Genomic DNA, 54238 nt, shown 5'->3' on the forward strand with positions numbered 1-54238 from the left:
CACCCTGCGGCAGAGATCAATCACCTGGCGCACGGCTGTGACATTCGCCCCGACCTCACCCGCACGGACGCCGACACCGCTGCCCCGATGTTCACCATCTGGGTACGCCCCAAAGCCGAACCTGTGGACGTTCTGTTCGCGCTGATGTGTGGCGACATCTCCCTGCCGGTCTGCTACGCCGTGGGCCGCCAGGGCTGGGCGCCGACCGTGCAGATGACCGCCTACCTGCGGGGCCTGCCCGCGGACGGGTGGCTGCGGGTGCTGTGCACCACCACCCAGATCGGGCAGGACTGGTTCGACGAGGACCACACCGTCGTCGACAGCGCCGGACGTGTCGTCGTGCAGACCCGCCAGCTGGCGTTGGTCCCAACCGAGTAGGCCGAGCGCGGGGGAACCCCGATAGGGTTTGTGCCCATGCCCAGAATCGCGATCATTGGCGGCGGCAGCATGGGCGAGGCGATCCTCGCGGGGTTGCTGCGCGCCGGCCGGCAAGTCAAGGACCTGGTGGTCTCCGAACGTATGCCGGAGCGGGGACGCTACCTGGCCGAGAAGTACTCGGTGCGGCTGGCGACGATCCCCGAGGCGGTCGAGACCGCCGATTTCGTGGTGGTGGCGGTGAAACCGGCCGACGCGGAAAGCGTGGTCGGCGAGATCGCCGACGCCGCCGCCCAGGCCGAGAGCGACACCGTCGAGCAAGTCTTCATCACCGTCGTCGCCGGGGTGACCATCGGGTTCTACGAATCGCGGCTACCCGCCGGGTCGCCGGTGATCCGGGTCATGCCCAACGCCCCGGCACTCGTCGGTGCCGGTGTCAGCGCGCTCGCCGCTGGCCGTTTCGCGACCCCTGAGCAGCTCGCTGACGCCTCAGGGCTGTTCCGGTGTGTGGGCGACGTGCTGACGGTCCCGGAGAGCCAGCTGGACACCGTCACCGCGCTGTCCGGTTCGGGGCCGGCGTACTTCTTCCTGTTCGTCGAGGCGCTCGTCGATGCGGCCGTCGCCAACGGGCTGTCCCGAGCGGTGGCGACCGATCTGGCGGTGCAGACCATGGCAGGCTCGGCGGCAATGCTGCTCGAACGCCTCGACAGCGAGCGCGCGGCGGGTGTCGACAGCGGGCTGGACACCTCCCCGGGACGACTGCGAGCCATGGTCACCTCGCCGGGTGGGACCACCGCCGCTGGCCTGCGGGAACTCGAGCGTGGTGGGGTGCGGGCCGCCATCGCTGCTGCCGTCGACGCCGCAAAAACACGCTCTGAGCAGCTAGGAATTACATCAGAGTAGTTTAGAAAATTCCGACGGATTGACCCACACCCGTCGCAGTAACCCCACCCGCCACGCTATTCTCCTCGTGTATGCACGGCTGGGTGCCAGCGGTGGGGAAGCCGCTGGAACTGCCCGTGCCTGACGGATTGGGTTGCGATGACGTCTATGAACGGGCCATCGGCGCGGGATTCGGCTGGGAAATCGGCGCGCGATGCCGGTGGCGCCGACGCTGCACCGGCCGCCAGAGCTCAATTTCTCACGGTTGCCGAAGTGGCCGCGCTGATGCGAGTCAGCAAGATGACGGTTTATCGCTTGGTGCACAACGGAGAGCTGCCCGCCGTGCGGGTGGGGCGTTCGTTCCGGGTGCACGCCAAGGCCGTCCATGATCTGCTGGAGACCTCCTACTTCGACGCGGGGTAACTCGGTCGGCGCCGGCGACTCACGGCGGGTTCACGTGCCGGCCTTCGACCGGCCGTTTTCCGTTCCGCCTGTCGGCTTAGGTAAGGTGTCCCAGACACAAGGGAAGCCTGCTCTGGTGTGGGCACTGCGAGGACTTAGGTAGCGGAATTCATGGGTTCAGTCATCAAGAAGCGGCGTAAGCGCATGTCGAAGAAGAAGCACCGCAAGCTGCTGCGTCGTACCCGGGTTCAGCGCAGAAAACTCGGTAAGTAGTCGCCGGCCTCGGCTGAGCCGGGCCCCGGCCCGGCCCGGCCGATAGGCTGTGCAGATGGATCCCGGCGGTAGCGATTTCGGCTCTGATTCGGCAGCCCCGCACTACCCCAAGGTCGTGTTGGTCACCGGTGCCTGTCGCTTCCTTGGCGGCTACCTCACCGCACGTCTGGTCCAGAACCCGCTGATCAACAAGGTCATCGCGGTCGACGCCATCGCGCCGAGCAAGGACCTGCTGCGCCGGATGGGGCGCGCCGAGTTCGTCCGTGCCGATATCCGGAACCCGTTCATCGCCAAGGTGATCCGCAACGGTGACGTCGATACCGTCGTGCACGCCGCTGCTGCCTCCTATGCTCCCCGGTCGGGTGGGCGCGCGACGTTGAAGGAAATCAACGTCATGGGTGCGATGCAGTTGTTCGCCGCCTGTCAGAAGGCGCCGTCGGTACGGCGGGTCATCCTCAAGTCGACCTCCGAGGTCTACGGCTCCCATCCGCACGATCCGGTCGCCTACACCGAGGACGGCAGCAGCCGGCGGCCGCCGCCGGAAGGCTTCGCCCGCGACAGCATCGACATCGAGGGCTATGCCCGCGGGCTGGGCCGGCGCAGGCCCGACATCGCCGTCACCATCTTGCGGCTGGCCAACATGATCGGCCCCGGCATGGACACCGCGCTGTCGCGCTACCTGGCCGGACCGCTGGTGCCCACGGTGCTGGGACACGACGCCCGCCTGCAACTGCTGCACGAGCAGGACGCGCTGGGGGCTCTGGAGCGGGCGACGATGGCGGGTAAGCCGGGCACGTTCAACATCGGTGCCGACGGAATCATCATGATGTCGCAGGCGATCCGACGATCCGGGCGACTTGCGCTTCCAGTACCCGGCATCGGGGTTGCGCTACTGGAATCGTTGCGAAAAGCCACCCGCAATTCCGAACTCAACCGTGCACAGATGGATTGGCTGAGCTACGGCCGCGTCATGGACACCACCAGGATGCGCACCGAGTTGGGCTTTGCGCCGAAATGGACGACGATAGAGGCGTTCGACGACTACGTGCGCGGCCGGGCTTTGACGCCGATCATCGACCCGAAATGGGTACGCTCTGTGGAGAGTCGCGCAGTCGCCGTTGCACAGCGATGGGGCGGTTGACGAGCAGATGTTGGGGAGAAGGTAGCCGAAGTGGCGGGTGAATCGAAGGCGAAAGTGATTCCGCTGCACTCGAATTCGAGCCGTGCGGCGGCGGCTCGGCGCGCCGCGCAGCGTTCGGAGGCGGCCCGTCGGCACCCCTCACTGCTGGTCGATCCGGGCACTGGGGCCTCTGCTGCCGACATCGCCGCCGTCGTGCGCGAAATCGACGAGCGTCGCGGCGCGGCGGGCGGTGCCCACACCGACGACGGCCCCAACGAACTCGCACAACGCATTTCGGCGGTCGCTGATTTCCTCCGTAAGCGGCTCAGCGGCGATTACACCGTCGACGAATTCGGCTTCGATCCACAATTCAACGACACCCTCGTACTTCCTTTGCTGCGCTTCTTTTTCCAGAACTGGTTCCGGGTCGAGGTCAGCGGAATCGAGAACCTGCCCGAAAGCGGTGCCGGGCTGGTGGTCGCCAACCACGCCGGAACCCTGCCGCTGGACGGACTCATGTTGTCTGTGGCGGTTCACGATCATCATCCGGCGAACCGGGACCTACGGTTGCTGGCCGCCGACATGGTCTTCGACATGCCGATGCTGGGACCCATCGCACGCAAGGCCGGCCACACCATGGCCTGCACCGTCGACGCCCACCGATTGTTGGCCGGCGGGGAACTGACGGCGGTCTTCCCCGAGGGATACAAGGGCCTGGGCAAGCACTTCCGGGACCGCTACAAGCTGCAGCGGTTCGGTCGTGGCGGCTTCGTTTCGGCCGCACTGCGCACCGGGGCGCCGATCATTCCGTGCTCGATCGTCGGCTCCGAGGAGATCTATCCGATGATCGCCGACGTCAAGCTGCTGGCTCGGGTGTTCGGGCTGCCGTACTTTCCGATCACGCCGCTGTTCCCGCTGGCCGGTCCGGCCGGTCTGGTGCCGCTTCCGTCCAAGTGGCACATCGCATTCGGCACGCCGATCGAGACCGCCGACTACGACGATTCCGCGGCCGACGATCCGATGGTCACCTTCGAGCTCACCGACCAGGTGCGCGAGACCATCCAGGCCACGCTCTATCAGTTGCTGACGAGACGCCGCAACACCTTCCTGGGCTGAGGACAGCCTCAGCGGGTGGTTTGCTTACCCAGTGCCGCGGCGGCGATCGCGGCGACCTGAGCGTTGGTCTCCTCGGCGCCGCCGGCCTCGCCGATCATCGTCACGATTGTCGTCATCACCGGGTTGCCGTCTTCATCGGTGACTTCGCTGCGCAATTCGCTGATCACGGTGCCGTGTGATTCGACCACCGAATCCAGCCACGAATCGAAGAACAATTTGTCACCCGCGACGATCGGCCGGTGGAACCGGATTTTCTGGTCGCGGTGGATCACGCGGGCGATGTTGATGCCGACGTCGAAGTTGCGGAAGATGTCGAGCTGCACCTGGCGGCCGGCGATGGCGATGAACGTCAGCGGCGCCACCACGTTGGCGTAGCCGGCGGCCTTGGCCGCGTCCTCGTCGTAGTGCAGCGGATCGTCGGACTGGATCGCTTTGGCGTACTCCCGGATCTTCTCCCGGCCCACCAGGTAGTAGTCCGGATAACGGTAGTGGGTCCCGATGATGTCGCTGGCGATGGACACCGGGGGAGCCTATCAGCGCCCCTGCTAGTGCTCGTGGCGTCGTGACACGGCCGCCGCCAGCGCCCCGCCGACGGCCCCGAGCGCCAGGGCCGACGGAACCCCGATCCGGGCGGCCTTGCGCGCGGTGCGGAAATCGCGGATCTCCCAGCCCCGTTCGCGTGCCAACTCCCGCAGATCGGCGTCCGGGTTGATCGCCACCGCGGTGCCGACCAGTGACAGCATCGGCACGTCGTTGTAGCTGTCGGAGTACGCCGTGCAGCGCCGGAGGTTGAGTCCCTCCCGCACGGCGAGCTGGCGCACGGCGTGTGCCTTGCCGACCCCGTGCAGGATGTCGCCGACCAGTCGTCCGGTGAACACCCCGTTCTCGGACTCCGCGACCGTGCCCAGCGCGCCGGTCAGCCCCAGCCGGTTGGCGATCGTCGAGGCCAGTTCGTAGGGCGTGGCGGTGACCAGCCACACCTGCTGGCCGGCATCCAAATGCATCTGCGCCAGCGCACGGGTACCGGGCCAGATCTTGTCGGCGAGGATGTCGTCGTAGATCTCCTCGCCGAGGCCGACCAGTTCGGCGGTGGAGCGGCCCTCGATGAACGCCAGCGCCTTGCGCCGACCCTCGGCCACGTCGTCGCTGTTCTCCCGGCCGGTCAGCTGGAACTTGGCCTGGGCGTAGACGAACTTCCACATGTCGGCGTAGGTGAAGTACTTGCGGGCGGCCAGACCGCGGCCGAAGTGCACCAGTGACGAGCCCTGCACCAGGGTGTTGTCCACGTCGAAGAACGCCGCAGCGGTCAGATCCGCGGGCGGAGGTACCGGATCGAGCGCCGGTTCGGCGGGCACGTCGCGGTGCGCGGCGATGCTGGCATCGCGGGCGACGGCGCTGGCCTGCTCAGCGACCAACTCGTCGACGGCGCGCTCGGCGCTGGCGTCACCCGCGAGCTCCTGGTCGTGGTCCCCGGAACCCATGGGTTCACCCTAACTGCGACACTTCCTCAGGTGAGTCGCGCACACGTCGAGCTGATGACCCGGGCCGGGTGCAGTCTCTGTCAGCAGGTCTACGACCAGTTGGCCGAGCTGGCCGGCGAACTCGGATTCGACCTGTCGATTACCGACGTCGACGCCGTGGCGGCGGCCGGCGACACCGCCGTGCGCGCGGAGTTCGGCGACCGCTTGCCGGTGGTTCTGCTCGACGGCCGGGAGCACAGTTATTGGGACGTCGACGTGCCGCGGCTGCGCGCGGATGTGGCCGCCCGCCACCAGCGGGACTGAATCCGCGGTGAACTGCGCCGGAATTTGGTGAGCCGCCTGCGCAGCGATTACCGTGGAAGTAAGTTTCACTAACGGAGCATTCCGGTACAGCGAGGGAGCGGGCCAGGTGATCGTGCCGTGAGCGTCCTGCTGTTTGGGGTGTCGCACCGAAGCGCTCCGGTATCGGTTCTCGAGCAGCTGTCCACCGACGAGGCCGACCAGCTCAAGATCATCGACCAGATGCTGCAATCGCCGCTGGTCAGCGAGGCCATGGTGCTCTCGACCTGCAACCGAGTCGAGGTCTACGCGGTGGTCGAAGCCTTCCACGGTGGGTTGTCGGCGATCGGGCAGGTACTGGCCGAACACTCCGGCATGCCGATGGGTGATCTGACCAAATACGCCTACGTCCGCTATAGCGAGGCCGCCGTCGAGCACCTGTTCGCCGTCACCAGCGGGCTGGACAGCGCGGTCATCGGCGAGCAGCAGGTGCTCGGTCAGGTTCGCCGCGCCTACGCCAGCGCGGAGGCCAACAAGACCGTCGGCCGGATCCTGCACGATCTGGCTCAGCGTGCCCTGTCGGTCGGCAAGCGCGTGCACAGCGAGACCGCGATCGATGCGGCCGGTTCCAGTGTGGTCTCTGTCGCACTGGACATCGCGGGATCGCGCTTGGACCAGTTGGCCGGGCGCACCGCCGCAGTGGTCGGTGCGGGCTCGATGGGCGGACTGTCGGTCGCGCACCTGGTTCGCGCCGGGGTCGAGCACATCTACGTCGTCAACCGGTCACTGCCACGCGCGCAGCGGCTGGCCGAGAACATCCGCCAGCAGGGTGTCGGTGCTGACGCAATGGCCCTCGAGGGGATGCCGACCGCGTTGGCCGCCGCCGACGTGGTGGTCAGCTGCACCGGGGCGGTGCGGCCGGTGGTCTCGCTGGCCGACGTGCACCATGCCCTGGTTTCGGCGCACCGCGACGAGAACAGCCGCCCGTTGGTCCTGTGTGATCTGGGCATGCCGCGCGACATCGACCCCGCCGTTGCCGGCCTGCCCGGTGTGACGGTGATCGACATGGACCGCGTCCAGCGCGAGCCGTCGGCGCGGGCGGCGGCCACCGACGCTGAGGCGGCCCGTCAGATCGTCGCCGCTGAAGTTGCCAGCTATCTGGCCGGGCAGCGGATGGCCGAGGTCACACCGACCGTCACCGCCCTGCGCCAACGCGCCGCCGATGTCGTCGAGGCTGAGCTGCTGCGGCTGGACAACCGGTTGCCGGGCCTTGACGACGCCCAGCGCGACGAGGTCGCCCGCACGGTTCGCCGGGTGGTCGACAAGCTGCTGCACGCACCGACTGTGCGGGTCAAGCAGCTGGCCAGCGCCCCGGGCGGCGACAGCTACGCCGAGGCGTTGCGCGAACTTTTTGAACTCGATCCGCAGGCCGTCGACGCCGTTGCCGCAGGTGAATTGCTCTTGCCGGCACCGGAATTCGATCAGGGCCGAGCCGACGGCGCCGGGTAGCACGGTTGGCCGGCAGTAACGACGCGGTGATCCGGATCGGCACCCGAGGCAGCCTGCTGGCGACCACGCAGGCCGGCACCATCAGAGACGCCATCATCGAACGCGGCCATCGGGCTGAGCTGGTCGTCATCAGCACCGAGGGCGACCGGTCGCACAAGCCGGTCGTCGAAATCGGGGTGGGCGTGTTCACTGCCGCCCTTCGCGAAGCCATCGCCGACGGCCGCGTGGACATGGCCGTGCACTCGTACAAGGATTTGCCGACTGCCGACGACGAGCGTTTCGTCATCGCCGCCATCCCGCGCCGCGAGGACGCGCGCGACGCCCTGGTGGCCCGCGACGGCATGGTGCTGGGGGAGTTGCCGGCGGGCTCGGTGATCGGCACATCCTCCGTGCGGCGGGCGGCACAGCTTAAGGCACTGGGTCTCGGTTTGGAAATCCGCCCCCTACGAGGCAACCTAGATACCAGGTTGAACAGGGTAAGTAGTGGTGATCTCGACGCCATCGTGGTTGCCCGGGCGGGCTTGGCTCGCATCGGACGACTCGGCGATGTCACCGAGACGCTGGAGCCGGTGCAGATGTTGCCAGCGCCGGCTCAAGGTGCGCTCGCGGTCGAGTGCCGCACCGGCGACACCGAGCTCGTGGCGCTGTTGGGACAGTTCGACGATCCCGACACCCGCGCCGCGGTCACCGCTGAGCGAGTCCTGCTGGCCGAACTGGAGGCGGGTTGTTCCGCACCGGTGGGCGCGATCGCCGAGGTGGTCGAGTCCATCGATGAGGACGGCAACGTCTTCGACGAGCTGTCACTGCGCGCATGCGTGGCGGCGGCAGACGGATCCGATGTGATCCGTGCGTCCGGTATCGGCACTCCCGACCGGTCCGCAGAGCTGGGGCGCTCGGTGGCCGCGGAGTTGTTCGAGCTCGGTGCGCGCGAGGTCATGTCGGTAAGAGCTCCGCGATGACGACGCGGTAGAGCGGGAGTGAAGCGATGACTGGGCATGTGAGCGGTCGGGGACGTAAGGCGAAGCCGGGACACATCACGTTCGTCGGCTCGGGTCCCGGTGACCCCAACCTGCTGACGACGCGGGCTCGCACCGTTCTGGCCAATGCGGCGCTGGTGTTCACCGATCCGGACGTACCGCAGCAGGTACTGGCAGTCGTCGGTACCGACCTGCCGCCCGCTGTCGGCCCGGCGCCGGCGCCCAAGAGCGCGCCCGCCGAGGGGCACGACGAGACCGCCCCGCCGGTCGTCTCCGTGGGCCCCGACATCCGTCCCGCGCTTGGCGACCCCGCCGAAGTCGCCAAGATCCTGATCGCCGAGGCCAAGGCCGGTTTCGACGTCGTGCGCCTGGTTGCCGGTGACCCGCTGTCGGTGGACTCGGTCATCACCGAGGTCAACGCGGTCTCGCGGGCCCATGCCGAGTTCGAGATCGTTCCCGGCCTGCCCGCGACCAGCGCGGTACCCACCTACGCCGGCCTGCCGCTCGGCTCGGCGCACACTGTCGCCGATGTGCGCGGCGAGGTCGACTGGGCGGCACTGGCCGCAGCGCCCGGCCCGCTGATCCTGACCGCGAGTGTGTCGCACCTGCCCGACGCCGCCCGCACCCTGATCGAGTACGGGCTGGCCGAGAACACCCCGTGCGTGGTCACCTCCAACGGCACCACCTGCGCGCAGCGGTCGGTGGAGACCACCCTGCACGGCCTGACCGACCGGGCCACTCTGGCCTGCAACAACGACCCGGCCGGTCCGTTGACCGGCACCCTGGTCGTCACCATCGGCAAGACCGTGGCGCACCGCGCCAAGCTGAACTGGTGGGAGAGCCGCGCCCTGTACGGCTGGACCGTGCTGGTGCCACGCACCAAGGACCAGGCCGGCGAGATGAGCGATCGGCTGGTCGGTCACGGCGCACTACCCATCGAGGTCCCGACCATCGCCGTCGAGCCGCCGCGCAGCCCGGCCCAAATGGAAAGGGCTGTCAAGGGTTTGGTGGACGGGCGCTACCAGTGGGTGGTGTTCACCTCCACCAACGCGGTGCGTGCGGTATGGGAGAAGTTCGGGGAGTTCGGTCTCGACGCCCGTGCGTTCTCGGGTGTGAAGATCGCCTGTGTGGGCGAGTCGACCGCCGACCGGGTTCGCGCCTTCGGGGTCAGCCCCGAGCTGGTGCCCTCCGGTGAGCAGTCCTCGCTTGGTCTGCTCGACGAATTCCCGGAATACGACAGCATTTTCGACCCGGTGAACCGAGTACTGCTGCCGCGCGCCGACATCGCCACCGAGACGCTGGCCGAGGGGCTGCGCGACCGCGGCTGGGAGATCGAGGACGTCACCGCCTACCGGACCGTGCGTGCCGCGCCGCCGCCGGCGGACACCCGCGAGATGATCAAGACCGGCGGGTTCGACGCAGTCTGCTTCACCTCCAGCTCGACGGTGCGCAACCTCGTCGGTATCGCGGGCAAGCCGCATGCCCGCACGATCGTGGCGTGCATCGGCCCGAAGACGGCCGAGACGGCCGCCGAGTTCGGATTGCGCGTCGACGTTCAGCCCGAGACGGCCGCTGTCGGTCCGCTGGTGGACGCGCTGGCCGAGCACGCCGCCCGGTTGCGGGCCGAGGGTGCGTTGCCGCCGCCGCGCAAGAAGAGCCGGCGCCGCTAGAAGCGGAGAGAAGCCATGACCTTGTCCGGCTTTCCCAGACAGCGTCCGCGCCGGTTGCGCTCCACCTCGGCGTTGCGTCGGTTGGTGGCCGAAACATCTTTGGAGCCAAGGCATCTGGTGTTGCCGATGTTCGTCGCCGACGGTATCGACGAACCCCGGCCGATAGCGTCCATGCCCGGGGTCTACCAGCACACCCGCGACTCGTTGCGCCGCGCGGCGGCCGACGCAGTCGAAGCCGGCGTCGGTGGTCTGATGTTGTTCGGTGTGCCGCGCGACACCGACAAGGACCCGCTCGGCTCGTGTGGGGTCGATCCTGACGGGATTCTCAACGTGGGCCTCCGTGAGCTGGCCAAGGACCTCGGCGACGAGACGGTACTGATGGCCGACACCTGCCTCGACGAATTCACCGACCACGGCCACTGCGGTGTGCTCGACGCCCGCGGCCGGGTAGATAACGATGCGACCAATGGGCAGTACGTGAAACTGGCTGTGGCACAGGCTGAATCGGGAGCACGCGTGGTCGCCCCGAGCGGGATGATGGACGGTCAAGTGGCTGCCATCCGCGATGGCTTGGACGCTGCCGGCTTCACCGATGTGCTGATCCTGGCGTACGCGGCAAAGTTCGCGTCGGCGTTCTATGGCCCCTTTCGGGAGGCGGTGGCCTCGAGCCTGCAGGGTGACCGGCGGACCTATCAACAGGACAGCGGCAACGCCCGGGAGGCGTTGCGCGAGGTCCGACTCGACCTGGACGAGGGGGCCGACATCATCATGGTCAAACCGGCGATGGCCTACCTCGACGTGGTGCGCGAAGCCGCCGACATCTCGCCGGTGCCGGTGGCCGCCTATCAGGTGTCGGGCGAGTACGCGATGATCAGTGCCGCCGCGAGCAACGGATGGATCGACGGCCCGGCCGCCGCGATGGAATCGCTGACCAGCATCCGCCGCGCCGGTGCCGACATCGTGCTGACCTATTGGGCCGCCGACGTCGCGGGCTGGCTGGCGTGACCCAGCAGCCGCCGACTGGAGCCCCCACCCGCCCGGAGGACGTCGACACCGGATTCTGGCTCTGGCTGATCGCCCTGCCGCTGATGGTGATCGGGTACCTGGTCGACGCGTTCTTCACCGCGGGCAAGCACGCCTCGCCGTTCGTCATCGGGTTCTCGGTGCTGGTGGCGTTCATGATGAGCGCGTTGGTGCTGACGTTCCTGTTCCTGATGCGATCTGGCTATCGCTGGACCCGAACCCTCCTGACCGGCGGTGGGGTGGCCACCGTCATCTACACCGCGGCGAGCCTGTTCAGTACTGGGCGCGATCCCGTGCAGGCGGTGGTCTTCGCGATCACCGGAATCGTCGGTTCGGTGCTGATCGTCGGCGGAATCTTCGTGCTGCACCGCCAGGACGCGCACGGATTCTTTACCAAGTGACCCGATAGGCTGGCCCGACCATGACCGCAACCCAGCCCAGGCCCCGCGCCGTCACCGTCGCGTTCTGGTCGTTGCTCGTCGCCGGGGTGATGCTGGTGGCGGGCGGGCTGATCGCCGCTACAGCGAGCATCCCGGCCATCTTCCGCGGCGCCGGCATCGTGTGTGCCCTCGCCGGGGTGATGATCGGCTTCCTGGCCGGGCGCGTCCGGCGAGGAGTCGACGCCCGGTTTCGCCGCGCGACCCTGGCCCTGTCGCTGTTGCTGGTTGTCCTGGTGTCGCTGCTCAGTGCCTTCGGAGTGGTGCACATCCTGGTGCTGTTGTCCGTACTGCCGCTCGTCGTCGGTGCGCTGTTCCTGAGCCGGCCCGCCGCGGCGGGGTGGTTCGATGCCGACGCCACGGGGCTCGATGTCTGACGATCTGCCGCATCTGCCCCAGCAGCCCGAGACGTTGTTCGTCGAGAACGGTGCCAGTTGGTACTGGTTGTTGGCCGGCCCAGGCGCGGGTGTCGCGATGCTGCTCATCCAATTCAAGGGCGGGGTGGGGTTCCAGCCCGTCGTACCGTTGATCTTCCTGGTCCTGGTGTCCGGATTCCTGGGCCTGCAGGTCAAGGCCGCGCGCATCCACACCAGCGTCGAACTCACCCGCGAGAGCCTGCGCCAGGGCACGGAGGTCACTCCGCTGAGCGACATCGTCACGGTCTTCCCCGAACCGGAGCATTCGGTGAAATCACGTGAGCCTTTGGAGAAGTGGCAGACGTCGCGCGCGTTGGGGGAGCTGTCCGGTGTGCCCCGCGGGCGCACCGGAATCGGTGTCAAGCTCACCGGTGGGCGCACGGCGCAGGCCTGGGCGCGCAACCACCGCGGACTGCGCGCCGCCCTGACCAGCCTGCTTGAGGACCGGGCGGCGAGCGCATCGTGAGGCACGTCGTTCAGCTGGTAGCGGCGGCTCTTGCACTGGCCGGCGGCATTGCGAGCGGGCTGGCCGCCCGCAGCCTGGTCTACGTCGCGCCGGTCACCGACGGCCAGCCGTCGACGACCTCGGTGGCCTACGACCCGCCGATGATGGCGCTGGCGTGGGCGCTGGTGACCGCGGCCGGGGTATTGGTGGTGCTGGGCGTGGCCGGCCTGATCAGGACTCGGCGCGCGGCTCACAAGACCCGCGGCTGACCTTCCAGCACCGGCACCCGTGTAGTCGGGTGCGCTTGGGAAATTCGCAGCTTTCCACGCCGGTCACTGAGGTGGACGTCGGAATCGACGCACCGCACGGCGACGCTTTCGGCGGGTGCTTTCCGTTGACCGTGGGTAATCGGCCCTACGGCCGGTGTGCTCGCCGGCAGCCCCTTGACGGCATACCCCCTAGGGGTATAGTCGGCACTATGACCACGACCGACCTCCAGTTGAGTGGCATGAGCTGCGCATCCTGTGCGGCGAAGATCGAGCGCGGCCTCAACGGCCTGGACGGCGTGCACGCCACAGTGAACTTCGCCGTCGAGCGTGCGCATGTCGAACACGGTCCGCACGTCTCCGACGATGATCTGATTCACGCGGTGGCGGCCAGCGGCTATCACGCATCGGTGATCGACCACTCCGGCGGCTCCGAGCACATGGACCATGACGTCCCGACCGAGCAGCTTCGCCCGCGGCTGATCGGCTCGGCAGTGCTGGCGGTACCGGTGGTAGCGCTGTCGATGGTGATGATGTGGCAGTTTCCCGGCTGGCAGTGGCTGGCGCTGGCGCTGTCGACGCCGATCGTGTTGTGGGGCGGTTACCCGTTCCACCGCGCCGCGGTCAACAGTGCCCGGCACGGTTCCTCCACGATGGACACCCTGGTGTCGATCGGCACGCTGGCCGCCTATCTCTGGTCGCTGTTCGCGGTGCTGACTGGCGCGGGCCACGTCTATTTCGAGGTCGCGGCCGCGGTGACGGTGTTCCTGCTGGCTGGGCGCTACGCCGAGGCCAAGGCCAAACGATCGGCGGGTGCGGCGCTACGCGCACTGTTGTCGCTGGGCGCCAAGGACGCCGTCGTGCTGCGTGACGATACCGAGGGCGCCGAAACGCGGATCCCGGTGGCCGACTTGCGCGTTGGCGACGTGATCGTGGTGCGTCCGGGGGAGCGGGTGCCCACCGACGGCATCGTCGTCGATGGGGCCTCGGCGCTGGACACCTCGGCGATGACCGGTGAATCGGTCCCTGCCGACGTCCGGTCCGGTGACAATGTCCTCGGTGGGGCGGTCAACACCTACGGCCGGATCCTGGTGCGCGCCAGCCGCGTGGGCGCGGACACCCAGCTGGCGCGGATGGCCCGGATGGTGGTCGACGCGCAGAGCGGCAAGGCCTCGATCCAGCGCCTAGCCGACCGGGTGTCGGCAGTGTTCGTGCCCATCGTGCTCGGTATCGCCGCGGTGACGCTGGCCGCTTGGCTGCTGTCCGGGCATTCGGTGGCGGCCGCCTTCACTGCCGCGGTGGCGGTGCTGATCATCGCCTGCCCCTGTGCGCTGGGGCTGGCGACGCCGACGGCGATCCTGGTCGGGACCGGCCGCGGCGCCCAGCTCGGCGTCTTGATCAAGGAGCCGGCCGTGCTGGAGACGGCGACCGGTATCGACACCGTCGTCCTGGACAAGACCGGCACGGTGACGACGGGCGCCATGAGCGTCGCCGACGTCGAAGGCGTCGATCCGGACACCACGCTGGCCCGGGCCGCCGCCGTCGAGTCGGCTTCCGAGCATCCGGTCGCGGCCGCGATCGTGGCCGCCGCCCGCGAGCGCGGGCTGGCCGTTCCGGCGGTCCGCGACTTCGTCAACGAGCCGGGTACCGGTGTGCGCGGGGTCGTCGACGGCGTGCCGGTACGCGTGGCCCGGGCGTCGGACGACGACGGGCGGACCAGCGTGGTGGTCAGCTGGGGTGATCGGCAGCAGGGTGTGATCCGGTTGGTCGATTCCGTGAAGCCGACCAGCGCCGAGGCGATCTCCGCGCTCAAGTCCATGGGCATCACCCCGATCCTGCTGACCGGTGACAACGCCGCGGTGGCCAACCGGGTGGCCGCCGAGGTCGGCATTGCGCCGACCAGCGTGATCGCGGGCGTGCTGCCCTCGGAGAAGGCCGATGTGATCAAGCGTTTGCAGGCCGGCGGCCACAAGGTCGCCATGGTCGGTGACGGCGTGAACGATTCGGTGGCGCTGGCCACCGCCGATGTGGGCCTGGCGATGGGCACGGGTACCGACGCCGCGATCGAAGCCGGCGACATCACCCTCATCCGCGGTGACCTGCGGACGGTCCCGACCGCGTTGCGGCTGTCGGGGCGCACGCTGCGGATTATCAAGCAGAACCTGTTCTGGGCGTTCGGCTACAACGTCGCGGCCATCCCGCTGGCGGCGCTCGGCCTGCTGAACCCGATGATCGCCGGCGCCGCGATGGCGTTCTCCTCGGTGCTGGTGGTGACCAACAGCCTGCGGCTGAAGCGCTTCCGCTGATTTCGCCCAAACGTCGGTTTGGCCGAAGAAGTGCGAGTCGACGCCGCCATTTCGTCGATCTCGGCGCGGGTGGCGTCCGTCACGACTCGTTGGAACAAAGTTCGGAATCTGTAACACTGTTGCACATGACCGAACTTGCCGAGTCCCGATCCGGCACCGACGCGCTACCGCTGGGCCCGCAATCACTGGTCTGGCGCTACTTCGGTGACAACCGCATGTTTTTGATCGGGCCCCGGCCCGCGGTGCTGCAGAACATGCTGGCGCAACTGGGCCAGGGTGTCTTCGACCATTCGGTGTGGTTCGCCGACACCGCCGCGCGGATCAAGCGCTCGCTGCCGCCGATCTTTCGGACCGTCTACGGCAGCGAGGACGACAATGCCGGCCTGCAGGTGCGCGACTTCCACCACGACATCAAGGGCGAGATGCCCAGTGAATACGGCCAGGGAGCTCGCTACCACGCCCTGGATCCCGATACCTACTACTGGGCGCACGCCACCTTCTTCGATCAGGCCCTGTACTTCGCGGACACCTTCGTCAAGCGCCTCTCGCGCGCCGAGAAAGAGCAGATGTACCTCGAGTCCAAGACCTGGTACCGCCGGTACGGCGTCAGCGACCGACCGATGCCCGCCGATTACGCCGAGTTCGAACGGTATTGGGACCGGATGATCAACGAGGTGCTGGTCGCGCACCCCACGGCGAAGTACGGGGTCGGTTACGTCACGAAGGGCTTTCCCAAGCCCAAGGGTGTGCACCCGTGGGTATGGCGGCTGGTCGCGCCGGTGTTCAACCCGCTCGCGGCATTCCTAACCACCGGCGGCATGCCGCCGCGCACGCGTGAGGTGCTCGGCCTGCCGTGGAGTGAGCGCAAAGAGCGCAACTATCAGCGCTTCGCCGCCTTCTGGCGCTCCGGGCCGGTGAACTGGCTGTGGGATCATCTACCGATGAAGGTGCGCTACAACGGCTATGCCCGAGCCGGTTTCGCGCGGGCAGGGCATGGCTGACCCGTCGACCGAAGCGATCCTGGATGCCGCGCTCGTCGAATTCGACCAGCACGGGATCCGCCGGGTCGCGCTCGACGACGTGGCACGGCGCGCCGGCGTGAGCCGAACGACGATCTATCGCCGCTTCGCCAACAAGGACGATCTGGTCTCCGCGGTGATGGACCGTGAAAACGCGCAGCTGTTCGCCGACATCGCCGATGATCTGAAAGCCGCACGGCCGCAATCGAATTACTATGTCGAGGCGTTCACCCAGGCGATCCTTCGCGGCCGTCAGCACCGGGTGCTCAACCGGATGGTGCTCGACGAACCGGCGCTGACGCTGGAGTTGGCGCGCAAGCATTATTCGGCCGCAGTTCAGCGCATCGAAGCCGCCTTGCAGGTGATCTTCCCGCCCGGATTCGCCGATCGGATCGGTGCGCCGGCGGTCCACGATCTGGCCGACTGCATCTGGCGGTACGCGATGATGGTGCTGCTGCTGCCGAGTCGCGAACCCCTCGAGACCGCCGAGGAGATCCGCGCATTCGCCACCCAGCACTTCCTGCCGAGCCTGCCCGAAGCCTTGCGCGCTGTCCCGGTCTAAACGCCGCCGAGGCCCACTACCGGCGCTGCTCGAGTCAGGGCGTACAAGCCGAAGCCGAAAAGGCAAAGCCCACAGACAAAGTCGACTCTCGCCCTGGTTCGAAGGTCGGTGAGATGGTGCTCGGCCACGCGGGCCAGCAACGCGACGCCGGTGAGCTGGGTCGCGCCGAGCGCTGCGTGGATGAGACCGAGCAGGATGCCGAGCCACACCGTGATCTGCTCTCCGGCGAACAGCCCTGGCAAGACCGAGAGGTAGAAGATGCCGATCTTGGGGTTGAGGACATTCGTCATCAGACCCGTTGTGAAGTGGGCGTAGGACACCCGTCGACCGCGCACGATCGGTGTCGCCGCACCCTGTGGGCCGGCCTGCGATCGCCAGGACACCCACCCGGCCGAGCAGGAACGCCAGCCGAGATAGCACAGATAGAGGCCACCCGCCGCCGCGACGGTGCCCGATGCCACTGGGTGACGACCGAGTAGGAGCGCCACACCGAGTCCGGCAAGCGCACCCCACAGGACGGGCCCGCATACCACTCCGAGTGCGGTGGTCATCCCGGCGCGGGGACCGTCGCGCAGGCTCGTACCGAGAACCAGGATGGTGTCGGCGCCCGGCATGAGGACCACGACGGCAGCGATCGCGGCGAACGCGAGCACAGATTGCCCTAGCATCCCGTGTCCTGACCGCCGCTCACCGGATGGCCGGCGGCCAGAGGCTAGGCGGGAATATCTCTACCCGCCAGGTAGTTCCGCAGTGCACTCGCACCGGTCGCGGTCACGGTGAGGGCGCGGTCGGACCGGCGTCGTCGTAGCCAGTCCTCGCGCAGCAGCCCCGCCAGCAACGCCGCTCCGATTCGCCCTGCCAGGTGGGGCTGCCGCTCGGTCCAATCCAGACAGCATCGGACGTCGGGTCCGGACCCCGTCGACAGCGAGGTGATCGACAGCGTGTGGAGCAGCGGGTGATCCAGCGTGTGGACCTGCGCCATGTGCCCGCCGGGATCCAATACCACTGCGCCGTCGTCGATCAGCCGGCGAGTCAGGCGCACGGCGAGAGCGCCACCGAGGTGGCGGTAGCAGACCCTGGCGAACTGCAGCTTGCTCCCGGCCTGTGCCTGCCGCAACGATTCGACCGGCAAAAGCGGTGCGATGCAGCCCAATGCCTCGATGGCCGAGGCGACTTCGGACGAGGCGAGTTCGTAAAGCCGGCGGCGTCCTTCGGTCCGGACCACGACGAGCCGCGCTCCCAGGAGGTGCGCGAGGTGGGTGGACGCGGTCGAGGCGGAGACACCCGCTCCAGCAGCGAGTTCCGAGGCGGCATGGGCTTGGCCGTCCATCAACCTGAGCAGCATATTCGCTCGGGTGGGCTCGCCCACCACCTTCGCCACCCCGGCCAGGTCATAGTCTCGGGCCGGATTACGCGTGTGTGATACGACGAATAGTTCGTCAGCTATCAAAGCGTCGCGCATCTACATTGCTCCTATGGACAGCCAGCACCCGACCCGTTGCCTCAGCCGGGGTGACTTCGCCACTGCCGTCGACGACCGCTACTTCGAGGACTACATCCCAGGCAAGGTATACGAATACGGCCACGTCGAAGTCGGTGCCGATGACATCATCGCCTTTGCGCGCCAATATGACCCGCAGACCTTCCACACCGATCCACAGTTGGCGGCCGAAGGTCCATTCGAGGGTCTCATCGCCAGTGGTTGGCATACCGCCGCTTTGTGTATGCGCATGTTCGTCGACCATTACCTTTCCCATGTGGCCAGCATGGCGTCGCCCGGCATGGACGAGTTGCGTTGGCCGCGCCCAGTTCGTCCTGGCGACAGGCTGAGGTTCAGGGCGACCATCGATTCCTCGCGCGTGTCGAAGTCCAGGCCAGACCGCGGACTCGTCCACACCACCGCCGAGATGCTCAATCAGGACGACCAACTCGTGATGTCGCTCAAGGCGATGAACTTCCTTCGTCGTCGAACCGTCTCGGACTGACAACTCGGAAATTTGGACGGGTACAGCCTCATGACCGCGGATTCGGGTGCGCAGCCCATCGCCCTTCCCGACATGCCGATGGTGTTCGTGCCCGGGATCGGCGATTCCGGGCCCGATCACTGGCAATCGTTGTGGCAGTTGGCCAGTGGTGGAGCTCGTATTGCCCCAGCGTCGTACGCGGAGCCCGAGCTCGGCGACTGGTTGCAGGCGCTGACCCGAGCTGTGGAGGGCATGCCGAGCGCCCCGGTGGTGATCGCCCACAGCCTGGGCTGTCTGGCGGCGATCGCGTGGGCGGCGACACCGCAGGCAGTCGGACGGGTCGCCGGCTACTTCCTGGTCGCGGTACCCGATCCGCACGAGCGAGGTTTTCCGCTGGCAGCCAGCACATTTCGTGATGTGGTGGCGCACCGTCTGGTGATGCCTGCGATGATTGTGGCAAGTGCGAACGATCCCTACGGCTCGTTGCGGTACTCGCGTGGCGTGGCGGCACGCACCGGCGCCACCTTGCGAACCGTCGGGCGTCGGGGGCACATCAACGCCGCCAGCGGAGTCGGGGCGTGGCCGGTGGGGCAGCGGCTGCTGGCCGAGTTCGTCGGCACGATTGGGTGACTCGGCGCGACTCATCGTGCGCTGTCAGAGGTGTCGACCAACCGAATGAGCGTTTGTCGGCCAGTGGCGACGTGTGTGCGTCCCCTTTCGTTGACGGTGTAGGCCTGCAGCTCGCAGACCGTCAGGGTGCGGCCGCTCTTGATCACCGTTGCCTGCGCCACCAGCACCTCACCGACCGCGGGGGCCAGTAGATTGACGGTGAAATCGACGGTCAGCACCGAGTCGCTTCGCGTGTAGGTGGACAGCCCGGCGTAGCCGCCGGCGGTGTCCACCAGCGCACTGGTGACTCCGGCGTGGAAGTAGCCGTGCTGTTGGGTGAGTTCGGGACGGTAGGGAGCGTGGATCTCGCAAAAGCCGGCGCGGAGTTCGGTGATGGTGGCGCCGAGGTGACGCATCAGACCTTGTCGGCCGAAGCTGTCGGTGATGTGCCGGGTGAGTTCGGCGTCGATGTCGGTGGGCTGATCCATCTTCGATTCCTCTCTGAGTGGTCGTTCAGGGCGTGTGCGGCACGGCCTGTTCAGCGGCTGGGTAGGCGAGCGGGTCCAGCGACTGCCAGGTGTCGCGCAGGATCTGGACCCCTCGTTTGAGGCGCTCGGGCTCGGCGGTGAACGGCACCCGGATGAACCGTTCATGGGCGCCGTCGACGCCGAACTTGGGGCCTGCGGTGATCCGGACGCCGCGGCGTTGGCTGGCGGAGGCCAGCGCCGAGCTCAGCGGAGCTCGCAGACCCACCCACAGCGACAGGCCGCCGTGCACACACGGTGTCTCCCAATCCGACAGATAGGTCCGCAGTTCGTTGACGAGGAGGTCGCGGCGCTCGCGCAGCTGCTCCGACCGCCGCCTCAACAGCGAGTCGTAGTCGGCGAGAACGTCTGCGGCGATCATCTGCTCGATGACCGGCGTACCGAGATCCCCGGCGGGTCGACTGTTGGCGAGCCGGTTGATGAGCGCTGGTTCGGCGCGGATCCACCCGACGCGCATCCCTCCCCAGATCGTCTTGCTCAACGACCCCACGCTGACCACGGTGCTTGAGGACCGTCGCGGCTCAAGCGATGCGAAGAGGGGTGGGCAGCCGGGGCGGTCGATGTCGAGCTCTGCGGTTGTTTCGTCAACGAGCACCAGCGTCCCCGCTCGCCGTGCCGCGGTCAGCACCCGCACGCGTTCTTCAGCCGACATGGAGGCGCCGGTGGGATTGTGAAAGTCGGGAATCAGGTAGATCAGTTCCGGGCGGATGCGCTCCACCATGCTGGTCAGGTGATCGATGTCCCAGCCGGAGTGGGACACCGGCGTGCTCGCCAGCCGGCCGCCGGCGCTCTGGACGGCTTCGTAGGCATGCGGGTAGGTCGGTGCTTCGACGACGACGCGGTCGGCCTGCCTGAGCAAGGTTCTGGTCAGCAGCGCGATGGCGTGCTGGGCGCCCAGCGTGACCATGATCTGGTCGGGGCTGGTGGGGGCGCCGCGTTGGGTGTACCGAACAGCGATCTGCTCGCGCAGCAGATACTCGCCGACGAGATCGAAGCCCTGGTGGGCCAACGCCTCTGGCATCGCGTCGTTGAACCGCCGCAGAATCTGCTCCAGACCCGTCACCGGAGGCGGCACAGCGCGGGCGAAGTCGACCTCACCGGCGCTCTTGCCGGTGGTGCTCGGGCCAGGGAGAACGGCGACGCTGCCTGACCCGCGCAGGCTGATCAGATGGCCGCTCTCGCGTAACGACCGGTACGCGGCGACGATCGTGGTGCGGCTGCGCCCCAGCGCCTCGGCGAGTTCCCGTTCGGCCGGCAACCGTGTGTGGGTCGCTATCCTGCCGTCGTCGAGCAGCAACGCGATGCGTGCCGCGAGCGCCGAGTACGCGGCGGTGCCGCTGTCCCACCGCCCCAGCAGCGCGACGAGTTGTTTGGCCCCGATGTGTGCCCGGGCCAGTGGACGTTGTGTCGTTGCCACAGCTGTCATCCGTCCAGAACTCCTCGGGCCCGTTGCGTCCCCCCGTTGTTCACCTGCGCACCCAGTCAACCCGAATCCAATCCCGGGTGTCAGCGTCCAATTCTGCGGAACTGGACTGGTCCACGGCAGCGCAGGCGGCTGTATCCGTCGGCCCGCGCGGGTCTAGACAATGCTGTCCATGCCGGTCCTGACCCGAGATGAGCTGCCCGTGCGCCGCTTCTGGCGCGCCTACGAACCCCTCCACGCCGTCTGTTACTTCCACCCCCGATTCGCCGCGACGATGGCCGAAGCGGGCCTGACGGGCTGGTGGAACGGATATTTCGCGGGCCGCGCCGCCGCGCTGGGGACGACCCCGCCGCAGGTGGTCACCGCGCTGTTCTTCGGCTTCGCGCCGACAATGGTCGCTTCTGCGATCCCGAAGGTCTGGACCCGAATCGCGCCGGGCGACGCTGTCCAGGCGCGTTTTGCGGCCGCCGAGACCGTATTGGCCGAGCATACGTCCGCGGGTTCCACCGATGATCTCCGCCGGGTCATCGACAACCTGGAGCGTGCCATCGGCGCGATCGGATTCGACGGCCGCGCGCTCGCCGCAGCGTGGCAATCGGTCCCGCGCCCGCCGACGCTGCTCGGGCGATTGTGGCTGGCCACGACCATACTGCGGGAACACCGTGGCGACGGTCACGTCGTCGCCGCCACGGCAGATGGCCTGTCCGGACTGCAGGCATCGATCACGCATATCGCGACCGGTCAGGTCAATCGCGACATTCTGCAGCCCAACCGGGGCTGGGGCGACGAGGAGTGGATTGCGGCGCGCGATGAGCTCGTCGGACGCGGAATCCTCACCGCCGCAGGATCTCTCACAAAGAGCGGGGCATTGCTTCGGGACCGGGTCGAGGACGTCACCGACGAGTTAGCCGTGGTGGCGCTGCGAGCGCTGCCCGACGCCGAGTGGACTGTGGACGTCCTCACCAGAGTTGCGTGCAGCATTGTCGAAGGCGGAGCCGTTCCGATGCCGAATCCGATCGGAGTTCCACGACCGTAGGGGCTCGGCGTATCTGCCTTCGCCCCCGAAACGCGTCGTCCGCGCATTGCGGCCGACCTGCTATGGCTTGACCGCTTCGGCGAGGAGTTCTTTCGACCCTTGGTGACTCGCCGTCAGCGGTGTCGGCCGGTGTTAGCTCAGTCGGCGCTGGCGATGATCGACTCGAACGTAGTTGCCACCTGCCGGCGGAACCACCGATGCGCGGCGTCATGCTCGGTGCGCGGATGCCAGGCGATGCCGATGTCCAGGTGCGGCAGGTCCAGCGGGATGGCGAACGTCCGCATGGTGAGCCCGTCGATTGTCTGCTGCCAGTGCGCAGTCGTCAACGCGACGAGATCCGTGGGGCCGGCTAGCAGCAGGGCACTGGTGTGGTTCGGCACGACGATCCGCACCCGGCGACGTAAACCCAGCTCGGCGAGGGCAGTGTCGATCGGGCCGTGTGTCTTGCCGCGCCGTGAACTGTTGATGTGTTCTGCCGCCGCGAATCGGTGGACGTCGATCTTTGCGTCGAACAGCGTGTTGTCGGCACGGGCGTCCACCACCGTGCCGTCGGGGTGTGCTGCGAGAAACGACCGCACGTATTCGTCGAAGATCGAGGCACGCAACACCGACCCGGCCAGCGATGGACCTCGGAACTTGGCGAAGTCGTAGTCGATGGCGGCCACCAATTCCGCGTCCTTGACGTCCGAGAGGACGCTGTGCGAAGCCCGCGCATCGAGTGCGCGGCCGTACAGCGGTATCAGCAGAGTCTCTTGAATTGCGCCCAATTGCACTGCTACGCCCATCCCGCCAGCCTAATTTTGGGCGGGCTAATTTGGTGGTGTCCGTGTGGTCGCGCCCGTCGGTCGGCCAGGGCGGTCATGGTCTTCGGTCCGGTGCCCGGTACGTCGGTATCCGCCAGCACTGTCCAGCGGCCACGCCCGACGGGGCCGTTGACGTTGCCCTCGGTGGGAACACTAAATGCCCCGCGCTGCAGTATGTTTCACGATCTGAAATCGACGGAATCGGTGCTGGTCTGCGGCTGATCGTTCCACCCGGCAAGGCGGACGAGGTCGAACCAGGTCAGCGGCGCTGCCTGGGATTGGCACAGGTGGTGCACGTGGTGGGGGAAACTCAGCGGTGGTCCCTTCACCGGATTGTTGTCGACTTGCCGTGCGATGATCCAGGCCAGCGCGTAGCCCAGGTCGTGACGGGGCCAGGACGCATGGACCAGATCGGCGAATCCCGGCCGAAGGAATGAAGCGGCCGCGTCGGCGCCGTCGACCTCGAACCGCTGATCGCCGTTGCCGTACTCAGTGGCGCCGAGATCGTGCAGCATGCAGCTGAGAAACAACAGTTCGTCGTCGTAGTCGGCCTCCGGGGACAATCCCTTCGCGCCAGCGAGGTCGCGGGCGAACAGGTAGCCGCGGACGCAGTGATGAGCCACGAACTCAGGCGACACATCGTAAACGAAAGATATTGCTGCAGAACAGATATCGGATTCTGGCAGCGCAAGTTCGTGGTTCAACGAGTCGGGCACGGTTCTTCCTTCGGTCGTGGTCTGACAAGACAGTGCCGCATCCGCAGGATCCACGCCAGTGGCCAGATAGACCAATACTGCTGAGATTTGGCCACATGATCGTCGGGGTGCTCGCCATCGATAACGTGGTCGGTTACGAACTGATGATTCCCGGCCAGATCTTCGGGATGGCCAACATCGCCGCGGCCGAATCGGCCCGCCCTGAAGGGGACGGCGAACCGCGGATGTCCCCCTTCGAGGTCCGGCTCTGCGGTCAGCGCTCGACGATCAGCACCGCCGCCGATTTTGCAGTGGTGGAAATCCGGGCACCCTTCGGATTGGACGCACTGGCAGACGCAGATCTCGTGATCGTTCCGGGAACACGAAGCTTCCTCGAAGAGCCCCCAGCACAGGTCCTTTCGCTGTTGGCAGACATTGCAGGCGGGGGAGGGCGGGTCGCATCCTTCTGCGTGGGAGCATTCACGCTGGCCGCCGCGGGCTTACTCGATGGCCGTCGAGCCACCACGCATTGGCAGTTCGCAGGCGAGCTCTCGCGGCGCTACCCCAATGTCGACGTCGACCCTCGGGTGCTGTTCATCGATGAAGGCCAGGTCCTGACCTCTGCCGGAGTCTCGTCGGGAATCGACCTGTGTTTGCACCTCGTTCGTCAACACTGTGGGCCCGAGTTGGCCCGGCGTACCGCGCGCCGAGTGGTGGTGTCGGCCTGGCGGGACGGTGGCCAGGCGCAGTACATGGAGAATCCTGGCTCTGAAGACGGCGAGCATCCGCTGCAAGGCACCGTCGACTGGATGCGTGACAATTCACTGACGGCACTGGAGCTGAAGGACATCGCGACCCACGCAGCCGTGAGCGTGCGGACTCTCAACCGCCAGTTCCGCGAATACGTCGGCACGACGCCCCTGGGAATGCTCACCGCCATCCGCGTCGACGGCGCTCGGCGACTGCTCGAGACTACGAAAGTACCGATGGAAGAGGTCGCCATGCGAGCTGGATTCGGCTCGTATGCCTCACTGCGTTGCCACTTCCGCCGGTCGGTCGGGCTGTCCCCCCAGAAGTACCGGAATACCTATGCCGTGGCGCGCTGAGTGTCAGCCCGGGCCCATCCGTGAGTTGCAGGTCCAGTTGCGCGCCACGGGCCTCGAGCGCGACGGGGTCCGGACACCGGCCGTGCGAAAACGCTTAACGGCCGCTGGGAAATGTCTGCGCTGCGGCCGGGCAGCGCTCGCAGGCTTCGCCCAGTTGGACCGACCGCCCAACTTCCCCGGGGGACCGCAGGGCCGGTGGCTACGCCACTGCGGGTCGTCATGCAGCCACAACTTCACCGCGCCGTTTCCACCAGCACCCACAGCCCCGGAATTTATCGCTCTCCCGTCCGCGTTCCACTGTTCGCACACCTATATAACAACGTTCTATGGGGAGCCGACAGGAGCGCCACACCATGACCAACGTCGTCTTCATCGACGGTCTGTGGATCGCCAGCACCGCTTGGCAACCATGGATCGACCACTTCGCAGCCCGCGGTCACCAGGCCGTCGCCCCGTCCTGGCCGGGTGAGCAGGCCACCATCGAAGCCACCCGCCAAAACCCCGCCGCACAGGCCGGTGCCGTCACCGACTTCCACGCCTTCGAGGGGCGCGGACAGTCGCTGACCATCGATCGGGGCTGGCGTGAGGTCGCCGACACCGCGCTGGACTGGCTGGCCGGCCAGGGGACGGTCGACCGGGCATGATTGCGGCACCACGACGTCGCCGGACCGCCAGCGACCAGGTCTCGGCGGCGGTATTGGACGCGGCCGAGACCGTGCTGGACCGCGACGGAACGGCCGGCGTCACGATCCGTGCCGTCGCCGGTGAAGCCGCGGTCGCGCCGATGAGCGTCTACAACAGATTCGGCAACAAGGACGCCCTGCTCGTCGCACTGGCCATCCGCGCCTTGGACCAATTGGGTGCGGCCATCGCGACTCCGAGCGACCTGGAGCCGGTCAGGCGGTTCTGTCAGGCCTGCCGCAGTTACCGCGCGTACGCGCTGAACCACCCCGCTCGGTACGGGCTGATCTTCGCCGCCGGCAGCCCGCTGCAGGACCCGTCGTCGCCTGCGGCAGTGTACGGCCGGTCGGTCTTCGCGGTCCTGGTCGAGCTGATCCACGCATTCGCCACCGGCGAGCCGGCGAGACAACCGGAGCAGGCCGCGCAGGCGGTCTGGAGCGCGGTGCACGGCGCCGTCACCATCGAGATCGCTGGGATCGGCCAGACGCCGGACCCCGCCGCCAGTTACGAGCATCTGCTCGACCTGCTGCTCACCGGGCTGCGGCCACCAGGCCGGACGACCTCGTAGCGCACCGACCCCGCGGCTGCTACACCCTGTAGTTGACCACCCCGCCGGGGCTGGGACACTGGTGGCCATGAGCAGTACCGATCAGGCCGCCTCGACGTCGACGTCATGCCAGGCATCGGCCAGGCTGTTCGCCGACGCCTGCGAGGTGATTCCCGGCGGGGTGAACTCGCCGGTGCGTGCGTTCAACTCGGTCGGCGGGACCCCGCGCTACATCACCTCGGCCAACGGCTACTGGCTGACCGATGCCGACGGCAACCGCTACATCGACCTGGTGTGCTCGTGGGGCCCGATGATCTTGGGCCACGCGCACCCCGCGGTCGTCGATGCCGTGCAGAGAGCCGCCGCAGACGGTCTGTCGTTCGGGGCGCCGACGCCCGGCGAGACGGAACTGGCCCGCGAGATCATCGACCGGGTCGCACCCGTGCAGCGGGTCCGGCTGGTGAACTCTGGCACCGAGGCCACCATGAGCGCCGTGCGGCTGGCGCGCGGCTACACCGGCCGCTCGAAGGTGGTCAAGTTCTCCGGGTGTTATCACGGCCATGTAGACGCCCTGCTGGCCGACGCCGGGTCCGGCGTGGCCACGCTCGGTCTGCCGTCCTCGCCCGGGGTCACCGGTGCCACCGCGGCGGACACCATCGTGCTGCCCTACAACGACGTCGCCGCGGTCCACGAGACCTTCGCCTCGTTCGGCGACAGCGTCGCCGCGGTCATCACCGAGGCCTGCCCGGGCAACATGGGTGCCGTCCCGCCGTTGCCTGGTTACAACGCCGAACTGCGTCGGATCACCGCCGAACACGGCGCACTGCTGATCGTCGACGAGGTGATGACCGGGTTTCGGATGAGCCGAAGCGGTTGGTATGGACTCGATCCCGTCGACGCGGACCTGTTCACCTTCGGCAAGGTGATGAGCGGCGGGTTGCCCGCCGCGGCCTTCGGCGGGCGCAAAGACGTGATGGAACGGCTCGCCCCGCTCGGGCCGGTGTATCAGGCCGGAACGCTGTCGGGAAACCCGGTGGCGGTGGCCGCCGGGCTGGCGACGCTGCGGCACGCCGACGACGCAGTGTATGCCGCGCTTGACGCCAACGCCGACCGGCTCGCAGGCCTGCTCGCCAGTGCCCTGACCGAGGCCAGTGTGGTCCACCAGATCGCGCGTGCAGGCAATTTCGTGTCGGTGTTCTTCGCCGAGGCCCCGGTGACGGATTTCGCCTCGGCCCGGGCCAGCGAGACCTGGCGGTTCCCGGCGTTCTTCCACGCCCTGCTCGCCGCCGGGGTGTACGCGCCGCCGAGTGCATTCGAAACCTGGTTCGTCTCAGCCGCTCTCGACGACGCCGCATTCCAGCGGATCGCCGAGGCTCTGCCGGGCGCGGCCCGGGCGGCAGCGGAGGCCAAGCCGGCATGACCGAGGACACCTCCAGAACCGTCGTCCACGTCATGCGCCACGGCGAAGTGCACAATCCCGACGGCATCCTGTACGGCCGACTGCCCGACTTCCACCTCTCCGATCGCGGTCGCGCCCAGGCCGAGGCGGTCGCGAGCTGGCTTGCCGAGCGCGACATCGTCTATGTGGTCGCTTCCCCGCTGGAACGGGCGCAGGAGACCGCCGCGCCGATCGCCGCCCGGCACGGCCTTGCCGTCGACACCGACAGCGATCTCCTCGAGTCGCTCAACGTGTTCCAGGGCCAGAAGGTGTCGCCGGGCGACGGCGCGCTGCGCGATCCGCGCAACTGGTGGCACCTGCGCAATCCGCGGTCGCCGTCGTGGGGCGAGCCCTACCGCGAGGTCGCCGCACGGATGCAGGCCGCCATGCACCGGGCCCGCGACAAGGGCACCGGGCACGAGGCGCTGTGCGTCAGCCATCAGTTGCCCGTCGAGACGCTGCGCCGATCGATGAACGGCCAAAAGCTGCACCACTTTCCGACCAAACGGCTGTGCAACCTGGCGTCGGTCACGTCGTTCTACTTCGACGGTGCCGACTGCGTCGGCTGGGGATACGCGGAGCTCGGCGGGCGGTGAAGCGCCTGGCGGTCCTCCTGGTGGCGGCGACGGTGTTGGTCGGCTGCTCCACCGGTGACGACGCCGTCGCCCAGGGCGGCACCTTCGAGTTCGTTGCGCCCGGCGGTAAGACCGACATCTTCTACGATCCGCCGGCCAGCCGCGGAACACCGGGCCCGGTGTCCGGGCCGGAGCTGATGGATCCGTCGAAGACTCTGTCGCTCAAGGACTTCGAGGGAAAAGTCGTGGTGATCAACGTCTGGGGTCAGTGGTGCGGGCCCTGCCGATCGGAGATCACTCAGCTGGAGGAGGTCTACAACCAGACCCGTGACTCCGGGGTGGCGTTCCTCGGTATCGACGTCCGCGACAACGATATCAGCGCACCGCAGGATTTCGTTGTCGATCGCAAGGTCACGTTCCCGTCGATCTATGACCCGCCGATGCGCACCATGATCGCATTCGGCGGCAAATACCCCACCACCGTGATTCCGTCCACCGTCGTGCTGGACCGCGAGCACCGGGTCGCCGCGGTCTTCCTGCGTGAGCTGCTCGCCGAGGACCTGCTGCCGGTGGTGCAGCGGCTCGCCGCGGAACCGGGCCCTGTCCAGCCCTCGAAACAGGCCACGCCATGACCGGTTTCGCGCAGACCGCCGCCGCCGGACCGCTGCTGCTCGCCCTCGGGGTGTGCGTGCTGGCAGGCCTGGTGTCGTTCGCTTCGCCCTGCGTGGTGCCCCTGGTGCCGGGCTACCTGTCGTATCTGGCTGCCGTCGTGGGCGTCGACGACCTCGATGCCCACACCGGCCGGGTGGCACTCAAGGCACAGCGGTGGCGGGTGGCGGGCTCGGCGCTGTTGTTCGTCGCCGGTTTCACCGCGGTGTTCGTGCTCGGCACGGTCGCGGTGCTGGGCATGACGACCGCGCTGATCACCAATCAGCTTCTGCTGCAACGAGTGGGCGGAATCGTGACCATCGTCATGGGTCTGGCGTTCATCGGCCTCATCCCGGCCCTGCAGCGCCAGGCCCGGTTCACTCCCAGGCAGCTCGCCGGGGTTGCCGGCGCGCCTCTGCTCGGTGCCGTGTTCGCGCTGGGCTGGACACCGTGCCTCGGCCCGACGCTGACCGGTGTCATCACCGTCGCCTCGGCCACCGACGGCGCCAGCGTCGCGCGTGGAGTGGCCCTGGTGATCGCCTACTGCCTCGGGCTGGGAATCCCGTTCGTGGTGCTCGCGCTCGGATCCGGCTGGGCGGTCAACGGATTCGGCTGGTTGCGCCGCCACACCCGGGCCATCCAGATCGTTGGCGGCATGCTGCTGATCGTCGTCGGCCTGGCACTGGTGACGGGGATGTGGAACGACTTCATCTCCTGGGTGCGCGACGCGTTCGTCTCGGACGTGAGGTTGCCGATCTGATGACGGCGACTTCACCGCGAACAGACACAGAATCGCGCGAAACCACCCGTTCGAGGGTGAGTCTGCGTCTGCTCGCGCGTCTGCCCCGCAACCTCTGGCGTGCGCTCACGTCCATGGGCACGGCGTTGGTGCTGCTCTTCCTGCTGGCCCTCGGTGCCGTCCCGGGTGCCCTGCTGCCGCAACGCAGCCTCAACGAGGCCAAAGTCGAGCAGTACATCGCCGAGCACTCGGTCATCGGGCCGTGGCTGAACCGGTTTCAGTTCTTCGACGTGTTCTCCAGTTTCTGGTTCACCGCCATCTACGCGCTGCTGTTCATCTCGCTGGTGGGGTGCCTGACTCCGCGGATGATCGAGCACGTCAAGAGCCTGCGCGCGGTACCGGTGCCCGCGCCGCGCAACCTGTCCCGGCTGCCCAAGTACGCCGTCGGCCAGGTGACGGGGACCCCCGAGTCGGTCGCTGCCGCGATCTCAGAGCGGCTGCGTGGCTGGCGGCGGGTGACTAGCCACACCGGCGACAGCGTCGAGGTCTCGGCCGAGAAGGGCTACCTGCGCGAGTTCGGCAACATCGTTTTCCACTTCTCGCTGCTCGGGCTGCTGGTGGCCATCGCCGCGGGCAAGTTGTTCGGCTACGAGGGCAACGTCATCGTCGTCGCCAACGGCGGTCCGGGGTTCTGCTCGGCGTCCCCGGCAGCATTCGACTCGTTCCGGGCCGGCAACAGCGTCGACGGCACCTCGCTGTATCCGATGTGCATCAAGGTCAACGACTTCCAGGCTCGCTACCTGCCGAGCGGGCAGGCCATCTCCTTTGCGTCGAATATCGACTACCAAGCCGGTGACGACCTGGCCACCGGCACCTGGCGGCCGTACCGCCTCGAGGTGAACCATCCGCTGCGGATCGGTGGGGACAGGGTCTACCTGCAGGGCCACGGATATGCCCCGACGTTCACCGTCACGTTCCCCAACGGGCAGAAACGCACGCAGACCCTGCAGTGGCGCCCCGACGATCCGCGCACGCTGCTGTCCTCAGGCGTCATCCGCGTCGACCCGCCTGGCGGCATGTACCCCGATCCTGCCGAGCGGCGTAAGCACCAGCTGGCGATCATGGGCCTGTTCGCGCCCACCGCGGAGTTCGACGGCACCCTGCTCTCGTCGAGCTACCCCGCACTCAACGACCCCGCGGTCGCCATCGACGTCTACCGCGGCGACACCGGACTGGACACCGGGCGACCGCAGTCGTTGTTCACCCTCGATCACCGGCTGCTCGAGCAGAAGCGGCTGACCAAGGTCAAGCGGGTCAACCTGCGGCAGGGCGAGGAAGTACGGCTCGACGACGGCACCGTGGTGAAGTTCGACAGTGCGACCCCGTTCGTGAACCTGCAGGTGTCCCACGACCCCGGCCAGGTGTGGGTGCTGGTGTTCGCGATGACGATGATGGGCGGGCTGCTGGTGTCGTTGATCGTGCGCCGGCGCCGGGTGTGGGCCAGGATTGAACCAGGAACCCTGAGCGGTACGGTGAATATCGAGCTGGGCGGTCTGGCCCGTACCGACAACTCCGGGTGGGGCAGCGAGTTCGAGAAGCTCACCCAGCGGTTATTGACCGACGTGCCGGACGCGGCACCGTCGCAAGAGAAGGTCTGAGAGTGTGAATACCGAACACATCGACATCGGCCTGGCCCGCTATTCGGACTGGGCGTTCACCTCGTCGATCGTGGTCCTGGTCGGAGCGCTGCTGCTCCTGGCGGTCGAGCTGGCCTACAGCCGCGGGCGCAAGGTCGAGGCACGCGAGCTGGTGTCGGCCGGCACCGGAGCCGTCACCGCCGACAGCGATCGCCCGGGCATCGTCGTCGACGCCCCGACGTTGTCGACCGACGAACGCATCGGCAGGGCCGGCCTGGCGCTGGTCTACGTCGGCATCGCGTTGTTGTTCGGCTGCATCGTGCTGCGCGGCCTGGCCACCGCGCGGGTTCCGTGGGGCAACATGTACGAGTTCATCAACCTGACCAGCTTCTGCGGCCTGGTCGCCGCCGCGGTCGTGCTGCGCAAACCGCAGTTTCGCGCGCTGTGGGTCTTCGTACTGGTTCCTGTGCTGATCCTGCTCACGGTGTCGGGCAAATGGCTCTACACCAACGCCGCACCGGTGATGCCCGCGCTGCAGTCCTACTGGCTGCCGATCCACGTGTCGGTGGTCAGCCTGGGCTCCGGGGTGTTCCTGGTGGCCGGGGTGGCGAGCATCCTGTTCCTGCTCAAGATGTCGCCGCTGGCCGACCCGGGCCGCGACGGCACGGCGGCGCGGATCGTGCAGCGGCTGCCAGACGCGCAGACGCTGGACCGCATCGCCTACCGCACCACGATTTTCGCGTTCCCGATCTTCGGCTTCGGTGTGATCTTCGGCGCCATCTGGGCCGAGGAGGCCTGGGGTCGGTATTGGGGCTGGGACCCCAAGGAGACGGTGTCGTTCATCGCGTGGGTGGTCTACGCGGCCTACCTGCACGCCCGCTCGACGGCCGGGTGGCGCGACAAGAAGGCCGCCTGGATCAACGTTGTCGGCTTCGTCGCGATGGTCTTCAATCTGTTCTTCATCAACCTGGTGACTGTGGGCCTGCACTCGTACGCCGGAGTGAGCTGACCCGAGCCTGCGCTAGGGTTTGGGTACTCCCCGAGAATCACTCGACCCGAAACGATATGCCAGGGGGAAGTGCACGTGCCCGATCCTCAATTACCCCGCCGGGGCCACGAATCGATAGACGCGACAACGGTGTTCCGCACCGAACAGCGGTTCCACGATCCTGCCACCGCTGCGCCGCAGTCCGAGCAGGACTGGCTGGCGGCCAACACCCCGCCGATCGGTATCCCGCTGGACCCGCTGCCTGCGGCGGCCCCGCTGTACAACCAGTACGTCACCGAGCGTCCGGTGCCGTCCTACCGTCCGACGGTGCCGCCGACACCCTATCCGGACCTGTCGACCAGCGCGCTGTTGCGGCAGGTCAAGCCGCCACCTTCGGGTGGCTGGCGCAAGTGGCTCTATCTGGCGTCGGGCAAGCTGATCAACGTGGGGGAGAGCCCGCGCTCGACCCACCGCAATGACCTTGTCGCACAGGTCAATCGCCCGCTTCAGGGGTGCTACCGGATCGCGCTGCTGTCACTGAAAGGCGGAGTGGGCAAGACCACGGTCACCGCGGCGCTCGGCGGCACGTTCGCCTCGATTCGGGGCGACCGGGTGGTGGCGGTCGACGCCAACCCCGACCGTGGCACGTTGAGTCAGAAGGTGCCGATGGAGACGCCGGCCACCGTGCGTCATCTGTTACGCGACGCCGAGAACATCGCGCGCTACAGCGACGTCCGCGGTTACACCTCGCAGGGGCCCAGCCGACTGGAGGTACTGGCGTCGGAAAGCGATCCCGCGGTGTCGCAGGCGTTCAGCGCCGAGGACTACGACCGCACGCTGGCCGTCCTGGAGCGCTTCTACAGCCTGGTGCTGACCGATTGCGGCACAGGGCTTCTGCATTCGGTGATGGCTTCTGTGCTGACGAAAGCGGACACGTTGATCGTGGTCAGTTCGGGATCGGTGGACGGCGCCCGGAGTGCCTCGGCGACGCTGGACTGGCTCGACGCCCACGGTCACCAGGATCTGGTGCGCCAGTCGGTCTGCGTGATCAACGCGGTGCGGCCCCGCTCGGGCAAGGTCGACATGCAGAAGGTGATCGACCACTTCGCCCGGCGTTGCCGCGCGGTGCGATTGGTGCCGTTCGACCCGCACCTGGAAGAGGGGGCCGAGATCGATCTAAACCGGCTCAAGCCCAAGACACGCGACGCGCTGGTCGAGTTGGCTGCCGTGGTGGCCGACGGTTTCCCCACCGTCGAGGTCCCCGATCGGTTCGGCTAGCGCGGCTTGTCGCCGTGGCTGAGCCGCCACAGGAAGTCCGGATCATCGTCCGGCCCAATGACGCGCGTGGTCGCGCGGTTGGCCTGGGCGCGAACCGCACGCCAGCCGACATAGACGGCGGCCGCGATGATCAGGGCGAGCAGCAGGTACAGCACGTCAACCTCCTTGGTCTGAATATACGCGCGTCGGTAGGCTCGGCGCCGTGGCGGAGAATTCAGACGGTCCGACAGCCGGTTCGAGCGGTCGTATGGTGCGCGACGTCGTCGTGTACACCCTGGCGCGGATCGTCCTGGTGGTCGGTCTGACGGCGGTGATCTATTACGTTGCGCAGTTGATCGGGATCCACCAGTTTCCACTCGTGATCGCTCTGTTGTTCGCGATCGTGATCGCATTGCCGCTGGGTATTTGGGTTCTCGCGCCGCTGCGCAAGCGTGCGACCGCCAGCATCGCGCTGGTCGACGAACGCCGCCGCCGCGACAGGGAACAGTTGCAGGCCCGGCTGCGCGGGGACATCCGACCGGACAAGTGAGCCGGGAAATCCACGGCGCCCTGGTTAGCCGAGCGCCAGCGCGAGCGCGACGGCGATCGACCAGACCAGCATCGTCAGCCCGGTGTCGCGCAGCACCGGGATGAGATCGCGTCCGCCGAGTCCGCGGCTCACCGGGCCGGCTGCCCGCACGGCCAGCGGCGCGGCCACCCAACCGGCTGCACACCACGGGGTGGCGAACATCAGGACCGCGGTGAGCACTCCGGCCAGCGCCAGCATCGCCTGATACAGCCATCGGGTCCGGGTGTCGCCGAGTCGTACCGCCAGCGTCAGCTTTCCCGCCACCCGGTCGGTGGGGATGTCCCGCAGGTTGTTGGCCACCAGCACCGCCGACGACAGCGCTCCGGTCGCGACGGCCAGCACGAGTCCCGTCCAGTCCACCCGCAACGCCTGGGTGTACTGCGTGCCCAGCACCGCAACGAGCCCGAAGAACACGAACACCGCGATCTCGCCGAAGCCCGCGTAGCCGTACGGCCGGGATCCGCCGGTGTAGAGCCAGGCCCCGGCGATGCACGCGACGCCGACGACGATCAGCCAGGGTGCGCTGCAGAGGGCCAGCGCCAGTCCCGCGCCGGCGCCGATGCCGAGGCTGACCGTCGCGGCGGTTAGCACCGCCCGGGGCGAGGCGAGCTTGGAGCCGACCAGACGCAGCGGGCCGGCCCGGTCGTCGTCGGTGCCGCGGATGCCGTCGGAGTAGTCGTTGGCGAAGTTGACGCCGATGATCAGCGCCAGCGAAACCGCCAGTGCGAGCAACGCCTTCCACCAGACGGCCGCGTGCAGCCACGCCGCGGCGCCGGTACCGGCGATCACCGGCGCCACCGCGTTGGGCAGGGTCCTCGGTCTGGCGCCTTCCACCCACTGCGCGATGCTCGCCATGCCCGCAATCGTCGCACGCCCGCTGAGCTGGTCACCGCGGCATCGGGTGTGGCCGATGGCCGAGTTTGCTCGTCCGGCGGTAAGTATCGGTGAGCTAAATAGCTGCGCCGGGGTGTGACAATTCGTTAGCTAAGGGCGACCTTCCTGGTTATCTGCTTCGATCGGAAGAGTCGTGTGCCGCCCGCGCGGATTTGCCGGATGGACGTCGAGCGTGGGTAGCTGATCTTCGCGATAGCGTATGAACGCCGATCGATCGTGCGGCGTCCACTTTCTGGCCGCCCAGCAAACAAGGCCACGCCGCAGGAGCCGGTGTAACCGCTCTTCGCGGTTTCGCTCGGTTAACAGCATTCTGGCAGGAACGCGTTCCAGATCTGGGCGCTGATAGTTGCCTCCTAAAATATTTCACGCGTCAGATAGGTTTGCCGAACCGTCGGGTAATCCGCTTTACCAGTGCTTCCTGGACCATATCGGCATTGCGGCCGACCGTACTGAACTGACCGACCGGTAAGTTCTTTCGCGAATGCGGTAACTCTCAGGTTTCCCTCAGGTAACTTTTTGCCCTGTCCGCACTCGTCCCCCGACAGGAGAAACCATGCCCATTGCTGTCCGGTCATCTGTCGCCACCGGGGTAGCACTGATAGGAGCCGGTGCCATCGCGCTGGCCCCGATGCAACCGGTCGCGTCTACCCTCTCGAACCTCCACGCCCCCGCGCTCTTCTCCGCCTCGAACATCCAGCTCACCGCCGCCGGTGGCTTCGACCCCGTCACCCCGTGGGTCGACGTGATCACCGCCGCGGTCACCAACGTGACCACCATCGGTGAAGAATGGCTGGCCGATCCGCTGCCGGCGCTGCGTCAGCTCGGCACCAACTGGTTGGGCTACGCCGACACCTTCGGCACGGCCCTGGGTGGCGTCGCCACCGGCACCTGGACCTACCTCACCCAGACCGTGCCAGAGTCCATCACCACGGCCTTCCAGCAGATCGCCGACGGCGACCTGTCCGGTGCCGCATCGACGATCAACAACGCGCTGGGCAGCGCCGTCGTCTCCATCGGCCTTCCGCTGTTCCCGGTGCTGGACATTCCCGGCAAGATCACCGACAACCTCAGCGCCGTGGTCAAGGCATTGACCGGTCTCAACACCGCGTTGCCGCTGGTTCTCGGCATCCTCGGTCCGATCGAGGGCGGCATCCAGGCGTTCGGCGACAGCGCGCAGAGTGTCCTCGATGCGGCGGCGGCCGGTCAGATCGTCACCGCTCTCAACAACGCCGTCAACACCATTCCTGCGGTCGTCGGAGCGGTGCTCAACGGCTACCAGGACGGCACCTATCCGGGGCTGCTCTCCCTACCGCCGGCGCCTGGCGTCTTCGGTGGGGGCCTGGTTCACGCTCTGCTGGTCGATATCCCGCAGGCGATCGCCGTCGCTCTGGGCGCGCCGGCCCCGGAAACTGCCACCGCGGCGGCGAAGCAGGCTGCCCCCAGCGCTGAGGCCGTTGCGGCCGACGCACCGGCAGCCGTCGAGAGCGGATCCGGTGTGGGCCAGGCGAAGTCGCCGACCGCGGCGGCCAGCCCGGCCGCCGACACCGCCGCATCGGACGATGCGACGGCGGACAGCGCCGCCGCGGATTCGGCTTCGGACTCGACGGTCAAGGACGGCAACAAGTTCGAACCCGCCCAGGTCACCGGCTCGGGCGCGGCCGGCGCGCGGAGCGCGGCGGCCTCCTCGAAGCCGGCCGGTGCCTCTACCGCCGGCGCCAAGGACGCGGCCGGCGGCAGCGCCGGCAAGGGTCACAGCGCTCGCCACGCCGCCGGCAACTAGTCGGCATCCGCTGGTCGTGACGACGTGACAGATGGCCCCCGGTCGAAGTGGCCGGGGGCCACCTTCCGTCCCGAGAGGCAAACGAGAAACCGTGTCGACATTTCTGCCGGACGACGCCAGCCCCATCTGCGCTCGTGACCGGCGTGAGCGCCTCGGCTTCGACGAGCTCGAGAACGATGCATGGGTCAGTTTCCAGTCGGCGGCCATGCTGCTGCACGACATCGTCAACCGAGGACTGGTCCAGCACCACCAACTGAGCCTCGCCGACGTGCAGATGCTGTCGTATCTGCGCAGCCGTGGTCCCAGCCCGATGGGTGCCCTCGCCGAGTTCCTGATGGTGACGCCCGGAGCTCTGACTCAGCAAGCGCAGCGTCTCGAACGCCGCCGGCTGGTGCACAGGCGTGCCAGCGAGGACGACGGCCGCCGGGTCATGGCGATGCTCACCCTCGAAGGTGCCCGATCGCTCGCAGCGGCACTGCACACCTACTCGCGGCTGATCCAGGCCAACTTCCTCAACGAACTGAACCGGCGGCAGATGATCGCACTGGGCGACAGTTGCCGTCGGATAAGCGGCAAGCTGAAGCAGTCCGAGGCCGCACCAGAGTTGCGCCGACCCTAGCGGGGCAGGCCGGCCGGAGGCGATACACCACAATGGTCGGATGATCGGAGTCATCGGCGGCAGCGGCTTCTACACGTTCTTCGGATCCGATGCGCGCACGGTCAACCTCGACACTCCGTACGGCCAGCCCAGCGCGCCCATTACCGTGGGCCGCGTCGGCGCCCACGAGGTGGCGTTCCTGCCGCGCCACGGCCTGAGCCACGAATTCTCCCCACACACCGTGCCGTACCGGGCGAACATGTGGGCGCTGCGCGCGCTCGGCGTTCGCCGGGTGTTCGCGCCCTGCGCGGTGGGCAGCCTGACACCCCAGCTGGGGCCGGGAGCGATCGTGGTACCCGATCAACTGGTCGACCGCACGCGCGGGCGCGCCGACACCTACTTCGACTCCGGCGGCATTCACGTCGGGTTCGCCGACCCGTACTGCCCGACGCTGCGCGCCGCCGCCGCCGACCTGCCCGGCGTAATCGACGGCGGCACCATGGTGGTGGTGCAGGGGCCCCGGTTCTCCACCCGCGCCGAGAGTCAATGGTTCGCGCGCGAGGGATTCACGCTGATCAACATGACCGGTTACCCGGAGACGGTGTTAGCCCGTGAGTTGGAGATGTGTTATGCCGCAATCGCTTTGGTGACCGACCTGGACGCCGGTGTCGATGTTGGCGCCGGTGTCCGCGCGATCGACGTGTTCGCCGAGTTCGAGAAGAACATGGTGCCGTTCAAGAAGCTGGTGCGTGAGGCGATCGACCAGGTGACCTCCGAACGGGTCTGTACGCACTGTCTCGCCCATGAAGGTGTCGAGCTGCCGTTCGATCTGCCATGAGGGTCCTGCTCACCGGTGCGGCCGGGTTCATCGGCAGCCGCATCCGCGCGGCCCTGGCGGCCGACGGACACGATGTCGTGGCGGCCGACATTATGCTCGACACCGCGCACGGGCCGGCTGCGGTGTTGCCGGGCGACTGCCACCACATCGATGTCCGCGACGCGGATGCCCTGGCGCCCTTGCTGTCCGGAGTCGACGTCGTCTGCCATCAGGCCGCCGTGGTGGGCGCGGGTGTCAATGCTGCCGACGCGCCGTCCTATGCCAGCCACAACGATTACGGGACCGCGGTACTGCTGGCGCAGATGTTCGCTGCCGGCGTGCAGCGGCTGGTGCTCGCCTCGTCGATGGTGGTGTACGGCCAGGGGCGTTTCGAGTGCCCGGCGCACGGCTCGGTCGAACCGCTGGCGCGCACCCGCGCCGATCTGGACGCCGGCGTCTTCGAGCACCGCTGCCCGGTCGGCGGCGAGGAACTGCGCTGGCTGCTGGTCGACGAAGATGCGCCGTTGCGGCCGCGCAGCCTGTACGCGGCAAGCAAAACGGCGCAGGAGCATTACGCGCTCGCCTGGGCGGAGTCGACCGGCGGCTCGGTGGTGGCGTTGCGCTATCACAACGTCTACGGCCCCGGCATGCCGCGCGACACCCCGTATTCCGGGGTCGCCGCGATCTTCCGGTCATCGCTGGAAAAGGGTGATTCGCCAAGGGTTTTCGAAGATGGTGGACAGATGCGTGACTTCGTCCACGTCGACGACGTTGCCGCCGCCAACGTCGCCGCGGTGAACTCCGACGCCAGTGGTTTCCTCGCCGCCAACGTGTGTTCGGGCCGTCCGGTCTCCATCCTGGACGTGGCGACGCGGTTGTGTGAGGCCCGCGGGGGCCCTGCGCCGGTAGTCACCGGCCAGTACCGCAGTGGGGACGTCCGCCACATCGTCGCCGATCCGGCGCGGGCAGCGCAGGCATTGGGATTCCGCGCCGCCATCGACCCCGAGCAGGGGTTGCGGGATTTCGCATTCGCGCCGCTGCGGATGTGATCCAGCTCGCCCCTTCGACATGTTTGTGCTGCGAATCACAAATGGAAACCCTTCGGAGACGGGCTATTTGGGCCACGATGACTGCGGTCCCTATGGTTGGTGACAATGGTCACCTTCAGCGCTCGAGGGGCTGCCGGGCCGCGCCGGTGGTGGCACAATCTTGAATGGTTCCAAATTAGGTTCCGTGAACATTCAAGGAGTGGTGACACATCATGGCGCTATTGACGATCGGTGATCAGTTCCCGGCCTACGACCTCAAGGCGGTCGTCGGCGGCGATCTGTCCAAGGTCGATGCCAAGCAGCCCGACGACTACTTCATTCAGGTGACCAGCTCCGACAGCCCCGGCAAGTGGCGCATTATCTTCTTCTGGCCCAAGGACTTCACGTTCGTGTGCCCCACTGAGATCGCGGCCTTCGGCAAGCTCAACGACGAGTTCGAGGATCGCGACGCCCAGGTCATCGGCGTCTCGGTGGACAACGAGTTCGTGCACTTCCAGTGGCGCGCTCAGCACGAGGACCTCAAGAAGCTGCCGTTCCCGATGGCATCGGATCTCAAGCGTGAGCTCGGCCTGGCTACCGGAGTGCTCAACGCCGACGGCGTGGCCGACCGCGCGACGTTCATCGTCGACCCGAACAACGAGATCCAGTTCGTGTCCGTGACCGCGGGCTCGGTGGGCCGCAATGTCGACGAGGTGCTGCGGGTCCTCGACGCGCTGCAGTCCGACGAGCTGTGTGCCTGCAACTGGAAGAAGGGCGATCCGACGATCGACGCCGGCGAGCTGCTTGCCGAGGCTGTCTGAGAATGGGCATCGACGCAGTCAAAGAAGCACTGCCGGAATACGCCAAGGACCTCAAGCTCAACCTGGGCAGCATCACCCGGTCGACCGAGCTCACCGAGCAGCAGCTCTGGGGCGCGCTGGTGGCGACCGCCGCGGCGACGAAGTCGGAGCGGCTGCTGCGCGAGGTCACCGAGGACGCGCTGGACATGCTCTCGGAGGAGGCGTACCACGCGGCACTCGGTGCCGCGGCCATCATGGGGATGAACAATGTGTTCTACCGCACCAAGCACCAGCTCGACGGCCGCTATGACGACCTGAGGGCGGGGCTGCGGATGAACATCATCGCCAATCCCGGTGTGGCCAAGGCCGATTTCGAGCTGTGGTCGCTGGCCGTGTCGGCGATCAACGGGTGTGACCAGTGCTTGGCCGCCCACGAGAAGGAACTCCGCGATGCCGACGTCTCGCGCACGGTGATCTTCGAAGCCATCAGGTTGGCTTCGATCGTCTCCGGTGTGGCCCAGGCACTGCTGACTGCGCAGGCGCTCACCACGGCCTGACCGGCGATTCGACGTCGAGCGCTGTCCGACCAACCCAATGGTTGGTCGGACAGCGCTTGCGGGGCATACTGATCGCGTGAAGACCGAAATCTGCGACCAGTTCGGCATCGAATTTCCGTTGTTCGCGTTCAGTCACTGTCGTGATGTCGTCGCCGCAGTGACCAATGCCGGCGGCTTCGGCGTGTTGGGCGGCACGGCGTTTAGCCCCGAACAGCTCGACCAAGAACTCAGCTGGATCGACGACCAGGTCAAGGGCAAGCCCTACGGTGTCGACATCATCGTGCCCGCCAAGTTCGAGGGCAAAGGTGAGAACCTGTCGTTCGGCCAGCTGGCCGAACGCATCCCGGAGGGCTACCGCGGCTTCATCAACGAGCTGCTGGCCGCCCACGACATCGAACTCGACGAGCGGCCCCGAGTGGCCGCCTCGTCACTGTCCGGGGACACCGGCAAGAACCTGCTCGACATCGCTCTGAACCATCCGATCAAGTTGATGGCTAACGCACTCGGGGTGCCGCCGGACTACATGATCGAGGCGGGCAAGGCGACCGGGATCCCGGTCGCGGCGCTGGTCGGCGCCAAGGAACACGCCATCAAACAGGTCAACGCCGGCGTCGACCTGCTCATCGCGCAGGGCACCGAGGCCGGCGGGCACTGCGGCGAGGTGACGACGCTGGTGCTCATCCCGGAGGTGATCGAAGCCATCGAGGCGATCGGCAAGCCGGTGCCGGTGCTCGCGGCCGGCGGGATCGTCACCGGCCGGCAGATGGCGGCGTCGGTCGCACTGGGTGCCGCCGGTGCCTGGACAGGTTCGGTGTGGCTGACCACCGAGGAAGCCGAGACCGCCCCGTACACGGTGCAGAAGATGCTGGCGGCCTCCTCGCGGGACACCGTCCGCTCGGCGGGGCGTACCGGCAAGCCGTCGCGCCAGCTGCGCTCGGATTGGACCGATGCCTGGCTGCCCAATGTCGATGGGCGCCAGCCACTTCCGCTGCCATTGCAGTCGATGCTCGCCGAACCCGTACTGCGCAGGATCGACAAGCTGGCCGAGAACGGACATCCCGGTGCCCAGGCGCTGGCGACCTACTTCGTGGGCCAGGGCGTGGGCCTGATGAACAAGGTCAAGCCGGCTCGTGAGGTGGTTCTGGAATTCATCGAGGACTACCTGGCCGCCGCGGAGCGGCTGTGCCAGTCCATCGAGGACTGATCACAGACCCTTCGGGGCGTCCTTGACGGCCTGCACCGCCTGCTCATCGCCGGTGTAGTCCACCTGGGCTAGCCGGCCCGTCGCGAACAGCAGGAGTTCTTCGGGCGTGCCGGTGACGGTGACGGCGGGCCCGCGGCCGGCGGTGAGCACCGTCTCGCCCGCCGGGGTGCGCAACTGCACGCGGGCCGGCATCTTCGCCAGCGTCAGGCGGGCCATCAATCCGAGGGTGCGGCGCAGCGAGGCGACCATCGCGGGTTCGACGGTCCGCGGCGACCAGCCCGACTGGGCGCGCCGCACATCCTCGTGGTGGATGAACATCTCGGCGACGTTGGCCACCGGGTCGAGGATCTTCAGCGGTGAGTAGAGCGGCGGCCCGGCGGCCACCTTGTCCACCAGCTCGTCCCAGTCGGTGCCACCGGCCACCTGGTCCTGCACCTTGGCGGTGTGGGCGGCGAGCGCCGGGATGAGGATCCCGGGTGCGGCATCGACGCGATACTCGCGGATCATCAAGTGGGCGGCGAGGTCTCGGGTGGTCCATCCCTCGCACAGGGTGGGCGCGTCCGGCCCGACGCTGCGCAGAGTGGTGATCAGGGCGGCACGTTCGCGCTGGGCGACGGACAACGGAGACTCCCTTCGGGCAGTACCTCGGGTGCGAGGTGCGCCGGTGCTGTCCACGCTAGCCGACACCGGCGTGGGTCGCGTCGCGCTCGGCAGGACAGGGTCCGGCTACTCGGCCAGCGGTAGCCGTACCTCGAAACGAGCGCCGTGGGCGGTGTTGCGCGCCGACAGGGTGCCCCGGTGGGCCTGCACCAAGCCTGCGGCGATGGCCAGGCCCAGCCCGGAGCCGCTGGGCAATGACGAATCTCCGCGCGGTACACGACCGTTCGAGCCGCGATAGGCCACGTCGAACACCCGCGGCAGGTCCGTCTCGTCGATACCGACGCCGGTGTCGTCCACCCGCGCCCATGCTCCCGCGGCGTCGGCGCCGAGGGCCAGTTTCACAGTGCCGCCCGAGGGCGTGTGGGCGATCGCGTTGGCCACCAGGTTCGACAGCACCCGGACCAGCGCGCGGTCACTGCCGACCACCCGAACCGGCTTGGCCGGCACCGCCGCCTCGAGATGGACGCCGGCCCGCTCGGCGGCGATCTTGTGGGCGGCCATCACGTCGTCGATGACCTCGTCGAGTGCCACCTTCTCGTAAGGCGCGTACACCGCGCCTGCGTTGATCTTCGACATCTCGAACAGGTCGTCGACCATCTCGGAGAGCCGGACCGACTCCTGCTCGATGTGCTTGGCCTGCACCCGCACTTCGTCCTCGCTGACCACCCCGTCGGCGATCGCCTCGGCCAGCGCCCGAATGCCGGCCAGGGGTGTCCGCAGGTCATGGCTGACGAACGCCACCAGCTGGCGCCGGGACTGCTCGGCGACCCGTTCGGAGTCACGAATCTCCTGTTCCCACACCGTTCTTCGGGCCTGATAGCGAGCCAACATCACCGCCGCGGGCAGTGTCACGATGGCGACGATGAGCAGTACGACGGCGATCGGGGCGAAGGTACCGCCGATCATGAAGCCGCTCGCGCCGAGCACACCGGTCAGCGTGGCCAGGGTCGGGATGAGCACCAGCGCCACCATCGTGACCGTCATCGACCAGGACCGGGCCAGCCGGATCACCAGTGCTCCGGCGAGAACCACGGGCAACGAACACGCCAGCGCCAGCACCGCGATCTCGATCAGATCATGCGGTGGCACGGTCACCGCCGCCGGCTTCACCCCGCCACAGATATCCACGGCCCCAGACCGTTTGGACGCGGTGATGCTCGCCAAGCTTGGACCGAAGCCGCTTCACGTGCACCGTAACCGTCGACAAGTCACCGAAATCCCAACGCCACACCTTCTGCAGCAACTCCTCGCGGGAGAAAACCGTGTCGGTGTGGGTCAAGAAGAACAACAGCAGGTCGAATTCCCGGTTGGTCAGGCCGACCGGCCGGCCCTCGATGTAGACCGCCCGCGCTGCGGTGGACACCGTCAGATCACCCATGCTGATCTCCATCGGCAGGGCGGCCACTGGCGAGGGCGCCCGCCGCAACACCGACCGCACCCGCAACGCCAGCTCGCGCGGGCTGAACGGCTTGGTCAGGTAGTCGTCAGCACCGGCTTCCAAGCCTGCGATGCGGTCGTCTTCCTCGCTCAGGGCGGTCAGCAGGATCACCGGCACGCTGAAGTCACCCCCCTGGCGCAGGGTGCGGCACAGCGACAGGCCGTTCGGCCCGGGCATCATCACGTCGAGGACGGCAACGTCGACGCGCTGGGTCCCCAGCACCCGCAACGCCTCGCTACCGTCTCCGGCGACCAGGACCTCCAGGCCGTCACGTTCCAGGTAGCGGCGCACGACATCCCGCACTACGGTGTCGTCGTCGGCGATGAGAACCCTGGCCGTCATACCTGTGAGGGTAACCAAGACCAGCCCTCACCAGCGCCGATGTCACCATTTTGTCATTCCATGCTGTCCTCGGCCGCTGCGCCTGCCCTAGGTTGGGAGTTGTGCCCGAGTGTCCGGTGACGGTGGTGCTGCCCTGCCTGAACGAGGCGTCCTCGCTTCCCGCCGTCCTCGCTGCCATACCGGCTGGTTATCGCGTTCTGGTCGTTGACAACAACAGCACCGACGACACCGCCGAGGTCGCCCGGCGGCACGGCGCGGACGTCGTGTGTGAAACCAGGCCGGGTTACGGATCGGCCGTTCACGCCGGTGTCGTCGCCGCCGGAACCCCCCTCGTCGCGGTTCTGGACGGCGACGGTTCGCTGGATCCGGCCGATCTGCCGCGGTTGGTCGCGGAGTTGGAGCGCGGCGCAGACCTGGTGACCGGGCGGCGCCGGCCGGTGCGGGGACTGAAATGGCCCTGGCATGCGCGGCTCGGCACCGCGGCGGTCTGTTGGCGGCTGCGCACCCGCCACAAACTGCCGGTGCACGACATCGCCCCGATGCGGGTGGCCAAGCGTGACGCACTGCTGACGCTCGGCGTGGCCGACCGGCGTTCGGGGTATCCGCTGGAACTACTGGTCCGTGCCGCGGCCGCGGGATGGCGGGTTGTCGAACTCGAGGTCGACTACGGCCCGCGCACCGGCGGGAAGTCCAAGGTCAGCGGGTCGGTCCGGGGCAGCTTCATCGCCGCAGTCGACTTCTGGAGGGCCATCTCGTGACGCTGAGCCCGGAACCGGTACCTGTCACCGTGCTGGTGGTCGCCAAAGCGCCGGTTCCCGGGCTTGCCAAAACCAGGCTGGCCGCAACGCTGGGGCCGGAGGCGGCTGCCGACGTCGCCGCCGCCGCCCTGCTGGATACCCTTGACGCGGTCGCCGACGCACCGGTCTCCCATCGGGTGGTGGCGCTCACCGGTGAGCTCGACCGCGCCCGCCGGGCCGCCGACATCACCGAACGTCTGCGCGGCTTCGAGGTGATCGACCAGCGCGGCGACGGATTCGCCGATCGGCTGGCCAATGCCCACGTCGACGCTGCGGCGGCGGGCGGCGGACAGCCGGTCCTGCAGATCGGCATGGACACCCCGCAGGTCAGCGCCGAACTGCTCACCGCCTGTGCGCGCCGGTTGCTGAGCAGCCCGGCGCTGCTGGGCATGGCTCACGACGGCGGCTGGTGGGTGCTGGGGGTGACCGACCCGGCGTCGGCGCACTGCCTACGCACCGTGCCGATGTCGCAACCGAACACGGGCGCTGTAACGTTCGCCGCCCTGCGGGACACGGGTATCAGCGTGAACCTCGTCGAAGAACTGCATGACGTCGACACCATCGACGACGTCGCACCGGTCCGCGCGGCCTGCCGGCTATCGAGCCGGTTTGCCAACGTCACGCGAGGAGTTTGAGATGCTGGGACAGCTCTACGACCGCGCGCTGACCGGTGAACGGTGTTGGTTGCGCCACGACGACGGCAACGTACACCGGCTGCCGGTGCGCAGCTGGCTCGGCGGTCCTGACGCCGACAAGGTGTTCGACGCGGCCGTGGTGGCGCTCTGCGAAGGGCCGACGATTGACTTGGGTTGCGGCCCAGGGCGTCTGGTTGCTCATCTGGTCCAGCGGGGCATCCCTGCGCTCGGCGTGGACCAGTCTGCGACGGCTGTGCGCCTGGCCCGGCGCAGCGGCGCCCCGGCATTGCTGCGCGATGTCTTCGACCCGCTGCCCGGCACCGGCCGCTGGCAGACGGTACTGCTGGCCGACGGCAACGTCGGCTTGGCCGGCGATCCGCTGCGCGTGCTGCGCCGGGCCGCCGAACTGCTGCGAAGCGGCGGGCGCTGCGTCGCCGAATTCGACGCCACCACCGCCGGTGTCCGCAGCAACTGGGTCCGTCTGGAGTCCTCGCGCAGCGTCGGCCCCTGGTTCCGGTGGGCATCGGTGGGCGTCGACTGTGCGGCCGCACTGGCCGAACAGGTCGGCCTGGCCCTGGTCGGGATCCATCCGATCGGCCAGCGTGTCGTCGCCACCCTGGCTCTGGGGTGACACCGCGCATGGAGCCTGCCGCCAAGGTCTCTTTGCGCAGCACGGCAGTGACGGCCCGCGTCGGGGTGGCGCTCGGTGGCACCGTGGTCATCTGCTTCGGCACCGGTTCGATCAGTCACTTCATCCAGCATCCGCAGCCGTGGTTCTTCTGGCCCACCCGCCCGGTCTGGCTCTACCAGCTGACCCAGGGGGTGCACGTCATCGCCGGCATCGCGGCGATCCCGCTACTGGTGGTCAAGCTGTGGTCGGTCTATCCGAAGCTGTTCGAGCGGTCCATCGTCGGAGGTCTGGCGCGTCAACTGGAACGAGCCTCGATCCTGGTTCTGGTCGGCGCCATGATCTTTCAGCTGTCCACCGGCCTGCTGAACATCGCGCATTGGTATGTGTTCAAGTTCTTCTTCACCACCAGTCACTACGCGATGGCCTACGTCGCCGCCGGTGCGGTGCTGGTGCATATCGGCGTGAAGCTGCCGGTGATCCGCCGCGCGTTGGGGGAGCCGCTGGAACAACATCTGCCCGGCGAGTCGCCGCCGCGGGGGCCCAGCCGGCGCTCGGTGCTGGCCGGCGCCTGGCTGGCCGTCGGTGCCGCGACACTGCTCACCGCCGGGCAAACGGTGTCGTGGTTGCGGCACGCCTCCGTGCTGGCGTCGCGGTCCGGCGAAGGGCCGCAAGGTGTTCCGGTCAACCGCTCGGCGCTGGCCGCCGGTGTGCTGCGCAGCGCGCGCTCACCTGACTATCGGCTCACCGTCGTCGGCGGGGACACCACCAAGGCGTTCACGCTCGCCGAGCTCGAGGCGATGCCGCAGACCACCCACCGGCTGCCGATCGCCTGCGTGGAGGGCTGGAGTGCCACCGCCGACTGGACGGGTGTGGTCCTGGCGGATCTGGTCGCGGCAGTGGGCGGCCGACCCGATTCCGACGTCCGGATGATCTCGCTCGAGCCGCCGGGTCCGTACTCGCGTACCTTGCTGCCGGCGCGACACGCTCGTGACTCACAGACGCTCATCGCGCTGAAGCTCAACGGGCAGACCCTCGACATCGACCACGGTTATCCCTGCCGGTTGATCGCCCCCACCAGACCCGGTGTGCTGCAGACGAAATGGCTCATCCGGATCGAGGTCGTCCGATGACGGCGGCGCGGGTCCTGCTCGCGGTCATCGGGGTGGCGCTCTGCGGCTACGGCGTAGTGTTGGTCGCGGACAATTCCCTCGCGGTGATCATCCGGATCGTGGTGTGGGCGCTGATCGGGGTGCTGCTGCACGACGCGGTGTTCGCCCCGGTGTGCCTGGCGTTGGGATTCGCCGGGCGGCGTCTGCTCCCGCACCGGAGCTGGACCCCGATCCTGGTCGCCGCGCTGCTGTCGGTGGTGCTGGTGCTGTTGGCGATTCCGGTGTACGCCAAGCCCGGACAGCATCTGGACAATGTGACGGTGCTGGACCGCGACTACCAGACCGGGTTCTGGATCGCGCTCGCCGTTGTGTGGGGTGCTGCCCTGTTGTATCTGGTGGGCGACCGGGTGCTACCAGTTCGTCAGGATCAGGTGGTTGAGCGCCAAGGCGCCGATCACGTTGAGGGCCAACCACCATCGCTGCGCCCGGATGGGCAGCAAGGCGCCGGCGGCGGTCAGCCAGACTTCGAACGGTAGCCAGATCCGTTCGGTCTCGGCCTTGGACAGCATCGACAGATCAGCGAACAAGATCGCGACCAGCGCGGCCAGCACCAGTAGGTGCAGGCCCGATCGGCGTCTGATCGCAGCGATGTCGAACACCCGGCCGATACCGGCTACGCTGCCCAGCCCGACCGCGCACACCACCGAAGCCAGATTGGCCCAGCCCCAATACTGGAACGGCCGATTCAGTGCGATGCCCTGCCAATAGCGTTGCTGCACCAGGGTATAACCGTCAAACCACCAGAATCCCGCGGCGGCGAAAATCGCCACCACGGCCAGCGCCCCGAGAACCGCCGGGATCAGCGCGCGCAGCGCATCGCGCCGCGACGCCGCGCAGATCAGCACCGCGATCGCAGGCAGTGCCATCAGACCGAGGCCGTAGTTGAGGAAGATCGCCCAGCCCAGCACTAGGCCTGCGGCCACCGCCGCGAGAACAGGAGCGCGCACTGCGCGACGAACTGCTAACGCCAGCAGCGCAATACCCCACGCCGCCACCCCGGTGAAATAGCCGTCGGCAGACACCGCGATCCAGATGGCGGTGGGGGCCACCGCCACGAACGGTGCCACCAGTCGGGCCGTCGCCTCGTCGCTCAGGGCCCGCACAGCCACCAGCACCGCCGCGGCGGCCGACGAACCGAACAGCACGCACCACAGCGCGGCCCACGCCCCGCCGCCCAGGCCGATGCGGTCCAGCCAGACGAACGTCAACAGCGCACCGGGCGGATGACCGGACACGTGCGTGATCCAGGAGTTGGGCTGGAAATCAAGGATTCTGCTGGCGAACGTGCGGACCGCTTCGGGGATGTCGGTAATCGTCGGCACTTGGCGCAGGTACTCGTGGCGGGCGGTCAGCCGGCCGGTGAATCCCCGCTGCCAGCCGTCGACCATGGCCAGCGCGAATGCCCACGACAACGACGTCGCCCACACCGTCAGCGTCAACCACCGCCAGGACAGTCGCTGGGCGATCGAGGCGCCCCACACCACCGCCGCGGCGCCGATCGCGATCGCCGGCACCGTGCCCCATCCGATGTGGGCGTTCCACCAGCCGAAGATCGGCGCGGTGTCGGCGAAACTCTTGATCTGGGCGGGGGTGCTGTTGATCAGCGGGGTCACGATGCCCAGATTCAGGTGCGGCATCACGAATGCGGCAACCACCAACAGCACACCGACGGTCACCGCGACCGCTTCCTTGCGACCGATGCTCACGATTCTCCAGCGTACGGGCGGTTCAACCACCCTTGGACGCCCACCGATCCACGTCGACGGTTATCACCGGCCCGTCCAGTGGAACCTGTTCTTATTGGCGATATTTCGCTCGCAGTAGCGCGTAACCGCGCGAACAGGGCGGCCCGTCGGGGGTGACGGTCGCCAGCCTGGCGACGGCGGCGGCCGCGAACCGCTCGGAAACCTCGCTCACACCTGCGTGGCGGGCTGCTCGATGTCGGCGGCCGTGGTGGTGGCGATGAAGTCATCGATCAGGTCGACGACCTCCATGGGTCGCTCCACCTGGGGGAAGTGACCCACGCCGGAGAGGACTTCCAGCCGGGTCGCCGGCCGCACCTCATGGGCGGCGTGGGCGTGCTCCACCGGGATGATGTTGTCCTGATCGCCCCAGATCGTCATGGTCGGCATGTCCTCTTTGACGTTGAGCCGGTTGAGAGCGCTCACCGCCTGACCGCGGTAGTCGACCACCGATCGCAGGGTGCGAAGGAACGCCTGACGGGTCGGGGCGTCGGAGAACGAGCTGTAGGCGTTCCAGATCTCAGCGCCGCGCGGCGACTCGATACCGGCTTTGCGGAACCAGGACCGCAACCGGTCGCCGACGGCCAGCACCGGCGAAGGGGCGATGATCGGCAGGATCAGCTCGGCACCGGGAGCCGACAGCAACCGCAGCGTCCAGCCCACGTCGGGACCCAACCCGCCGCTGCTCATCAGGATCAGCCGCCGGCAGTAGTCGGGGTGCTGGTAGACGAACTGCATGGCCACCCCGCCCCCCAGCGAGTGCCCGACCACCGTGGCCTGGGCCACCCCGAGCTCGTCCAGCAGGTCGCGTAACCAGACCGCGAACGCACCCAACGAGTAGTCGCTGCGTGGTTTGGCGGAGTTGCCGTGCCCGAGCAGGTCTGGGGCGATCACCCGATACTTCCGGGACAGCGGGCCGATCACCGATCGCCAGGTCTGCGAGCTGCCGGCCATGCCGTGCAGCAGCAGGATCGCCTCACCCTTCCCTTCGTCGAGGTAGGCCACCTGGTCGCCGTGCAGATCCAGATACTTGAGGTCGGTCATGTCGTGAAGCCCCTTTGTGTGTTGGTCTGTGTTGTTGAGTCACCAGCCGTACCCACCGGGCAGGTCGCCGCCATTTTCGAAGCGCTGTCGCAGCGCTCTACGGTCCAGTTTGCCGATTCCGCGTCGCGGAAGCTCGTCGACGAGGTGCAGCTCACGCGGGGCCGCCGTGGAGTCGAGCGACTGCGCCAGGTATTCCCTGATGTCGTCGAGGGTCGGTTCGAGCACGCCGGGTGCCGGCACGATCGCGGCGACGACCCGCTGCCCGAGCCGGTCGTCGTCCAGTCCGAACACCGCACAGTCGGCCACCGCGGGGTGCCGGGACAGCACCGCTTCCACGGGCGCGGGCATCACCGTGAGCCCGCCGGTGCTGATCGCCTCGTCGACGCGGCCCAGCACCGTCAGGACACCCGCATCGTCGGCGGCGCCGAGATCGTCGGTGCGAAACCAGCCGGGTTCGGCGAACGGGTCCGGCTGCGGCGGATTGCGATAACCCTTTGCCAGCGTCGGACCGCCGATGACGATGCGACCCTCGCCGGGCTCGGCGCTGTCTTCCAGGCGGATCGTCACCCCGTCCAGCGGGACGCCGTCGTAGACGCAGCCGCCGGCGGTCTCGCTGGACCCGTAGGTGCGCACCACCGCGATGCCCGCGGCCGCCGCACCCTCGAGCACCGGGCGCGGGGCGGGGCCCCCGCCGAGCAGCACCGCGTCCAGTTCGCACAGCGCCGCGGTGGCTTCGGGATCCAGCAGCACCTTGGCGAGCTGGGTGGCGACCAGGCTGGTGTAGCGCCGTCCGGTGCCCAATTGAGCTACCGCCGTGGGCAATTGGGCCACGTCGAACCCCGCGCTGACGTTGAGCTCGACCGGTACCGTGCCGGCCTGCAGGCTACGCACCAGGACTTGGATGCCGGCGATGTGGTGAGTGGGCAAGGCCAATAGCCAGGTGCCCGGACCGCCGAGGCGATCATGGGTGGCCCCCGCGCTGGCGATCAAGGCGGCCGGTGTGAGCATCGCCCCCTTGGGGGTGCCGGTGGTGCCCGAGGTGGACACCACCAGTGCCACGTCGTCGTCGATCTCCTCACCGACGCGCAACGACTTTGTCAGCAGCTCGCTCTCGCGCAGGTCCCCGGCCGGGATGGGAACCAATGGCGCGTCCCGGCCGTCGAGTACTCCCTCGAGCGCGGCCATGAGTGACTGCGCTGAGGGGCCGGGCGGGATCGCGAGCGTTCGCAGGATGGCTATTCGACGTCCTCGCTGTCTCTCGGGTCATCCAGGGGCCAGCCGTATGCGCTGAGCTTGTCCCGTACTCGTTCGATGTCTTCCGGGCTCGGCAGGGCGTCGGTGATCTCGGTGATGAGTACCCCGATATCGATGTGGTCGAAGCCTCCGCGCTCGACGAGTGCGGAGGCGACCGCCTTGACCTCGTCCTCGGCCAGTCGTCGACGCAGCAGGGCGAACAGTGGAACCTGGTCCGGATGCGGGACGCCGTCGGGGTAGCCGGCCTTGATCCAGGCCACGATCCTGGTGAGGAACTTGGTCACCGCGGCAATCTCCCTGGCCGGGGCGCACGCGTATGCCGCCCGTATGGATGTAGAAATCCTAGTCGGCGCCCCATCGCCCCGCGGATTCGGTGTACCCACCCTCCGCCTGCGGAGGCAAACCGTTGACGGATTGCAGGTTAACAACCGATGAACACCTGCGAAGCGTTCGCAAATGCCCAGCTAACCGGCCACTCAGGGACCTTTGGCAACTTCCCAAAGCTCGCCATTACCCAGCAGAATCTCAGACATGAGCACGGAGATGATCATCCTGGTGTTGCTGATCGCCACAGCGTTGGCGTTCGACTTCACCAACGGGTTCCACGACACCGGCAACGCCATGGCGACCTCGATCGCCACCGGTGCCCTGAAGCCGAAGACGGCGGTGTTGCTGGCGGGGGTGCTCAACCTGGTCGGTGCTTTCCTCTCGGTGGAGGTCGCGGTCACCGTGACCACGTCGGTGCTCAAGGTGCAGGACAGCAAAACCGGGCACCTGCTGCCGGGCATCGATGCGTCGATGGGTCTGACCATCATCTTCGCCGGCTTGATCGGCGGCATCCTGTGGAACCTGCTGACGTGGCTGTTCGGCATCCCGTCCAGTTCGTCGCACGCCTTGTTCGGCGGGTTGATCGGCGCCGGCCTGGCCGCGCTGGGCGCCAAGGGCGTCAACTGGAGCGGTGTCACGCAAAAGGTGCTGATCCCCGCGGTCGCGGCTCCGATCATCGCCGGCATCGTCGCGGCCTGCGGCACCTGGCTGGTCTACCGGATCACCCGCAAGGTGCTGGCGCGCCGCCGCGAGGAGGGATTCCGCTGGGGCCAGATTGCCACCGCCTCGCTGGTCGCGCTCTCGCATGGCACCAACGACGCCCAGAAGACGATGGGCGTCATCGCCCTGGCGCTGATCACCACCGGCCACCTCACCGGTGACGTGAAGAAGGACGGGCTGCCGTTCTGGATCATCCTGAGCTGCGCGTTGGCCATCGGGCTGGGTACCTACATCGGCGGTTGGCGGGTCATCCGCACGCTCGGCAAGGGTCTGGTCGAGATCGAGTCGCCGCAGGGTCTGGCTGCTGAAGCCTCCTCGGCCGCAATCATTCTCAGCTCCAGCGCCGCCGGTATGGCGCTGTCCACCACGCATGTCGCCACCGGCTCGATCCTGGGCAGCGGTGTCGGCAAGCCGGGCGCCGAGGTGCGCTGGGCCGTCGCCGGCCGGATGGCCGTCGCCTGGCTGGTGACGCTGCCGGCCGCCGCGCTGGTCGGTGCCCTGGCCTACTGGCTGTCCTATGTCGTCAAGGACGTCACCAACTCGCAGCTGATGGGCGACGGGCTGATCTTCCTCATCCTGGTCGGGCTGTCCGGCTATATGTGGTGGCGCGCCCAGCAGCAGAAGGTCGACCACAACAACGTCAACGCCGACTGGGACACCTCGACCAACTCGGTGGTTCCCGCCGAGGTGCGCGCGGCCACCAAGGACACCAAGCCGGCTCAGCCGACTGCCTCGGTCTGACCCCCAACTACCTCCAAAGGACACGTTGATGACGTACTTCGAGTCGATCCTCAAAGTGCTTGTGGTGGGCTTGGTGCTGGGTGCCGGACTGCCGGCGCTGTTCGCCACCGGCATGCTGGCCTACTCGTTCGGTGCCGGCGGCGAGGAAGCCGACCACGTGATGCACAAGCCGAACCCGGCCCTGAAGTTCGCCGGGATCGTGCTGTTCCTGTTCGTCTCCCTGGTGATCGTGACGGCCGTCGCCTGGATCACCCGGTCGACGATCATCCATCACTTCGGTGTCGACCTCTTCCCGATGCTGCCCAAGAAGTGAGCCCGGATATGACAGTCGAACAGCAGCAGCCCGCTTTCCTCGACAGCGTTCTCGGCTGGCTTCGCAAGGGCTACCCCGAGGGCGTTCCGCCCAAGGACTACTACCCGCTGCTGGCCCTGCTCAAAAGGTCGCTGTCGGAGGACGAGGTGGTACAGGCCGCCCGGTCGATCCTGCGCGAGGGGGACATGGACACGCCGGTCACCGAGGAGCAGATCCGCGCGGCGGTGCGCCAGACCATCGAGAAGGAGCCGGTCGCCGACGAACTCAACCAGGTCGCGGCGCGACTGGCGTCGGTCGGCTGGCCGCTGGAGTCGCACTAGGCCGGTCGGCGCTCAACGCCGGTCGCGGCGCAACGGATGGTCCTCGGGTACCTGCACGAAGATCAGCGTGGTCCCGTCCGGATCGCTGACGTGCATCTCGTGCAGACCCCACGGTTCGCGGCGGGCTTCGCGGGCGATGTCGACGCCGCAGCCGCGTAACTCGTCCTGGGTGGCGTAGAGGTCGCGCACCTGCAGCCACAGCGCCCCGGGAAATGGTCCGGCCGGTCCGTTGCCCGAATCGGCGCCGTGGCCGGCGAGTTCGATGAGTGACTGACCGGCATAGAACACTGTGCCGCCGCTGTATTCACGGGCGATCGCCAAGCCCAGCACATCCCGGTAGAACGCCACCGAACGTTCGTAGTCGGCCGGCCGGAGCAGTATCCGGCTTACGAGGATGTCCATCCCTCGTGTCTACCTCAGTTGGGCTGCATTTGCTGACGCTTCATCACCCGGTTGAGCATGCCGGGGGCGACGACGTCGATCGCGCGGGCCGTGACGGCCATCCGCGGGGCGATCCGCACCGGGCGGTGCCGCGCGGCGTCGATCATCCAGCGGGCTGCCTCGTCGGCGGTCAATGCCGGAAGCCCGT

Annotated in this window: 64 protein-coding genes and 1 pseudogene (2 of these 65 cut by a window edge); 46 read left to right on the top strand and 19 right to left on the bottom strand. The window is 67.7% G+C overall.

Going from position 1 to position 54238, the window contains the following annotated elements; genetic code table 11:
* From ACXDF8_RS20805 to ACXDF8_RS20830, 6 genes are all read left to right on the top strand, one after another.
* On the top strand, positions 1–378 hold the final stretch of the coding sequence (locus tag ACXDF8_RS20805) for a thioesterase family protein (RefSeq protein ID WP_457225175.1). It extends 459 nt beyond the left edge of the window; 378 of the gene's 837 nt are visible here — the last part of the coding sequence; its start codon lies off the left edge, out of view; it ends in the stop codon at positions 376–378.
* 36 nt (positions 379–414) lie between these two features.
* Positions 415–1278, top strand: a complete 864-nt coding sequence (gene proC, locus ACXDF8_RS20810) for a pyrroline-5-carboxylate reductase (RefSeq protein ID WP_457225176.1) — start codon at positions 415–417, stop codon at positions 1276–1278.
* A gap of 138 nt (positions 1279–1416) precedes the next feature.
* Positions 1417–1680, top strand: coding sequence for a helix-turn-helix domain-containing protein (locus ACXDF8_RS20815; protein ID WP_078017820.1), 264 nt, complete (start codon positions 1417–1419; stop codon positions 1678–1680).
* Between the two features lie 150 nt (positions 1681–1830).
* Positions 1831–1932, top strand: coding sequence for a 30S ribosomal protein bS22 (locus ACXDF8_RS20820; RefSeq protein ID WP_003402602.1), 102 nt, complete (start codon positions 1831–1833; stop codon positions 1930–1932).
* 55 nt (positions 1933–1987) lie between these two features.
* Positions 1988–3073, top strand: coding sequence for an SDR family oxidoreductase (locus tag ACXDF8_RS20825; RefSeq protein WP_457225177.1), 1086 nt, complete (start codon positions 1988–1990; stop codon positions 3071–3073).
* 30 nt (positions 3074–3103) lie between these two features.
* On the top strand, positions 3104–4168 hold the full coding sequence (locus ACXDF8_RS20830) for a lysophospholipid acyltransferase family protein (protein ID WP_457225178.1): 1065 nt from the start codon (positions 3104–3106) through the stop codon (positions 4166–4168).
* Between the two features lie 8 nt (positions 4169–4176).
* Here the strand turns inward: ACXDF8_RS20830 and ACXDF8_RS20835 are convergent, their stop codons facing one another.
* Both ACXDF8_RS20835 and ACXDF8_RS20840 read right to left on the bottom strand, forming a co-directional pair.
* Entirely contained in the window at positions 4177–4689 is a 513-nt protein-coding gene (locus ACXDF8_RS20835) for an FAS1-like dehydratase domain-containing protein (RefSeq protein WP_457225179.1), read from the bottom strand.
* A gap of 24 nt (positions 4690–4713) precedes the next feature.
* Complete coding sequence (locus ACXDF8_RS20840) at positions 4714–5649, bottom strand: HAD family hydrolase (RefSeq protein ID WP_457225180.1); 936 nt, start codon at positions 5647–5649, stop codon at positions 4714–4716.
* A gap of 54 nt (positions 5650–5703) precedes the next feature.
* Here ACXDF8_RS20840 and ACXDF8_RS20845 point away from each other — a divergent pair, with 54 nt between their 5' ends.
* The 12 genes from ACXDF8_RS20845 (at position 5704) to ACXDF8_RS20900 (ending at position 16558) form a co-directional block, all read left to right on the top strand.
* Positions 5704–5952 (top strand): glutaredoxin family protein, encoded by a 249-nt coding sequence (locus ACXDF8_RS20845; protein ID WP_457225261.1) that lies wholly within the window; start codon positions 5704–5706, stop codon positions 5950–5952.
* Between the two features lie 117 nt (positions 5953–6069).
* Positions 6070–7437, top strand: a complete 1368-nt coding sequence (locus tag ACXDF8_RS20850) for a glutamyl-tRNA reductase (RefSeq protein WP_457225181.1) — start codon at positions 6070–6072, stop codon at positions 7435–7437.
* A gap of 26 nt (positions 7438–7463) precedes the next feature.
* Positions 7464–8396: a hydroxymethylbilane synthase gene (gene hemC, locus ACXDF8_RS20855; protein ID WP_457225262.1), complete on the top strand. Its 933-nt coding sequence runs from the start codon at positions 7464–7466 to the stop codon at positions 8394–8396.
* A gap of 38 nt (positions 8397–8434) precedes the next feature.
* A complete protein-coding gene (locus tag ACXDF8_RS20860; protein WP_457225263.1) occupies positions 8435–10084 on the top strand; it encodes a bifunctional uroporphyrinogen-III C-methyltransferase/uroporphyrinogen-III synthase in 1650 nt (549 codons plus the stop codon).
* 15 nt (positions 10085–10099) lie between these two features.
* The gene (gene hemB, locus ACXDF8_RS20865; RefSeq protein WP_457225182.1) at positions 10100–11089 is read left to right on the top strand and encodes a porphobilinogen synthase; all 990 of its coding nucleotides are present in this window, start codon (positions 10100–10102) and stop codon (positions 11087–11089) included.
* Entirely contained in the window at positions 11086–11508 is a 423-nt protein-coding gene (locus ACXDF8_RS20870) for a hypothetical protein (protein WP_457225183.1), read from the top strand. The genes hemB and ACXDF8_RS20870 overlap by 4 nt, the downstream gene beginning before the upstream one ends.
* Before the next feature lie 20 nt (positions 11509–11528).
* On the top strand, positions 11529–11921 hold the full coding sequence (locus tag ACXDF8_RS20875; RefSeq protein WP_457225184.1) for a hypothetical protein: 393 nt from the start codon (positions 11529–11531) through the stop codon (positions 11919–11921).
* Positions 11914–12426, top strand: a complete 513-nt coding sequence (locus ACXDF8_RS20880; protein ID WP_457225185.1) for a transport-regulating membrane protein Mce1N — start codon at positions 11914–11916, stop codon at positions 12424–12426. The genes ACXDF8_RS20875 and ACXDF8_RS20880 overlap by 8 nt, the downstream gene beginning before the upstream one ends.
* Positions 12423–12674: a hypothetical protein gene (locus ACXDF8_RS20885; RefSeq protein WP_457225186.1), complete on the top strand. Its 252-nt coding sequence runs from the start codon at positions 12423–12425 to the stop codon at positions 12672–12674. The genes ACXDF8_RS20880 and ACXDF8_RS20885 overlap by 4 nt, the downstream gene beginning before the upstream one ends.
* A 209-nt stretch (positions 12675–12883) precedes the next feature.
* On the top strand, positions 12884–14977 hold the full coding sequence (locus tag ACXDF8_RS20890; protein WP_457225187.1) for a heavy metal translocating P-type ATPase: 2094 nt from the start codon (positions 12884–12886) through the stop codon (positions 14975–14977).
* 125 nt (positions 14978–15102) lie between these two features.
* Positions 15103–15978, top strand: a complete 876-nt coding sequence (locus ACXDF8_RS20895) for an oxygenase MpaB family protein (RefSeq protein ID WP_457225188.1) — start codon at positions 15103–15105, stop codon at positions 15976–15978.
* Positions 15941–16558: a TetR/AcrR family transcriptional regulator gene (locus ACXDF8_RS20900; protein ID WP_457225189.1), complete on the top strand. Its 618-nt coding sequence runs from the start codon at positions 15941–15943 to the stop codon at positions 16556–16558. Before ACXDF8_RS20895 ends, ACXDF8_RS20900 begins: the two co-directional genes overlap by 38 nt.
* Here ACXDF8_RS20900 and ACXDF8_RS20905 read toward each other — a convergent pair.
* Entirely contained in the window at positions 16555–17226 is a 672-nt protein-coding gene (locus tag ACXDF8_RS20905; protein WP_457225190.1) for a LysE family translocator, read from the bottom strand. The genes ACXDF8_RS20900 and ACXDF8_RS20905 overlap by 4 nt on opposite strands.
* A gap of 44 nt (positions 17227–17270) precedes the next feature.
* On the bottom strand, positions 17271–18020 hold the full coding sequence (locus tag ACXDF8_RS20910) for an ArsR/SmtB family transcription factor (RefSeq protein ID WP_457225191.1): 750 nt from the start codon (positions 18018–18020) through the stop codon (positions 17271–17273).
* Between the two features lie 13 nt (positions 18021–18033).
* On the opposite strand from ACXDF8_RS20910, the gene ACXDF8_RS20915 reads away from it, so the two are divergent.
* Both ACXDF8_RS20915 and ACXDF8_RS20920 read left to right on the top strand, forming a co-directional pair.
* A complete protein-coding gene (locus tag ACXDF8_RS20915; RefSeq protein ID WP_457225192.1) occupies positions 18034–18543 on the top strand; it encodes a MaoC family dehydratase in 510 nt (169 codons plus the stop codon).
* A 30-nt stretch (positions 18544–18573) separates the two neighbouring features.
* Entirely contained in the window at positions 18574–19152 is a 579-nt protein-coding gene (locus ACXDF8_RS20920) for an RBBP9/YdeN family alpha/beta hydrolase (RefSeq protein WP_457225193.1), read from the top strand.
* A gap of 11 nt (positions 19153–19163) precedes the next feature.
* On the opposite strand, the gene ACXDF8_RS20925 is transcribed toward ACXDF8_RS20920, so the two are convergent.
* On the bottom strand, positions 19164–19619 hold the full coding sequence (locus ACXDF8_RS20925; protein WP_457225194.1) for a PaaI family thioesterase: 456 nt from the start codon (positions 19617–19619) through the stop codon (positions 19164–19166).
* Between the two features lie 25 nt (positions 19620–19644).
* Complete coding sequence (gene yczR, locus ACXDF8_RS20930; RefSeq protein ID WP_457225195.1) at positions 19645–21102, bottom strand: MocR-like transcription factor YczR; 1458 nt, start codon at positions 21100–21102, stop codon at positions 19645–19647.
* Between the two features lie 169 nt (positions 21103–21271).
* Between yczR and ACXDF8_RS20935 the strand changes: the two genes are divergently transcribed.
* The gene (locus ACXDF8_RS20935; protein WP_457225196.1) at positions 21272–22135 is read left to right on the top strand and encodes an SCO6745 family protein; all 864 of its coding nucleotides are present in this window, start codon (positions 21272–21274) and stop codon (positions 22133–22135) included.
* A 137-nt stretch (positions 22136–22272) separates the two neighbouring features.
* Here the strand turns inward: ACXDF8_RS20935 and ACXDF8_RS20940 are convergent, their stop codons facing one another.
* Complete coding sequence (locus tag ACXDF8_RS20940; RefSeq protein WP_457225197.1) at positions 22273–22920, bottom strand: LysR substrate-binding domain-containing protein; 648 nt, start codon at positions 22918–22920, stop codon at positions 22273–22275.
* Between the two features lie 197 nt (positions 22921–23117).
* On the bottom strand, positions 23118–23729 hold the full coding sequence (locus ACXDF8_RS20945) for an HD domain-containing protein (RefSeq protein WP_457225198.1): 612 nt from the start codon (positions 23727–23729) through the stop codon (positions 23118–23120).
* A gap of 20 nt (positions 23730–23749) precedes the next feature.
* Here ACXDF8_RS20945 and ACXDF8_RS20950 point away from each other — a divergent pair, with 20 nt between their 5' ends.
* The 10 genes from ACXDF8_RS20950 to ACXDF8_RS20995 all read left to right on the top strand — a co-directional run bounded on the left by ACXDF8_RS20950 (position 23750) and on the right by ACXDF8_RS20995 (position 33270).
* Entirely contained in the window at positions 23750–24739 is a 990-nt protein-coding gene (locus ACXDF8_RS20950) for a GlxA family transcriptional regulator (protein ID WP_457225199.1), read from the top strand.
* A 353-nt stretch (positions 24740–25092) separates the two neighbouring features.
* Positions 25093–25383 (top strand): lipase family protein, encoded by a 291-nt coding sequence (locus ACXDF8_RS20955; RefSeq protein ID WP_457225200.1) that lies wholly within the window; start codon positions 25093–25095, stop codon positions 25381–25383.
* Positions 25380–25988 carry a TetR/AcrR family transcriptional regulator gene (locus tag ACXDF8_RS20960; RefSeq protein ID WP_457225201.1) on the top strand — a complete coding sequence of 203 codons (609 nt, stop codon included), beginning with the start codon at positions 25380–25382 and terminating at the stop codon, positions 25986–25988. Before ACXDF8_RS20955 ends, ACXDF8_RS20960 begins: the two co-directional genes overlap by 4 nt.
* A gap of 67 nt (positions 25989–26055) precedes the next feature.
* Positions 26056–27387, top strand: coding sequence for a glutamate-1-semialdehyde 2,1-aminomutase (gene hemL, locus ACXDF8_RS20965; protein WP_457225202.1), 1332 nt, complete (start codon positions 26056–26058; stop codon positions 27385–27387).
* Positions 27384–28001 carry a histidine phosphatase family protein gene (locus ACXDF8_RS20970; RefSeq protein ID WP_457225203.1) on the top strand — a complete coding sequence of 206 codons (618 nt, stop codon included), beginning with the start codon at positions 27384–27386 and terminating at the stop codon, positions 27999–28001. Before hemL ends, ACXDF8_RS20970 begins: the two co-directional genes overlap by 4 nt.
* A complete protein-coding gene (locus ACXDF8_RS20975; RefSeq protein ID WP_457225204.1) occupies positions 27998–28612 on the top strand; it encodes a TlpA disulfide reductase family protein in 615 nt (204 codons plus the stop codon). Before ACXDF8_RS20970 ends, ACXDF8_RS20975 begins: the two co-directional genes overlap by 4 nt.
* Positions 28609–29388: a cytochrome c biogenesis CcdA family protein gene (locus ACXDF8_RS20980; protein ID WP_457225205.1), complete on the top strand. Its 780-nt coding sequence runs from the start codon at positions 28609–28611 to the stop codon at positions 29386–29388. The genes ACXDF8_RS20975 and ACXDF8_RS20980 overlap by 4 nt, the downstream gene beginning before the upstream one ends.
* Positions 29388–31025 (top strand): cytochrome c biogenesis protein ResB, encoded by a 1638-nt coding sequence (gene resB, locus ACXDF8_RS20985; protein ID WP_457225206.1) that lies wholly within the window; start codon positions 29388–29390, stop codon positions 31023–31025. The genes ACXDF8_RS20980 and resB overlap by 1 nt, the downstream gene beginning before the upstream one ends.
* A 4-nt stretch (positions 31026–31029) precedes the next feature.
* A complete protein-coding gene (gene ccsB, locus ACXDF8_RS20990) occupies positions 31030–32013 on the top strand; it encodes a c-type cytochrome biogenesis protein CcsB (protein ID WP_457225207.1) in 984 nt (327 codons plus the stop codon).
* 36 nt (positions 32014–32049) lie between these two features.
* Complete coding sequence (locus tag ACXDF8_RS20995; protein WP_457225264.1) at positions 32050–33270, top strand: MinD/ParA family ATP-binding protein; 1221 nt, start codon at positions 32050–32052, stop codon at positions 33268–33270.
* On the opposite strand, the gene ACXDF8_RS21000 is transcribed toward ACXDF8_RS20995, so the two are convergent.
* Complete coding sequence (locus ACXDF8_RS21000) at positions 33267–33425, bottom strand: hypothetical protein (RefSeq protein ID WP_457225208.1); 159 nt, start codon at positions 33423–33425, stop codon at positions 33267–33269. The genes ACXDF8_RS20995 and ACXDF8_RS21000 overlap by 4 nt on opposite strands.
* Positions 33426–33517: 92 nt before the next feature.
* Between ACXDF8_RS21000 and ACXDF8_RS21005 the strand changes: the two genes are divergently transcribed.
* Entirely contained in the window at positions 33518–33799 is a 282-nt protein-coding gene (locus ACXDF8_RS21005; protein ID WP_457225209.1) for a DUF4229 domain-containing protein, read from the top strand.
* Between the two features lie 24 nt (positions 33800–33823).
* Here ACXDF8_RS21005 and ACXDF8_RS21010 read toward each other — a convergent pair whose 3' ends face one another.
* Complete coding sequence (locus tag ACXDF8_RS21010) at positions 33824–34693, bottom strand: 1,4-dihydroxy-2-naphthoate polyprenyltransferase (protein WP_457225210.1); 870 nt, start codon at positions 34691–34693, stop codon at positions 33824–33826.
* Positions 34694–35285: 592 nt separating this feature from the next.
* Between ACXDF8_RS21010 and ACXDF8_RS21015 the strand changes: the two genes are divergently transcribed.
* From ACXDF8_RS21015 to ACXDF8_RS21045, 7 genes are all read left to right on the top strand, one after another.
* Positions 35286–36512 carry a hypothetical protein gene (locus ACXDF8_RS21015; RefSeq protein WP_457225211.1) on the top strand — a complete coding sequence of 409 codons (1227 nt, stop codon included), beginning with the start codon at positions 35286–35288 and terminating at the stop codon, positions 36510–36512.
* A 91-nt stretch (positions 36513–36603) separates the two neighbouring features.
* The gene (locus ACXDF8_RS21020) at positions 36604–37131 is read left to right on the top strand and encodes a MarR family winged helix-turn-helix transcriptional regulator (protein WP_457225212.1); all 528 of its coding nucleotides are present in this window, start codon (positions 36604–36606) and stop codon (positions 37129–37131) included.
* Between the two features lie 40 nt (positions 37132–37171).
* Complete coding sequence (locus ACXDF8_RS21025; RefSeq protein ID WP_457225213.1) at positions 37172–37948, top strand: S-methyl-5'-thioadenosine phosphorylase; 777 nt, start codon at positions 37172–37174, stop codon at positions 37946–37948.
* Complete coding sequence (locus ACXDF8_RS21030; protein WP_457225214.1) at positions 37945–38976, top strand: NAD-dependent epimerase/dehydratase family protein; 1032 nt, start codon at positions 37945–37947, stop codon at positions 38974–38976. Before ACXDF8_RS21025 ends, ACXDF8_RS21030 begins: the two co-directional genes overlap by 4 nt.
* A gap of 212 nt (positions 38977–39188) precedes the next feature.
* Complete coding sequence (locus tag ACXDF8_RS21035; protein WP_457225215.1) at positions 39189–39776, top strand: peroxiredoxin; 588 nt, start codon at positions 39189–39191, stop codon at positions 39774–39776.
* A gap of 2 nt (positions 39777–39778) precedes the next feature.
* Positions 39779–40312, top strand: a complete 534-nt coding sequence (gene ahpD, locus ACXDF8_RS21040) for an alkyl hydroperoxide reductase AhpD (RefSeq protein ID WP_457225216.1) — start codon at positions 39779–39781, stop codon at positions 40310–40312.
* Positions 40313–40388: 76 nt separating this feature from the next.
* Complete coding sequence (locus ACXDF8_RS21045; protein ID WP_457225217.1) at positions 40389–41516, top strand: NAD(P)H-dependent flavin oxidoreductase; 1128 nt, start codon at positions 40389–40391, stop codon at positions 41514–41516.
* On the opposite strand, the gene ACXDF8_RS21050 is transcribed toward ACXDF8_RS21045, so the two are convergent.
* The 3 genes from ACXDF8_RS21050 to ACXDF8_RS21060 all read right to left on the bottom strand — a co-directional run bounded on the left by ACXDF8_RS21050 (position 41517) and on the right by ACXDF8_RS21060 (position 43956).
* Positions 41517–42137: a TIGR03085 family metal-binding protein gene (locus tag ACXDF8_RS21050; protein ID WP_457225218.1), complete on the bottom strand. Its 621-nt coding sequence runs from the start codon at positions 42135–42137 to the stop codon at positions 41517–41519.
* A gap of 105 nt (positions 42138–42242) precedes the next feature.
* A complete protein-coding gene (locus ACXDF8_RS21055; RefSeq protein ID WP_457225265.1) occupies positions 42243–43265 on the bottom strand; it encodes a sensor histidine kinase in 1023 nt (340 codons plus the stop codon).
* Complete coding sequence (locus ACXDF8_RS21060; RefSeq protein ID WP_457225219.1) at positions 43252–43956, bottom strand: response regulator transcription factor; 705 nt, start codon at positions 43954–43956, stop codon at positions 43252–43254. Before ACXDF8_RS21060 ends, ACXDF8_RS21055 begins: the two co-directional genes overlap by 14 nt.
* 101 nt (positions 43957–44057) lie before the next feature.
* Between ACXDF8_RS21060 and ACXDF8_RS21065 the strand changes: the two genes are divergently transcribed.
* Genes ACXDF8_RS21065 through ACXDF8_RS21080 form a run of 4 tightly spaced genes read left to right on the top strand, consistent with a single transcriptional unit; the run spans position 44058 to position 47149 of the window.
* Positions 44058–44714, top strand: a complete 657-nt coding sequence (locus ACXDF8_RS21065) for a glycosyltransferase family 2 protein (protein WP_457225220.1) — start codon at positions 44058–44060, stop codon at positions 44712–44714.
* Positions 44711–45388 (top strand): TIGR04282 family arsenosugar biosynthesis glycosyltransferase, encoded by a 678-nt coding sequence (locus ACXDF8_RS21070; RefSeq protein ID WP_457225221.1) that lies wholly within the window; start codon positions 44711–44713, stop codon positions 45386–45388. The genes ACXDF8_RS21065 and ACXDF8_RS21070 overlap by 4 nt, the downstream gene beginning before the upstream one ends.
* A gap of 1 nt (position 45389) precedes the next feature.
* On the top strand, positions 45390–46019 hold the full coding sequence (locus ACXDF8_RS21075) for a methyltransferase domain-containing protein (RefSeq protein ID WP_457225222.1): 630 nt from the start codon (positions 45390–45392) through the stop codon (positions 46017–46019).
* An 8-nt stretch (positions 46020–46027) separates the two neighbouring features.
* Positions 46028–47149 (top strand): molybdopterin-dependent oxidoreductase, encoded by a 1122-nt coding sequence (locus ACXDF8_RS21080; RefSeq protein WP_457225266.1) that lies wholly within the window; start codon positions 46028–46030, stop codon positions 47147–47149.
* A 389-nt stretch (positions 47150–47538) separates the two neighbouring features.
* Here ACXDF8_RS21080 and ACXDF8_RS21085 read toward each other — a convergent pair whose 3' ends face one another.
* The 4 genes from ACXDF8_RS21085 to ACXDF8_RS21100 all read right to left on the bottom strand — a co-directional run bounded on the left by ACXDF8_RS21085 (position 47539) and on the right by ACXDF8_RS21100 (position 51512).
* Positions 47539–48894 (bottom strand): hypothetical protein, encoded by a 1356-nt coding sequence (locus tag ACXDF8_RS21085; protein ID WP_457225223.1) that lies wholly within the window; start codon positions 48892–48894, stop codon positions 47539–47541.
* 207 nt (positions 48895–49101) lie between these two features.
* A complete protein-coding gene (locus ACXDF8_RS21090; protein ID WP_457225224.1) occupies positions 49102–49974 on the bottom strand; it encodes an alpha/beta fold hydrolase in 873 nt (290 codons plus the stop codon).
* A 39-nt stretch (positions 49975–50013) separates the two neighbouring features.
* Positions 50014–51159 carry an o-succinylbenzoate--CoA ligase gene (menE, locus tag ACXDF8_RS21095; protein ID WP_457225225.1) on the bottom strand — a complete coding sequence of 382 codons (1146 nt, stop codon included), beginning with the start codon at positions 51157–51159 and terminating at the stop codon, positions 50014–50016.
* Between the two features lie 50 nt (positions 51160–51209).
* A complete protein-coding gene (locus ACXDF8_RS21100; RefSeq protein WP_457225226.1) occupies positions 51210–51512 on the bottom strand; it encodes a DUF3349 domain-containing protein in 303 nt (100 codons plus the stop codon).
* A 247-nt stretch (positions 51513–51759) separates the two neighbouring features.
* Between ACXDF8_RS21100 and ACXDF8_RS21105 the strand changes: the two genes are divergently transcribed.
* The 3 genes from ACXDF8_RS21105 to ACXDF8_RS21115 are packed head-to-tail and all read left to right on the top strand — an operon-like array spanning position 51760 to position 53649.
* Positions 51760–53016, top strand: coding sequence for an inorganic phosphate transporter (locus ACXDF8_RS21105; protein WP_457225227.1), 1257 nt, complete (start codon positions 51760–51762; stop codon positions 53014–53016).
* A gap of 28 nt (positions 53017–53044) precedes the next feature.
* Positions 53045–53329, top strand: coding sequence for a hypothetical protein (locus ACXDF8_RS21110; RefSeq protein ID WP_457225228.1), 285 nt, complete (start codon positions 53045–53047; stop codon positions 53327–53329).
* A gap of 8 nt (positions 53330–53337) precedes the next feature.
* Positions 53338–53649: a DUF3349 domain-containing protein gene (locus ACXDF8_RS21115; RefSeq protein ID WP_457225229.1), complete on the top strand. Its 312-nt coding sequence runs from the start codon at positions 53338–53340 to the stop codon at positions 53647–53649.
* Between the two features lie 12 nt (positions 53650–53661).
* Here ACXDF8_RS21115 and ACXDF8_RS21120 read toward each other — a convergent pair whose 3' ends face one another.
* Positions 53662–54051 (bottom strand): VOC family protein, encoded by a 390-nt coding sequence (locus tag ACXDF8_RS21120; protein ID WP_457225230.1) that lies wholly within the window; start codon positions 54049–54051, stop codon positions 53662–53664.
* Positions 54052–54065: 14 nt separating this feature from the next.
* Positions 54066–54238 (bottom strand): annotated as a pseudogene (locus tag ACXDF8_RS21125) (SDR family NAD(P)-dependent oxidoreductase) (it continues 521 nt past the right edge of the window).

The organism is Mycolicibacterium sp. CBM1, assembly GCF_054073305.1.

Coding starts and splice junctions, on each gene's coding strand:
- proC (WP_457225176.1), top strand. CDS start 415: ATGCCCAGAATCGCGATCATTGGCGGCGGCAGCATGGGCGAGGCGATC.
- ACXDF8_RS20815 (WP_078017820.1), top strand. CDS start 1,417: ATGACGTCTATGAACGGGCCATCGGCGCGGGATTCGGCTGGGAAATCG.
- ACXDF8_RS20820 (WP_003402602.1), top strand. CDS start 1,831: ATGGGTTCAGTCATCAAGAAGCGGCGTAAGCGCATGTCGAAGAAGAAG.
- ACXDF8_RS20825 (WP_457225177.1), top strand. CDS start 1,988: ATGGATCCCGGCGGTAGCGATTTCGGCTCTGATTCGGCAGCCCCGCAC.
- ACXDF8_RS20840 (WP_457225180.1), bottom strand. CDS start 5,649: ATGGGTTCCGGGGACCACGACCAGGAGCTCGCGGGTGACGCCAGCGCC.
- ACXDF8_RS20845 (WP_457225261.1), top strand. CDS start 5,704: ATGACCCGGGCCGGGTGCAGTCTCTGTCAGCAGGTCTACGACCAGTTG.
- hemB (WP_457225182.1), top strand. CDS start 10,100: ATGACCTTGTCCGGCTTTCCCAGACAGCGTCCGCGCCGGTTGCGCTCC.
- ACXDF8_RS20875 (WP_457225184.1), top strand. CDS start 11,529: ATGACCGCAACCCAGCCCAGGCCCCGCGCCGTCACCGTCGCGTTCTGG.
- ACXDF8_RS20880 (WP_457225185.1), top strand. CDS start 11,914: ATGTCTGACGATCTGCCGCATCTGCCCCAGCAGCCCGAGACGTTGTTC.
- ACXDF8_RS20890 (WP_457225187.1), top strand. CDS start 12,884: ATGACCACGACCGACCTCCAGTTGAGTGGCATGAGCTGCGCATCCTGT.
- ACXDF8_RS20895 (WP_457225188.1), top strand. CDS start 15,103: ATGACCGAACTTGCCGAGTCCCGATCCGGCACCGACGCGCTACCGCTG.
- ACXDF8_RS20900 (WP_457225189.1), top strand. CDS start 15,941: ATGCCCGAGCCGGTTTCGCGCGGGCAGGGCATGGCTGACCCGTCGACC.
- ACXDF8_RS20905 (WP_457225190.1), bottom strand. CDS start 17,226: ATGCTAGGGCAATCTGTGCTCGCGTTCGCCGCGATCGCTGCCGTCGTG.
- ACXDF8_RS20910 (WP_457225191.1), bottom strand. CDS start 18,020: ATGCGCGACGCTTTGATAGCTGACGAACTATTCGTCGTATCACACACG.
- ACXDF8_RS20915 (WP_457225192.1), top strand. CDS start 18,034: ATGGACAGCCAGCACCCGACCCGTTGCCTCAGCCGGGGTGACTTCGCC.
- ACXDF8_RS20920 (WP_457225193.1), top strand. CDS start 18,574: ATGACCGCGGATTCGGGTGCGCAGCCCATCGCCCTTCCCGACATGCCG.
- ACXDF8_RS20925 (WP_457225194.1), bottom strand. CDS start 19,619: ATGGATCAGCCCACCGACATCGACGCCGAACTCACCCGGCACATCACC.
- yczR (WP_457225195.1), bottom strand. CDS start 21,102: ATGACAGCTGTGGCAACGACACAACGTCCACTGGCCCGGGCACACATC.
- ACXDF8_RS20935 (WP_457225196.1), top strand. CDS start 21,272: ATGCCGGTCCTGACCCGAGATGAGCTGCCCGTGCGCCGCTTCTGGCGC.
- ACXDF8_RS20940 (WP_457225197.1), bottom strand. CDS start 22,920: ATGGGCGTAGCAGTGCAATTGGGCGCAATTCAAGAGACTCTGCTGATA.
- ACXDF8_RS20950 (WP_457225199.1), top strand. CDS start 23,750: ATGATCGTCGGGGTGCTCGCCATCGATAACGTGGTCGGTTACGAACTG.
- ACXDF8_RS20955 (WP_457225200.1), top strand. CDS start 25,093: ATGACCAACGTCGTCTTCATCGACGGTCTGTGGATCGCCAGCACCGCT.
- ACXDF8_RS20960 (WP_457225201.1), top strand. CDS start 25,380: ATGATTGCGGCACCACGACGTCGCCGGACCGCCAGCGACCAGGTCTCG.
- hemL (WP_457225202.1), top strand. CDS start 26,056: ATGAGCAGTACCGATCAGGCCGCCTCGACGTCGACGTCATGCCAGGCA.
- ACXDF8_RS20970 (WP_457225203.1), top strand. CDS start 27,384: ATGACCGAGGACACCTCCAGAACCGTCGTCCACGTCATGCGCCACGGC.
- ACXDF8_RS20980 (WP_457225205.1), top strand. CDS start 28,609: ATGACCGGTTTCGCGCAGACCGCCGCCGCCGGACCGCTGCTGCTCGCC.
- resB (WP_457225206.1), top strand. CDS start 29,388: ATGACGGCGACTTCACCGCGAACAGACACAGAATCGCGCGAAACCACC.
- ACXDF8_RS21005 (WP_457225209.1), top strand. CDS start 33,518: ATGGTGCGCGACGTCGTCGTGTACACCCTGGCGCGGATCGTCCTGGTG.
- ACXDF8_RS21010 (WP_457225210.1), bottom strand. CDS start 34,693: ATGGCGAGCATCGCGCAGTGGGTGGAAGGCGCCAGACCGAGGACCCTG.
- ACXDF8_RS21015 (WP_457225211.1), top strand. CDS start 35,286: ATGCCCATTGCTGTCCGGTCATCTGTCGCCACCGGGGTAGCACTGATA.
- ACXDF8_RS21025 (WP_457225213.1), top strand. CDS start 37,172: ATGATCGGAGTCATCGGCGGCAGCGGCTTCTACACGTTCTTCGGATCC.
- ACXDF8_RS21030 (WP_457225214.1), top strand. CDS start 37,945: ATGAGGGTCCTGCTCACCGGTGCGGCCGGGTTCATCGGCAGCCGCATC.
- ACXDF8_RS21035 (WP_457225215.1), top strand. CDS start 39,189: ATGGCGCTATTGACGATCGGTGATCAGTTCCCGGCCTACGACCTCAAG.
- ahpD (WP_457225216.1), top strand. CDS start 39,779: ATGGGCATCGACGCAGTCAAAGAAGCACTGCCGGAATACGCCAAGGAC.
- ACXDF8_RS21060 (WP_457225219.1), bottom strand. CDS start 43,956: ATGACGGCCAGGGTTCTCATCGCCGACGACGACACCGTAGTGCGGGAT.
- ACXDF8_RS21075 (WP_457225222.1), top strand. CDS start 45,390: ATGCTGGGACAGCTCTACGACCGCGCGCTGACCGGTGAACGGTGTTGG.
- ACXDF8_RS21080 (WP_457225266.1), top strand. CDS start 46,028: ATGGAGCCTGCCGCCAAGGTCTCTTTGCGCAGCACGGCAGTGACGGCC.
- ACXDF8_RS21090 (WP_457225224.1), bottom strand. CDS start 49,974: ATGACCGACCTCAAGTATCTGGATCTGCACGGCGACCAGGTGGCCTAC.
- menE (WP_457225225.1), bottom strand. CDS start 51,159: ATGGCCGCGCTCGAGGGAGTACTCGACGGCCGGGACGCGCCATTGGTT.
- ACXDF8_RS21105 (WP_457225227.1), top strand. CDS start 51,760: ATGAGCACGGAGATGATCATCCTGGTGTTGCTGATCGCCACAGCGTTG.
- ACXDF8_RS21110 (WP_457225228.1), top strand. CDS start 53,045: ATGACGTACTTCGAGTCGATCCTCAAAGTGCTTGTGGTGGGCTTGGTG.
- ACXDF8_RS21115 (WP_457225229.1), top strand. CDS start 53,338: ATGACAGTCGAACAGCAGCAGCCCGCTTTCCTCGACAGCGTTCTCGGC.
- ACXDF8_RS21120 (WP_457225230.1), bottom strand. CDS start 54,051: ATGGACATCCTCGTAAGCCGGATACTGCTCCGGCCGGCCGACTACGAA.